This is a genomic window from Candidatus Agathobaculum pullicola (assembly GCF_052117205.1).
Classification (GTDB): Bacteria; Bacillota; Clostridia; order Oscillospirales; family Butyricicoccaceae; genus Agathobaculum; species Agathobaculum pullicola.
The window spans coordinates 1-55,914 of the sequence record NZ_JBQKJP010000008.1; the positions used below are offsets into that span (position 1 = coordinate 1).

Consider the following 55,914-nt stretch of genomic DNA (forward strand, 5'->3'; position numbering starts at 1 on the left):
GCCGGATTGAGGAACTGGACGCAAGGCGGCAGGACATTTCCAATGAGATTGCGAAGCTGTCTGCGGACGCTGTGCCAGCCGAAAAGATAGAAAGCATATCCGGCTATCTGGGCGACTGGGAGAATGTCAGCTTCGAGGACAAGCGGCAGGTGGTGGACGCATTGATAACCGTTATCCGGGCGACAAACGAAAAGGTAGAAATCGAATGGAAAATCTGACGGGCTTCCCCCGTCATACGCTATTCCTTTTGTGCCCTTGTCTATATTAGTGATATGCTGTTCCCCGATTTTGGCGTGCATTTTGTCGCGGTTAATGACGGAGTTGACAGTACGCGGGGCGAAAACGAGTTTACCGCAATCCGCAACGTGTTCAATGAAATGTATGCCCGCGACACTTCAAAGAAGATACGCGCTACTTGGCAATCAAAGGGAAAATCCGGCGAACACCTTACTACAATCCCGCCTTATGGCTATATGAAAGACCCCGACAACAAAAAGAAGTGGATTATTGATGAGGAAGCCGCAGCCGTTGTGCAGCAGATTTTCGCATTGTGCGTTTCCGGCATGGGACCGACACAAATATGCCATTGGTTAGAGAAAAGCGAAATCCTCAACCCTACTTTCTATTGGTTGTCAAAGGGTATGAAAGTCGGCAACAAGCCGAAGCCGGGGGCAAACCCGTACAAGTGGACGAATGAAACGGTTTCCCGTATGCTTGAAAAGATAGAGTATTTAGGGCATACTGTAAACTTCAAGACCCGCAAGCAATCCTACAAGAGCAAAAAAACGTTGTGGAACGACCCGTCCGAATGGGTGATCTTTGAGAACACACAGCCGCCGATTGTAGAGGAAAGTGTATTTCTCATTGTGCAGAACATACGCAAATCCCGCCGCCGCCCTACCAAAATGGGCGATATGGGTATTTTCTCCGGGCTGCTTTATTGTGCAGAGTGCGGCGGTAAAATGTATCAATGCCGAGCAACGAACTTCACCGAAGAACAGAAATATTTTATCTGTTCAACCTATCGGAAAGGCAAAGACTTGTGTACGACCCATTCAATCAAAAATGTTGTTCTGTATGAAATCGTCTTGAAAAATCTACGGGAAGCAATCGACTATGTAACAGAGTATGAAGCCGAGTTTGTGCAGGAAGCAGCAGACAGCCGTTTGCGAGAGCGCGACGTTGAGTTTTCCCGCAAGCGCGAAACACTTTCCAAAGCCGAAAGCCGTATTGCCGAGTTGGATAATCTGTTTAAGCATTTATATGAGGACAATGTAACCGGGAAATTGTCTGACGAACGGTTTATCAAAATGTCCCATGATTACGAATTAGAGCAGAGCAATCTAAAAGCTATGGCAGAAGTGCTACGGGAAGAAATCAAGCAGCAGGAAAAACAAAAGACCAACGTTAAAGCGTTTATCAGCGCGGTAAAGAAGTACACCGATATGCAGCAGCTTGACGCTGCTATGCTACGGGAGTTTATAGATCGTATCGAAGTTTCCCATACCGATAAAAAATCCAAGACAAGGGAAATCACGATTGTATATAACTTCATCGGTGCATTTGATTTTGAACGGGCGAAAGAAAAAGCCCAAAATACAACGGAAAAACAGCAAAGAACGGCATAGCCGTTTGGCTACACCGTTCCTTGCTAAAAAGTTTTCTTAATTCACCGCCCCATTGGCCCGTTCTTTTTTATTCTGCGTATATCCAGCGATGCAGCAAGGCTGGTTCGGCATGCAGACTGCCAATCCGGCAGTCCAATCCGTCCTCGACCAGTGCTTGAGCGGCGGGTTCAGCCAGTTCTGTAAGCGCAGGCGTGTCTGCCTGATTGAGCAGTACGCGCAATTTTTCTTTCGGCAGGCCGCAGGCCGCCACGGTTTCGCGCACACAGTATAGCAGCTCCGGGATGCCGACTGTTTGGTGGGGATTTTGTGCCCAGTCCGGACACAGCGCATAGCGGTGTACTGCGTCGCGTATCGGCCTGCCAAGTGCGGACAGTCCTGCCACAATCAGACACAGGTCGGTTTGCAGCGATAGCACCGGCTCGTCTGAGCGGTGCAATTTCAGCGGCAGACAGTGCGCGCCGTCCGCTTCGCACAGAGCTATGTCTGCTGCGGCTGCCGCCTGCGTGAGCAGAGCGGGGGAGAGCGTGCACAACTTTCCGTTTTCTGCTGATTGACCAGCACAGACCGCTCCCGATAACCGGAGCTGCCCGAGTAGCGCACTCGGTGTGGGATCGAGCAGCACCGTGCGGCAATCGGACGGTGGGACAGGGAATATATGGGTCGTGGTGGTTACCAGCACGCGACAGGATGCCAGCGCGCGGGCGAGCGCACGCAGCGCGGTCGTTTTTCCGCCCGCGCCGACAATGGAAACGAATTTCGGCTGCATTTTTCAGTCCTCATTTTGCCACAGCGGCAGATACCCGCTATCCTGAACGGCATAGAGTGCTTCCGCATCCGCGTCGAGCAGGTCGCGGCAGTCGGTTTCAGATGAAAAGCGTACACAAGTGCCGCAGGACGAACTAAGTGCACGCGGCACGGGCTGCATTTTCGCCTTGTTTCCCGCGTTTTGCAGCGCCTGAAAGCTGAGCATCGCGCTCAGATGCGTGTGAAAAGTCGCAACAAACTCACTCATGGCTTCTTGGTCAACGTCAAGGCGAATTCTTCGTCGCCCGTTTCGCGGGATGCAGCCTCGTAGCCGTTGTTGTGGGCAAAGCGCGTGATATTTTCCACCGCGCACGGGTCGTCGACCAGCACCTCGAGCGTACTCGGCGCGTTTTTCTTGACTTCCTTCTGCACCATGACAACGGGCATGGGGCAGGAATATCCTCTTGCATCAATCATTTTGCATTTTCCTCCCTATGTAAATTTGCATAAGAGATAATGGCAAGCAGAATCAGGCCAATTACAATGCCGATGCGGCCGGTCTGCGCCACGCCGCCTGCGGTAAATACACCGTCCGTCATTGCGTCCGCGTTGCCCGCCATGCCAAAGTTGTGTGCAATCGCCGCGCCGACCAGCATGCCAAACACGGTCACCGCGCTGTCTCCGCTGCCTTCGCCAGACAGAATGAGCTGACGCAGCGGACAGCCGCCCAGCAGTACCGAGCCCCAGCCCGCCATTGCCATGCCGAGAAAACTCCACACGTAGTCGTGGTGCGCGATTGGCTGTACGGCGAGGGTGGGATGAAAGTTACCCAGCGCAAGGTTGCCGATCAGAACGGTCACGAAAATGGCGATAAAACCGGTCAGCAGGTGAAAATCGCGGAACAGGAACATGTCGCGCAGGCCGCCCGCCATACACAGACGGCTCTTCTGTGCCAGCACGCCGACAACCAGGCCGCCTACGAGCGAAATCAGCCACGGAGCGTGGCTTGCGCCCGGGCCTGCCTGCGAAAAACGGATGAAGGACGGCGCGAGCAGCAGAAGCGCCAGCACGACGATCATAAAGCCGGGCAGCACAAAACCGCCTGCTTTTTGCACTTTTCGCGCGCGGCCGAGCGAAAAGCCCTTTTTCAGGCACAGAACACCCACGCCGATGCCCGAGGCAAAGCCGACAAAACCCGCAATCGCGGTCACGTCGCCGCCGCCCAGTCGCAGCAACATGCGCAGCGGGCAGCCGAGGAAGGCCAGCGCGCCGACCATGACAATCATGCCCAGCAAAAATCGCAGGGCAGGCGCGGAACCGGCGCGCGCACGGAATTCCTTGCTTGCAAGCGAGGCAGCCGTCGCACCGAGAACAAGGCCGACGATCTCAGGGCGTAGATACTGCACCTTTTCCGCACTGTGCAGACCCAGTCCGCCCGCGATGTCGCGTAGGAAACAGGCGATGCAGAAGCCCATGTTGGCGGGGTTGCCCGCAGCCATGAGCGCCAGCGACGCAAGGCCTACGATCACACCGGTGCCAATCACCAGATATCTGTTTTTGTTCATATGAATCTCCTTTGGTTTGTGAAATGTATGCTGCAACAAGGCCGGTTTTACATTTGTGCGGTCCTGTGTTACACTGATTTAAAACTATGCGGGCCAAGTTGTCCGCAGACGTCGGGAGGAAACTACCATGTATTCGGTTTATCTGGACAACGCCGCGACCTCATTCCCCAAGCCACCTGCTGTCGCTGCGCGCATGCGAGAGTATGTGGAGCAAATCGGCGCGAGCGTCAACCGCGGCTCGTATGCGTCCGCGCAGCAGGCCGAAATGGTCACGCTGCGTCTGCGCCAGCGTCTGTGTGAGCTGTTTGTATTTCCATCGGTGCCGCATGTGGTGCTTACACCGGGCAATACATGGAGTATCAATCTACTTCTCTTCGGCGCGTTGCGGCCGGGCGACCACTGTCTGGTGTCCGCGATGGAACACAACGCGGTCATGCGGCCGCTCGTGCAGCTTTCCCGGCGGGGAGTCACGTTCGACCGCATCCCTTGTGACCGGGAAGGCCGCTTGCAGGTAGACAAGGTAGAACCGCTGCTGCGGGATAACACCCGTCTGGTGGTGCTGGCGCATGCGTCCAACGTGTCCGGTACGGTACAGGACGTGCAGGCGGTTGGAGAGATTTGTCGCGCGCGCGACATTCCCTTTGCGCTGGACGCCGCACAGACGGCGGGGCATGTGCCGATTGACTTTGAGGCGCTTGGCCTGAGTGCGCTGTCCGTGCCCGGTCATAAAGGGCTGCTTGGCCCGCAGGGCATCGGCGCGCTGCTGCTGCGTCCGGATTTTGCTGGGACGCTCGAGCCGCTGGTCAGCGGCGGGACGGGCAGCGTATCGGATTCCGAAGACGTGCCCGCGTATTTTCCCGACCGGCTTGAGCCGGGCACGCCCAATCTGCCCGGGATATTCGGCTGGGAGGCCGCGCTGGATTACTTGCAGCAGGTGACTGTACCTGTGGTGCAGGCGCATGACCGCGCGCTGTCCCAGCGCTTTCTGGACGGCCTGCGCGCCACTTCGGGGGCCAAACTCATCGGCCCGGACACGGCAAAGGGCCGCGTCGGGGTATTCAGTCTGGATTTCCCGGGAAAGGATAACGCAGAGGTCGCAGCAATGCTTGAGGAACGCTTCGGCATCTTGACGCGCTGCGGCCTGCACTGTGCGCCTAACGCGCACCGCACGCTCGGCACGTTTCCGCGCGGCACGGTTCGCCTATCCTTCAGCTGGTTCACCACGGAAGGCGAGGTCGACTGTGCACTCGAGGCAATCGCCGCGGTCAGCGCAGAATAATGCGGGCACTCCCTGCAAATTCCGAAACCGTTCCGATGCGTCGCGCATCCGGGACGGTTTTTTGCAGTTCGGCTGCCAGCGCGTCCGCGTCCGCGGCATCGACCGCAATCAGCAGGCCGCCTGAGGTCTGCGGGTCATACAGCGCGTCCTGCACTTCGAGCGGCACACCGTCCGCTGCGACCAAGGATTCCGCGTATTTGCGGTTACGGTACATGCCTTCAGGCAGAATCCCCATACGGGCAAATTCGAGCGCTTTGGGCGGGATGGGAAGTGCGGCAACATCCAGCTCAAGCTGCACATCGCTGCCCTGCGCCATTTCGAGCGCATGACCGAGCAGACCGAAGCCGGTCACATCGGTGCAGGCGTGCGTGCGGAACTGCACCATTGCGTCGCGCGCGGCCTTGTTAAGCGTGGTCATGCGCGCAAAAACGGCTTCCAGCACGTCGGGCGGGCACAAATCGGCCTTGGCCGCGGTTGTCAGGATACCCGCGCCGAGCGGCTTGGTCAGAAACAGCACGTCGCCCGGCTGTGCGCCCGCATTGGTCAGCACTTTGTCCGGATGCACAAAGCCGGTCACGCACAGTCCGTACTTGGGCTCATCATCCAGAATACTGTGGCCGCCTGCGATAACAGCACCGGCCTCATAGACCTTGCTATAGCCACCGCGCAGCAGGTCGTGTACCGCGCTGTCCGGCATGGACTTCGGGATACATAGGAGGTTGAGCGCGATGCGCGGTTCGCCGCCCATGGCGTATACATCGGACAAGGCGTTGGTCGCCGCAATCTGCCCAAACAGATACGGGTCATCCGCAATTGGTGGAAAAAAGTCCACGGTCTGTACCAGCGCGAGGTCGTCCGAGACGCGGTAGACTGCCGCGTCATCGCTTTTGTCAAAGCCGACCAGCAGATTTTCGTCCGTGCGTACAGCAAGACCATCTAACAAGCGGGCAAGTGTGCCCGCGCCGACCTTTGCACCGCAGCCCGCGCAGTTGGCGAGCTTGGTGAGTTTGATTTCCTGTTCCATAGGCCGCTCCTTGATGAGAAAGTGAAGGAAACGGACAAAAGACCGTTATCCTTATAAAAAGATAACATGTGGCGGGTGAAAGGTCAAGCGGTGACGCGCATGCCTTTGCATGCCGGGCAAAACTGTGCTATAATGCGGTACATATGATAAAAATACAAGGAGGGAAAGGTCGGTGCTTTCCAATAAAAGCAAGGCGATCGGATTTATTCTGTTATCTGCGTTCGGCTTTGCGTTGATGAGTACATTTGTGCGTCTGGCAGGCGATTTGCCATCCATGCAGAAGTCGTTTTTCCGCAATCTGGTTGCGATGGTGGTCGCGGCGGTGGCGCTGCGACGCAAGGGCGTCAGCTGGAAATGGGAAAAGGGCAATCTGCCCATGCTGCTGCTGCGCGCGACCTGCGGCACACTGGGTATTTTGTGTAACTATTATGCGATTGACCGTCTGGTGCTGGCGGATGCAAATATCTTAAATAAAATGTCGCCGTTTTTTGCCATTTTGTTTTCACTTTTTATGCTCAAGGAGCGCGCAAATGTCTGGCAGTATCTGGCGGTACTGGCGGCGTTCGGCGGCAGCATGCTGATTATCAAGCCGGGCTTCTCGGCAGATATGTTTCCGGCGCTGATTGGTTTGCTCGGCGGCGTTTTTGCAGGCGCAGCCTATACAGCGGTGCGCGCATTGTCTAAAAAAGGGGAAAACAGCGCGCGCATTGTGTTTTTCTTCTCGACGTTTTCCACGCTGGTTTGCCTGCCCTATCTGCTGCTGGATTTTCACCCGATGACATGGTCTCAGCTCGCCTGCCTGCTGGGTGCAGGCGCGGCGGCAACGCTCGGCCAGTTCGGCGTGACGCTGGCCTATGCCCATGCACCGGCAAAGGAAATTTCGGTGTTCGACTATACACAGGTACTGTTTTCCGCGCTGCTTGGATTTTTCCTGTTCAACCAGATTCCGGACGGGCTGAGCGTGCTTGGTTATATTGTGATTTGCGGTGTGTCGGTACTAATGTTCTTCTATAATCGCACGTTGGAAAGTCGGGAGCAGGCCGGTGGACGGAGTTGAGCTGCGCCGTTCTCGCCGCCGCACGCTGGGTCTGGAGGTCACGCGCGAGGGGGACGTAATTGTGCGCGCACCGCTGCGCGCGTCGGCGGCAACGATCGAGCAATTTGTCCGCGACCATGCGGACTGGATTGCTCGGGCGCAGGCAAGGCAGAGGGCGCGTCTCGAGGCGCATCCTGAACCGGATGAGGCGCGGCAGGCGGAGCTGATGCGCCGCGCGCAGAAAGAACTGCCGCCCAAGGTGGCGTATTACGCGCAGAAGATGGGGCTGAAACCGGCCGGCATGCGCATCACATCGGCGCGCACGCGCTTTGGCTCGTGCAGCGCGCAGAATCGGCTGTGCTTTTCTTGGCGACTGATGGACTACCCGGACGTGGCGGTCGACTATGTCGTTGTGCATGAGCTGGCGCATATTGTTCACAAAAACCACGGCCCCCGCTTTTGGGCGCTGGTAGAACAGTACATGCCGGATTATCGTGCCCGCCGTGCGCTGCTGCGGGAGTAAGGGTGAAGGAGGAAGGAAAATGACAATTGCGGAAATCGCGCGCCGCGCAGGGGTATCCAAGGCTGCGGTATCGCGTTATCTCAATAGCGGTTATGTCAGTTCGGAAAAGCGAGAAGCCATTCGGCGTGTGATTGAAGAGACCGGTTATGTGCCTTCGCAACAGGCGCAGACGCTGCGCACGGGGAAAAGCCGCATGATTGGCGTGATTGTGCCGCGCATTGATTCGGAGTCTATCAGCCGGGTGGTAGCAGGAATATCACGCGTGCTGGAGGAACACGGCTATCGGCTGCTGCTGGCCAACACGGATAACCGTATCGAAAAAGAGTTGGAATATTTGGAGGTGCTCCGCAGCGGTAATGTGGATGGCGTGATTCTGGTAGCAACTATGCTTTCTGCTGCGCATCGCAAGGCGCTGACGGCGTTGGGCGTACCAGCAGTATTGGTTGGACAACAGATGGATGGAATGTCCTGTGTGTTTCATGATGACCGGGGTGCGGCGCGTACGATGACGGAGCTGCTGCTGCAAAGCGGCCGCCGCCGGGTAGGGTATATCGGCGTAACGCCGCGCGATAAGGCCGCAGGCGCAGCGCGCCGGGCAGGCTATCAGGATGCCCTGCATGCCGCTGGAGAGGAGCTGCGGTCCGAGTGGATGGAGCAGAGCGATTTCTCCATCGACGGCGGCTATGCGGCGGTGGAGCGGCTGCTGGCCCGCGTGCCGGATATTGAAGGGATTTTCTGTGCAACCGATTCCATAGCAATCGGCGTCAAAAAGTGGCTGGAGGAACGAGGGAAACGCATTCCGGACGATGTGGCGCTGGCCGGCATCGGACATTCCCGCATGAGTGAGCTGGTGCGGCCGCGTCTGGCGACAGCGCATTATTATTACCAGACCAGCGGTGAGGAGGCGGCGCACGATCTGCTTGAAATCATCGGACAGGGCGTGGATAGGAAAAAACAGCTGATGCTTGGGTTTGAGGTTTGTATAGGCGAATCAGTATAACAATAAAAAACGCGAGAGAGCAGCCTGTGTTACACAAAATACAGGCTGCTTTTTTGTGTATGTTATACAGTATCTGTTGCACAGTGTTCAAAAATGACAGGAAAGGTTTGGGTAGAATTGCACATTTACAAAAACAGGGATACAGCGGTATAATGATTCCAGAAAGATGAAATCGATTTCATAAATAAATGCGAAAGGGCGGAACAAAGGTGGATTATGGCAAAGCGGCTTCCGAGGTGCTGGACTGCATCGGCGGAAAGGACAATGTGATTTCGGCAGCACATTGCGCAACGCGTCTGCGGCTGGTGATCGCGGACAATAAAAAGGTGAATAAAGACGCGCTCGAAAATGCGACGGGCGTACAGGGCGTATTTGAGGCGCAGGGACAGCTGCAAATCATCTATGGCACAGGCACGGTCAACAAGGTGTATGATGAGTTCATCGCACAGTCGGGCGCGGCAGCGGTCAGCAAAGACGAGGCTAAGGCACAGGCGGCGCAGAAAGGCAACTGGTTCCAGCGCGGCATCAAGACGCTGGGCGATATTTTTGTGCCGATCATTCCGGCGATTGTGGCTTCGGGCTTCCTTATGGGCATCATGGAGTCGCTCAAGTTCATGATAAACAACGGCTTCATCACGCTCGACAGCACCAGCTCGCTGTTCGTGTTTGCCGACTTGTTTTCCAATGTAGCATATACCTTCCTGCCGATTCTGATTGCGTTCTCGGCGGCCAGAGTGTTCGGTGGCAACCCGTTCCTCGGTGCGGTTATCGGCATGATTATGCTGCACCCCAACCTGCAAAACGCATGGACGGTGGCAACCGAGGGTGTACATACCTATCAGAAAGTGTTCTTCGGCCTGTATGAGGTGCCGCTGGTCGGCTATCAGGGCCATGTTATCCCGGTTATCATTGCGGTATGGCTGATGAGCTTCATCGAAAAGCGGCTGCATAAAGTGGTGCCGCCGATGTTCGACTTGTTTGTCACGCCGTTGGTTTCGGTGTTCGTAACCGGATATCTGACGCTTGCGGCCATCGGACCGGTGTTCACCACGGTAGAGAATTTCGTCATCAACGGTGTGCAGTGGCTCATTGCCATTCCGTTTGGCATCGGCTCGTTCCTCATGGGTGGGCTGTATGCCACGACCGTTGTTTCCGGCATCCATCATATGTATACCATCATTGACCTCGGTCAGCTCAGCGCCTATGGTGTGACCTACTGGCTACCGCTGGCCAGTGCGGCAAATGTTGCGCAGGGCGGCGCAGCGCTCGCGGTTGCGATCAAGACCAAGAACAAAAAGCTCAAGTCCATGGCGCTGCCTGCATCGCTCTCCGCGTTTATGGGCATCACCGAGCCTGCCATCTTCGGCGTCAATCTACGCTTTGTCCGGCCGTTTATTGCCGCGTCAATTGGCGCTGCATGCGGCGCGCTGTATGCGTCGGTCGTCGGTCTGGGCGCGACCGGCACGGGCGTTACCGGCATCTTCGGCATCCTGCTGCATCTGCATCACCCGATACAGTACATCCTTACAATCGGCATTGCTACTGGCGTTGCCTTTGTGATATCGTGGATTCTGGGTATTCCAGAGGAGAAGAATGAAGCGAAGCCCGCACCAGAGCAACCGGAAAAGCCGGCAGTTGCTGCGCCGCAGGGAGATATCGCGCTGGTGTCTCCGCTGAGTGGCGAAGCGGTCTCGCTGGAGGAAACCAATGACCCCGCGTTTATGGCCGGGGCACTGGGCAAAGGCGTGGCGGTAAAGCCAACGGAAAATCGCATCGTTGCGCCGTGTGACGCGACGGTATCGGCGGTCATGGGCCATGCGATCGGTCTGGAATGTGACAACGGTGCAGAGCTGCTCATCCATGTAGGCGTGGACACAGTCAATCTGGAGGGCAAATACTTCACCGGCCATGTGCAGGAGGGCCAGCGTGTCAAGGCGGGTGACCTGCTGCTGGAGTTTGACAGTGCGGAGATTCAAAAGGCCGGTTATCCGGTCATCACGCCGGTCATTGTGACCAATACAGACAAATTTGCTTCTGTGGAGCCGTTGTTCGGCACGGTGAAGGCTGGAAAAGACACGGTTCTTACGCTGAAATAAATAGGAGAGAATCGCCATGAGCAATGCCTTACAACGAGACCTTGTGCGGCTGGTGCGCCGCATTGAACAGGAGGATGGGCCGCGTGCGGCGGCAGATCCCTTTCGCCAGCGTTTTCACTTGATGCCGCCGGTCGGCTGGATGAACGACCCCAACGGCCTATGCCGCTGCGGAGAGTGGTATCATGTGTTTTATCAGTACGGCCCGTTTGATCCCACGGGCGGCGTCAAGATGTGGGGGCACTACCGCAGCTGCGACCTGCTGCACTGGGAGCAACTGCCGCCTATGATGTATCCCGACCAGCCATGGGATATTCACGGGGTGTACTCCGGGTCGGCGTTGGTCGAGGATGGCACACTGTATCTGTATTATACGGGCAATGTCAAGTTTTCGGGCGATTATGATTATATTACGGCAGGGCGCGGTCATAATACCGCGCTGGCCGTCTCGCGCGACGGGATGACGGTAGAAAGCAACGAGCTGTTGCTGGAAAACCGCGATTATCCGCCCGATTTGACCTGCCATGTGCGCGACCCCAAGGTCTGGGCGCAGGACGGCAAGTATTACATGGTGCTCGGTGCGCGCACCAAGGATGACCGCGGCGAGCTGTTGGTGTACGAATCGGAAGATAAGCGTCATTGGCAGCACATCAACACGCTGACCACGAAGAAAAAATTCGGCTATATGTGGGAGTGCCCCGACCTGTTCTGTCTGGATGGACAGTGGTTTTTGCAGTGCTCGCCGCAGGGTGTAAAGCAGCAGGGCAACCGATTCCAAAATGTGTACACCTGCGGTTACTTCCCGCTGGATGGTGATTTTCGCGGAGAATACACGCTGGGCGAATTTGAGGAACTGGATTGCGGCTTTGATTTTTACGCGCCGCAGACCTTTGCCGACGGCGAACGCCGCGTACTCATCGGCTGGATGGGTATGCCGGATGCGCCGTATACCAATCCGACGGTGGAACAGGGCTGGCAGCACTGCCTGACCGTTCCGTGCCTGCTGCGGCGCGACGGCAAGAGGCTGTTGCGTATGCCTGTGCCGGAGATTGACGCGCTGCGCGGCAAGCAGGTCGCGCCTGAGGATGCAAGCGTATTTGATATGGAGTGCCACACGAAAAAGCAGGGCAGACTTGTCATTCGCGGCAGTGCCGTGATAGAATGGCAAGAAGGATTGCTCCGTTTGACGATTGACGGCGGAGGCGCAGGCCGCACGGTTCGTTGTGTGGAGGTACCCGAAGTGCAGACGCTGCGCGTGCTGGCGGACGTGTCCTCGTTGGAAATTTTCATAAACGGTGGGGAGCAGGTGCTGTCTACCCGCTATTATCCGGCACCTTATACACATGGTGTGACAGTGTTTGGTGCGGAAACGAAGATTTGGGAGATGGGTTCCCTGCAAATTACCAAGCAACAGGATGTGAAATAAGGTATGTCGAAAATCAAGCTGCTCGCACTGGATCTGGACGGAACGCTGCTCGATTCGAGCAGCCGCGTGACGCAAGAAAACGCGCGCGCGGTACGTCTGGCACAACAGGCGGGGGTACAGGTTGTGCTGTGTACCGGGCGTAATCTGACCGAGACGCGCGTGTTCAACGCGCAGCTTGACGCCTCCGCAGATTGGGCGGTTATCACTAATGGCGCGGCAGTGATGCGCTTTTCAGACGGCGCACAGATTACGTATGATGGGTTGGACAGCGCAATGTGCGCTTCAGTGCGCGCAATATGTGCGGAATTCGGACTCGACTTGTGCCTGTATACGGCAGATAGGCTGTACTATGGACGGGATTTTCTCCGTTTTCTGGGGGAGCTGCGTCGGCGTGGAAGCGTTGCCTTGGATGAGGCAGCTGAGGGCTATGAATTTGTCTCAAGTAAAGCAGGATGGGACCAAGTGCTCGCGCGTGAGGATGGGCGCGTGGTCAAGGCTATTCTGCACCATCTTGATCCCAAAGAGATCGATAAAATTATGCAGGCGCTGGAGGAGACCGGGCTGTTTGAACTGACACCGTCGATTATGTACGGCGGAGAGCTGAAAAATGTAGAAATCAATCGGAAGGGCGTGCATAAGGGAGGCACGCTCAAGCGGTTGGCGGCACACCTTGGCTTTGACATGGATGCAGTGATGGCAATTGGTGATAGTGACAATGATTTGACCATGCTGCAAATGGCAGGGCTTGGTGTTGCAATGGCAAACGCTGCGCCGAATATCCGCGCGGCGGCAGATGCGGTGACGCAGGATAATACGTCAAACGGTGTGGCGGCAGCAGTGAAACACTTTATTTTGGAGGGACAGTCATGAAAAAAGTAGTGGCGATTGGGGAACTGCTGATTGACTTTGTGCCACAGCAGAAGGGCTGTGCGCTCCATGAGGTGACGCATTTTGAACGCGTCGCGGGCGGCGCACCGGCTAATGTGGCGGCAGCGGTTGCACGGCTGGGCGGAAATGCGGCAATGATCTCACAGGTGGGCGAAGACGCCTTTGGTACGCACATTTTGAACGTGCTGGAAAGCAATGGCGTGGACATTTCCTCCGTGTTCCGCACAAAACGTGCGAACACTGGGTTTGCCTTTGTCTCGCTCGACGCAACAGGGAACCGTGAGTTTTCTTTTTTCCGCAACCCGTCGGCCGACCTGTTTCTTAATGAGGCACAGATTCAGCCGGACATGTTTATCGACTGCGCGGCGCTGCATTTCTGCTCGGTTGATTTGGTGGACTGGCCCGTACGGGCCGCGCACCGACGCGCGATCACGCTCGCGCGCGAAGCGGGCGCGCTGATTTCATTTGATCCGAATGTTCGTTTGCCGCTGTGGGACGATCCGGCGGATTGTCAGGCGGCGATTCGCGCATTCCTACCCAGTGCGGATTTGGTCAAGCTGTCGGATGACGAGGTGGAATTTGTCACCGGATGCAAGGATGAGCGTGCGGCGGCAGAACAGTTATTCGCGGGCGGCTGCAAGCTGCTGCTGGTCACGCGCGGCGCGAACGGTTCAGCGGTCTATACGCCGCATACCGAGGCATTTGCCGATACGCTGTCCGTACCGGTGACTGACACGACCGGCGCGGGTGATTCGTTCATTGGCTCTTTCCTCTATCAGCTGACGCGGGACGGCGTGGGCGTGAATGACCTATCCACGCTGCCGCAGGCACAGCTTGAAGCATATCTGCGCTTTTCCGCGCAGTATGCGTCGTTGACCGTGCAGCATAAGGGCGCGGTAATGGCGACGCTGGACCAGCTGAAACAGGCGTATCCGGACTAAAACATACAATAAAACGGCCTGCACTGGTGCAGGCCGTTTTTGGTCAGTCGACAAAAAAGGGAGCAAGCGTGGGGACGGTGGCAATGCGTTCGGCCGCATCCGGAAAGTCACGCCGCAGGCGCGCGGCGCAGCGACGGCAGAAATCCTCATGGAGCGCAGGCTCGTCTCGCATCTGCTGTTTAAAGCCCCAGATATGTGTAAAAAACCCCTGCTGCGAGCCGGTGAACAGCGATTCCAGATCGGATAGCGCGGTGACACGGATATGCTTGCGCGCGGCGCACATGGCGAGCAGGCGCTGCTCGGCAAAGACCATATAGGTGAGCACATCATCGGCGTCACGCGAGCAGCGGATGAAGCGGATGGCGGTATCCGTGTAATATCGCCGGAAATCATCGTCCGCGAGATAGCACAGCGCGGTGTTAAATGGCTGCACCGTCCAATCGAAGGCCGTAAAGTCAAAACTGTGTGTCTGGGTAAATGTACGCGCGTCCGGATAGATGTCAGGCGTGATATCCTCACGGTGGATGGCGGCAGTGTCCAACCCTGTCAGCAGCGGAGCAAGCGGCTTCCAGCAGATGAAGTCGGTGTCAATCATCACACAGGGGGACGGCATCGCGGACAGCGCATATAGCTTGCCCGCCGCCCAGAACGCCATGGGGTTTACGTCATCCGGTACAGCGTCAAGCAGTGGATGCACGCCTTCGTCCCACAAAAAAGTAAGGCCGAGCGTGTCATAATACCGCAGGGCCTTGGTGTCACAAATCATACGGATGGGGCCGTTTTCCCGCCGCCATGCCAGCGCGGACAGAGCGGTTGTCAGCAGCTCGAATGGTTCGACCGCATAAGGTTGGTCGGGCGAGCGCACAAAAAACGGGCGTGTCCAAGTGGAGTGAAACGCACGCAGCATCAGATCAGCTCCAATCCATAGCCGCCGACCAGATAGGTGCAAGAGCCGAACACATAAGAGCCGGAACCAGAGGAAAGATAGCTGGTGCGGTATGAGGTGGTGTACGAGGTCACATATGAGCTGGAGCCGGAACCCGAGCCGGTGTGCAGAAATACCGTACGGATGACTGTGACCACATGCGTGCCATTTTCCAGAATCTCGACCGGCGGCAGCGCGCCGCCCATGACGGGAACCGGGGGCTTGCCATCCTCGGCGGGATACCAGCCGTTCGGAAACGGATCGACCGCAAATACACCGGTGGGTGCAGTTTCCTCGACCGCAACAGTTTGCCCGGTGGGACTTTCATCCGCAGGCGGCTGGCTGTGGCGCTGAAAGCTGTCCTCGTCCATAGCGACGCCGTCGAGCACGCGATGGTGTTCCGGATCCATTGCCAGAATACCCTCCGGCGCAGGAATCGGTGCGGCGGGCGCGGGTTCTTTCGGTGCGGGCGGTGCTTGTTCTGCGGGTGCGCAGTGCTTGGCGTAGCTGTCCAAATCGAAAACCACGCCGTCGATCTCCCGATAGTTACTGGGATCCATTGCCAGAATACCGTTGGGTTTTGACAAGGCCGCGCCCCCTTCCGTTTGTTCTATATTCAAATTATACTGTACTACGGGGTAAACCGCAATGAGAAAATTGCGCTGTGAAAAAAGTTTTTTCCGCTTTACAGCGGCGTGTGCGCAGATTATAATGGAAAGCACGGAAAAGGGGAGAAGAATATGGAGTTTTTGTCACTGAAACGCTCGGTTTGGCAGGTTTTGCGTGAGGAAAAACGCCCAATCATCTTATATGGTATGGGTGACGGCGCGGATAAAATCCTTGCACGGTTTGACGCATATGGTATTTGCGCATCGGGTGTATTTGCCAGCGATGAATTCGTGCGTGGGCATAGCTTTCATGGTTTTCGAGTGCAGAAGTTGTCCGAAGTTCTGGAGCAGTTCGGTGAGGATATTGTGATTGTGATCGCGTTTGCCAGTCAGCGGCCAGAGGTGCTCGAAAAGATGTATGCGCTCGACGCGCGGTTTGATGTGTTTGCGCCCGATGTGCCGGTGGTACCGGGCGCGGTGTTTGATGAGGAATTTGTCCGGACCTATCAGACGGAGATGCAGCAGGCGTTTGATTTGCTCGCGGATGAGCGGTCGCGGCGCGTGTTCCTCGATACCGTGCGGTTTAAGCTGTCCGGCCGGCTGCGTTATCTGCGCGCCAGCGAGACTGACAAGGACGAGGCGTTTGACAACATCCTGCGGCCTACACACGAGGAGCATTTTGTCGATTTGGGCGCGTATACGGGCGACACCATCCGTGAGCTGCTGCACCATACGGACGGCGCGTTTGCGTCCATTACCGCGCTGGAGCCGGATCGTCGCAGCTTTCGCAAGCTGACCGCCTATGCCGAAGGGTTGTCCGGCCTTGTCCGGTGCGAGCAGGCGGGCGCGTGGTCAAGCGACACGGTGCTTTGCTTTTCCGACCAAGCGGGGCGGCAGTCGCGGGTGACAAAGCAGGGCAGGGAAACCCAAATGCGCGCGGTGGACAGCGTGCTGGACGGCGCCCCTTGCACCTATTTGAAAATGGATGTTGAGGGTGCGGAGCGCGAGGCGATTGCAGGCGCGGCGCAAACCATACGGCAGTATCGGCCCAAACTGAATATTGCATCCTATCACAAAAGCGAGGACTTTTTCCAACTGCCGCTACATATCCATGCGCTCTGTCCGGACTATCGGCTGTATTTGCGGCATCATCCGTATGTACCCGCATGGGACACCAATGTGTATGCGGTCTGTCCATAAAAATACTGGAAATTGCGGGGGACAGGCGATATAAAAAAACACGGTGCTCTGTGAAGGAGCTATGCGAGTGTGAAGAACAGGAGTGTAACGACTTTATGGCGGCATCCGGTGCCATCAAAAAGCTGTGGGGCTGCACCAAGATGAACCTTGGTTCGTTCGGCGATACCAACCCGCATCTGATTTTCCGTGCAATCTGAAAAAGGCGAACCCACACGGGCTCGCCTTTCGTTTGCTTTCCGGACTCATTCATTTTCCGCCATCCGGTAACCAACGCCCACTTCAGTGAACAGGTATTCCGGCTCGGCGGGATTTTTTTCGATTTTGCGGCGGATGTTGGCCATGTTGACGCGCAGTATCTGGTTGTCCCGGCCTGCGCGCGGCCCCCATAGCTCTTTGATGATATAGTCGTAGGTCAGCACTTTGCCTGCGTACTTGCCGAGCAGTGCGACAATACGAAATTCACTGAGCGTCAGATGGACGTTTTCACCGCGTACCAGCACCTGATGCTTGTTATAGTCGATGGTCAGTTCGCCGACCGTGTAGGTGCCGCGCTGGGCGATTTCGCTGCTGGAAGAGATGGTGCGGGTATGGCGGATAGCGGTGCGCACGCGGGCCAGCAGCTCCGCGGTTCCAAAAGGCTTGGTCAGGTAGTCGTCGGCCCCGAGGTCGAGCGCGGCCACCTTGTCGTGCTCGTGTGAACGCGCGGATACCACCACGACCGGCAGGCTCGACCATGAGCGCAGACTGCGGAGTACCTCCATGCCGTCCATATCCGGCAGGCCAAGATCGAGAATCACCAGATCGGGACAATGGGAGGAGATCATGGTCATGGCTTCATTTCCGGTGCGCGCCTGAATGGTTTCGTATCCGTTTGAGGTAAGGATGGTGGAAATGAAATGCGCGATGCTCTTTTCATCCTCGACTATCAGTATTTTTTCACGAATATTCATAATGACGGAGACTCCTTTTCAGATAGCGGCAGCCGGAATGAAAATTCTGCACCGCGGGATAAATTCTTCGCTTCCATAGTGCCGCCATGCGCCCGGACAATGGCCATGCAGACCGAAAGTCCGATTCCCATGTTGCGCTTGCCGTCGCCGGAAGGGGTTTCGCCGTGTTTAAGTGTGCCATCAAACAGGCGCGGCAGCTCTTTAGGCGGGATGCCGCAGCCGTTATCCTGTGCGGCAAAGCGGGCATATGCTTGCTCTCGCTGCACCGAAAGCTGGATTTGCGTGACAGTTTGGCCGTGTATGGCGGCGTTTTCCAGCAGGTTGGAGAGCACTTGCTCGATGAGGATGGCATCCATCGGCACGAGCAGCAGCTCGTCCGGCGCGGATACTGCGACCTGTATCTCCGGAAAGCGTTTGCGGAATTTGCGTGCTGCTTCTCCCAGAATTTCTTCAGCAGCCTCCGGAACTTTGGCCAGTTGGGTTTGTGCATCACCCATGCGCGTGATGGAAAGCAGATTTTCCATCACACGAATGAGCCACTGCGCTTCGTCGCGCGCCTCCTCTAACAAGGCGCGCTGCTCTTCCTCGGACAGGCCTTCGGTCTCCAACAGGGCGGAGGTCGCGCCGACAATCGAGGTTAGCGGTGTGCGGATATCATGCGATACCGAGCGGAGCAAATTGGCCCGCATTTTTTCCTTTTCGCCCTCAACGCGCAGGCGTTCCTGCTGCTTGATCTTGGTGGTCATGGTGCAGGTGATAATCGATACGCCGAACATGGTCAGGAAGGTGAGCGGATAGCCGGCAAGGGTGAAATCAAATGCCCAGTAAGGATAAGTAAAAATATAGTTGACGCCGATGACGCCGAGGATGGCGGCAAGCGTGCCGAACAGATAGCCGTTGGTGAAGCGAGAAATCAGCAGAACGGCGAGCACGAATACGGGCGAGGCGAAACCGTCGCTGCTGTCTGCCATACGCAGCAGGATGCACAGCTCGACCGCGCAGGCAAAAATACCGATAAAGATGAAAAAGTCCCGAAAGGTGAACGGAAAAAGCGCAGCTTTGTTTTGTGTTTGGCGCATGAAAACGCTCCTTCGATATGGTCGAAAATATCAAAAGTCTATTCTAATCCAACTATAAGTATATCAGAAAACCCGTTAAAAAGCTGTTAAGAACTTGACGAAATCTGAACGGTAAAACGACTTACCTTATCGAAAACTTAACAGCATGGGCTTGCTGCGGCGGCGGCAGAACAGGGCAGATGCGATGACCGAACCATCTAAGCACTGGTTGTTCTATCACGCCTCTTTTCTTGTGTACAGTAGCATAAACAAAGAAAGAGGTGACAATTTCCTGTAAGCGTGATATAATTTCAAACATATACAGGCCGGGGTGCGTTAAAAACCGGCTAAAACGGGTAAACTGGAGTGCCGGCTTGCAGTACCGGCGGGCCTGCGCTTCCACAGGAGGTATTTTGGTTTGCTTTGGAGAGCTTTGCTAAGCGGGGATTTGCAGTCCGCGTTCATTACGTTGGCGCTGTCGCTTCCCGCGATTGTGCTATGCCTGTCTGTACACGAGGCGGCGCACGGCGGTGCGGCGTATTTGTTGGGCGACCGCACCGCGCATGATTCGGGCCGGATTACACTATCCCCGACGGCACATATCGACCCGCTTGGTTTTTTGTGCTTGCTGCTTTTCGGATTTGGTTGGGCGCGGCCCGTGCCGGTCAATATTTCCAATTTCAAAAACCGGCGCTGGGGTATGGCGCTGACCGCGCTGGCCGGTCCCGTATCCAATTTTGTCACGGCATTTATTGCCTATTGTCTGTATGTGCCGGTGTGGATATACGGCACAAGCGCCTTTATGCAGACGGTGGGCATGTTTTTGTCAATTGTGGCGAGCATGTCGGTCGGTTTGGGTGTGTTCAACCTGATTCCGGTGCATCCGCTGGACGGTTCGCGCGTTCTGGATGCGTTTTTGCCTTTTTCGTGGTCGCTCAAGCTGCAGAGATATCAGAGTATCATTCTGCTGGTGTTCATTCTGGCGCTGTGGCGCGGCTGGCTGGACGGGATTATGAGCTGGGTTGGCATGCGTATCCTGCATCTGGCATTGCAGCTTGTCAGCCTGTTTTTGTAAGGGTCATGCGGCATGGAATTTCATTTGGAGAATTTTGACGGCCCGCTTGACCTGCTGCTGCACCTGATTGCAAAAAATAAGGTCAGCATCTATGATATCCCGATTGCGGAGATTCTTGACCAATACATGGAAGTGCTGCATGCGGCCGAGGCAATGGACTTGGATGTCGCGGGCGATTTTGTGGCGATGGCAGCGCAGTTGGTATATATCAAATCCAAAATGCTGCTGCCCCGCCATGAGGAGGAGGAAGAGGAGGACCCGCGCACCAGTCTGGTGGAAATGCTGCTGGAGTACCAGCGCATCAAGGAAACGGCGTCCTTCTTCCGGGAAAAAGGCGAAATGGGCCGTGATATTTTTGTCAAGCCGCCGGAACTGCTGGGCGATGCGCCCAGAGAGTACCGTCAGTCAATCACCGACCTTATCCGGGCAGCCAACAACATGCTGCGACGGGCGCAGCGGCGCGTGCCGCCGCCGGCCAGCGCGTTTTCCGGCATCGTCGGGCGCGAGCCCGTGCCGGTTGAGGGACGGATCACCTCTATTCTCAAACGCTTTTTGCACCATGTCCGGCTGCCGTTTCGTCGTCTGTTTGATGATGCGACAAGCCGCTCGGAGATTGTGGCGACCTTTCTTGCGGTTTTGGAGCTGTCCAAGAACCGGCGCATCCGGCTGGAAGGAGATGGCGAGGATATGGAACTGACGCTGATAGACGATAAAGGAGAGTAACGTGCGATGACCCAACTGGAGGCCGGGCTGGAGGCTGTGCTGTTTGCCGCGGGCGACGCGGTGCCGGTAGACCGGCTCGTCGCCGCGCTGGAAACTTCGCGCGATGCGCTGCTGGATGCGGCCGCCGCGCTGGAAAATCTGTATGATTTTGAAAATCGCGGTATTATGCTGTTGCGTCTGGAGGACAAGCTGCAGCTTTGCTCGCGTCCGCTCTATGCGGAGGCGGCGCGCCGCGTGACTGAGTCGCGCAAACCGCCGTCGCTGTCTGCTGCGGCGCTGGAAGTGTTGACCATCGTGGCATACCGTCAGCCGGTCCCCCGTGCGTTTATCGACCAGCTGCGCGGCGTGGATTCAGGCGGCACGGTGGCCGGTCTTTTGGAAAAAGGGCTGATTGAGGAGGCGGGCCGTCTGGATGTGCCGGGACGCCCGATGCTGTTCCGCACAACCGAGGCGTTCTTGCGCACCTTCGGGCTGAGCGGCTTGGAGGAGCTGCCCGCGCTGCCCGCGCTGGAGGAAAACGAGCAGCTGGAGATAGAACTGGACGGGGCTGCTGAACAGCCGCCTGCGGAACGCATCACACTGGCACCGCCGACGACGCAGCCGCCAGATAGGGAGGATGCCTTGCCGCCGGACGCACCGCAGGAAACGGAGTGAAGCGTGCATGTCGGTACTACTCGTGATACTGGCGGCAGTATTGGGGCTTGCGCTGCTTGTGCTGCTGCTGATTCTGTTGTTGCTGTGTGTGCGAACCGGCATAGATGTGGTCGGAGTGAACGGGGAAGTGAGCGCGGAGGTGCGCTACGGCCCGGTGCGGATTCCGGTTTGGCCGCCGCCTCGACGAAAAAAGGAGCAGCCCTCATCCGAACAACAGGAGGACGGGAACAAACCGCAAAAAAAACGGAAAAAGAAAAAGTACCGGTATTCCATCAATCGGGAGGAGCTGGATATCGGGGAACTGGCGGATTTCACGCGCCGACTGCACAGCGATTTGACCGATACGGTGCAAATCAGCCGCTTGCGGGTGCGTGTGGTTATCGGGACGGACGACGCCGCCAAAACCGGCATTTTGCTTGGAGAGTCCGCGGCGCTGACCGGCATGATTGTCCCGTTTTTGGAGAATACTTTTGATATGAAAGATTATCATGTGGATGTGGATGCGGATTTTGAAGCCGACCACACCGAATGGGCGTTTACTGTGTTCGGCTCGCTGCGACCGTTGCGGGTGCTTTGGTGCCTGCTGCGGCACAGCGGGGAACTGTACCGGATATACAAACGAATGATAAAGAAAGAAGAGGCGATAACACATGAGTGAGCATCCCATCAGCAATCTGATGACGGAAACCATGGCCAAGATAAAGGAAATGGTGGACGTAAATACGATCATTGGCACACCAATCACCACGCCGGATGGCACGACGGTGATTCCGGTGTCCAAGGTGACCTTTGGCTTTGCCTCCGGCGGCAGCGATTTTGCCCCCAAGCATCTGCCGTCCGGCGCGTCGCTGGCCTTTGGCGGCGGCGGCGGCGCGGGCGTGACCGTTTCGCCCGTATGCTTTCTGATTATCGCACCCGACGGCAGCGCCAATATTTTGGGCGTCAACGCGCAGGCATCCACAACAGTCGACCGTTTGGTGGAAATGATTCCGGGTGCGATTAACAAGGTTTCCAGCTTTGTGGAGGGCTACAAGGGAAAGGCACAGCCCAGTCAGCAGCCCGGGCCGGAAACCGACGAATAAGGCCGCGCTTCTCCGCAAAACCTACTCACAGATATGCTGAGTAGGTTTTGTTATGTAGGGAGAGATGCGAACGTGAAGAAGCTACTGTGCGGCCTGTTGTGCTGTGTGCTTTGTCTGCCCGTTGCGGGCGCAATCAGTGCAAAGGCAGCCATCGTAATCGACGCGGACACAGGTGAAGTGCTGCTGGAGCAGAATGCGGATGCCTGTCTGCCGATGGCATCCACAACCAAAATCATGACGGCGCTCGTGGCGCTCGGGGAGGGCGACCTCGACCGAGAATACAAGGTCCGCAAGGAATATACGCAGGTGGAAGGCTCGTCGATGTACTTGCAGGAGGGCGAAACGCTCACCCTGCGCGATACGCTGTATGGCCTGATGCTGGAATCGGGCAATGACGCTGCGGTGGCAATTGCGGGCGAATGTGGCGGGCTGGAAGCATTTATACAGAAAATGAACGACAAGGCGGTGGATCTCGGGCTGACCAACACCCATTTTGATAACCCGAACGGTCTGCCGAGTGATACGCACTATACTACCGCGCGCGAGCTTGCCGTCATCACGGCCGAGGCGCTGCGCGACCCTGTGTTCCGGCAGATTGTATCGACCGAGAGTTACACGGTGGGACAGCGCACCTTCACCAATCATAACCGTCTGCTGAGCATGTATGAAGGCGCAATTGGTGTGAAAACCGGTTATACCAAGGCCGCGGGGCGCTGTCTGGTGTCCGCAGCGGAGAAAAACGGCCGCACGGTGATTGTGGTGACGCTCAACGACCCGGATGACTGGAACGACCACATGGCATTGCTCGATCAGGGCTTTGCGCAGTATGAGCAGGTAACGCTGCATCAAGCGGGAGAGCAGATCATGCAGCAGCAGGTGTTCGGCGGCAATGCGGATACCGTGCCGCTGGTCGCGCGCAATACCGTGACTGCAATGCTTCTGCCCGGCGAGCAGGAGCGCATCCAGACCGTGCGGTACGGTGAGCGGATTTGCTATGCGCCGGTGGTGCAAAGTGCGTCCGCGGGGCGGATTGAATACCGTCTGGACGGGATGGTGCTGGCCGATGATGCGCTGGCATACGGCGGGGCGGTGCTGCTGCCACCCGAGGAAAAGAGCATCACAGAACGGATATGGGACCGTCTGTTTGGTGATGATTGACAGAATAGGATGGAGGACAACAAGTGGAAGAGAGACTGCAAAAGCTGCTCGCGCAGGCGGGCATGTGCTCACGCCGTGAGGCGGAGCGTTGGATTTTGGAGGGCCGCGTGCTGGTCAATGGTCATGCGGCGTCGCTGGGCGACCGCGCGGATTTGCGGCGCGACAAAATTCAGGTGGACGGCAAGCCGATCGGCATGGCTGAGGAAAAACGCTATCTGATGCTGTACAAGCCGCGCGGTTATGTGACGACGCTAAGCGATGAACGCGGTCGCAAGACGGTGGGCGATTTGGTGCGGGACTGCGGCGCGCGCGTGGTGCCGGTCGGGAGGCTGGACTATAACTCGGAAGGCTTGCTGCTGCTGACCAATGACGGTGAACTGGTGCATGCGCTGACCCATCCGCGGCATGAAGTAGATAAGCATTACGAGGTGCGTGTGCGCGGCAGGCTGGAGAATATCCCGCGTCTTGCAGAGCCAATGACGATTGACGGATATGCAATCCGTCCGGCGGAGATCGTCATTTTAGAAAAAGACGAGCAAAGCGCCAAGCTGCGCCTGACCATCCATGAGGGCCGCAACCGTCAAATCCGTAAAATGTGCGAGCAATGCGGGCTGGAAGTGCGCCGACTCAAGCGCGTGGCGGTCGGAAAGCTGGCGCTGGATACGCATTTGAAATCGGGTGCGTGGCGTGATCTGACTGCGGATGAGCTGGCCTACTTGCAGGAAATTACTGCAAATTTGCAGGATTGATGCAAAACTTCTTGCATTTTGCGCGGCAACCGCTTAAAATAGAAACGGCAAAATGCAGGTTTTGCATACCAAGGGAGAGAAACCATGAACGACCTGATCAATAAAATCCAGAGCGAACTGTCCGGCTTTTCCAAGGGACAGAAGCAGATTGCGCGCTTCATTCTTGAGCATTATGACAAAGCCGCCTTTATGACGGCCAGCCGTTTGGGTGCGACCGTCGGTGTGAGCGAATCGACCGTGGTGCGGTTTGCAACTGAACTGGGCTACGACGGCTATCCGCATTTGCAGCGCGCCCTGCAGGAGATGATCCGAAACAAGCTGACCTCGGTACAGCGCATGGAGGTTTCAAGCGACCGTATGGGCGGGCGCGATGTGCTACAGACTGTGCTGCACGCGGATATGGACATGATTCGGCAGACACTGGACGAAATCGACCGGGACGCCTTTCAGGGCGCGGTGGATGCGCTGATTGGGGCGAAACGGATTTATATACTCGGCGTGCGCTCTTCGAGCGCGCTGTCTAATTTTGTTGGATTTTATTTTAACCTTTTATTTGAAAACGTAACGCTTGTACATACCAATAGCGTCAGTGAAATTTTTGAGCAGGTGCTGCGCGTCGCACCGGGCGATGTGGTGCTCGGCGTCAGCTTCCCGCGCTACTCCAAGCGCACGCTCAGCGCCATGCAGTATGCGCGTGATCGCGGCGCGCGTGTCATCGCGCTGACCGATTCGCGTCTGTCTCCGCTGGCGCGCGTGGCCGATCATTTGCTGCTCGCGCGCAGTGATATGGCAAGTTTTGTAGATTCATTGGTGGCGCCGCTCTCGGTGATCAATGCGCTGATTGTGGCCGTCGGCATGAGCCGGCGTGATGAAATCGAGCAGACCTTCAACAAGCTCGAGCGCATTTGGGAGGAATACGACGTTTACGAAAAGCCGGAGGACGAGACGAATTGAATATTCTTGTAGTCGGCGGCGGCGCGGCAGGGCTGATGGCTGCGGGTACGGCAGCGGAAAACGGCGCGCGTGTGACGCTGTTTGAGACGAATGAAAAGGTCGGCCGCAAGCTGTTCATTACCGGCAAGGGCCGCTGCAATGTATGCAATGACTGCGATGCGCAGACGGTTTTGCAAAACGTGCCGGTCAATCCGCGTTTTTTGTATTCTGCGCTGGATTGCTTTTCGCCCGCGGACGTAATGGCTTTCTTTCAGGCGCACGGTGTGCCGCTCAAAACCGAGCGCGGCAACCGCGTTTTTCCGGTTTCGGACAAGTCTGCGGATATTATTGACGCACTTTTCACATGGATCAAACGTTTGGGTGTTACAATTATACAGAAAACAGTAGAAAAACTGGAATTACAGGACGGACGGGTCATCGGCGTGCGCGCGGGCGGCAAGACTTACGCGGGCGAGCGCGTGATTGTGGCGACCGGCGGTGCGTCTTATCCGCAAACCGGCTCGACCGGCGACGGCTACCGCTTTGCGCGGGAGGCCGGGCACACGGTCGTGCCGCCGAATCCCTCACTGGTGCCGCTGGTCGAGGCGGGAGAAATCTGCCGTGAGATGATGGGGCTTAGCCTGCGCAATGTACAGGTAACGGTGTTCGAGAACAACAAAAAGATTTTTTCCGAGTTTGGAGAGATGCTGTTTACGCATTTCGGCCTGTCCGGGCCGCTGATTCTGTCCGCGTCCGCACATATGCGGCATTTCGGCAGCAAGGGGTATCATATCGAGATCGACCTCAAGCCCGCGCTGGACGAGAAAATGCTGGACAAGCGTCTGCTCAGCGATTTCAATAAGCACAAAAACAGCGATTTCATCAATGCGTTGGGCGATTTGCTGCCGCGCAAGATGATTCCTGTGGTGGTACGGTTGTCCGAAATCGACCCGCATGCCAAGGTAAACAGTATCACTAGGGCGCAGCGCGCCTCACTTTTGCACACACTCAAGCATTTTCGGGTGGTGGTGTCGGGCAAGCGCCCGATTGCCGAGGCAATCGTGACAACGGGCGGCATCAGCGTGCGAGAGGTCAGCCCGAAAACAATGGAGTCGAAAAAATGCGCCGGTCTGTATTTTGCGGGCGAGGTGCTGGACGTAGACGCCTATACAGGCGGTTTTAATTTGCAAATCGCGTGGTCGACCGGCCGTCTGGCCGGGCTTTGCGCTGCGCGGGAGGAGGAATAGCGTTGGGTTATATTTCGGTTGCCATCGACGGGCCGTCGGGCGCGGGTAAATCGACGATCGCGCGCGCGGTAGCGGCGCAGCTGGGCTATGTATATGTGGACACGGGGGCGATGTACCGTGCCATTGGTCTTGCAGTGTGCCGCAAGGGCATTTCCGGGGACGATACGGCGGGCATTGTTTCGCTTTTACCCGAAATCACGCTCTCGCTTACGTATCAGGGCGGTGCACAGCATATTCTGCTGTGCGGCCAAGATGTGTCCGAGGCTATTCGCACGCCTGAAATTGCAAAATATGCCTCCAAGGTGTCGGCAGTGCCCGAAGTGCGGCAGTTTTTGCTCGATACCCAGCGGAATATGGCGAAAAACAGCAATATCCTCATGGATGGGCGAGATATCGGCACGGTTATCCTGCCGGATGCGCCGGTCAAGATTTTCCTGACGGCTTCGGCCGAGGCGCGCGCTCAAAGGCGCTATCTCGAGCTGCGCGAAAAAGGGCAGCAGGTTACGCTGGACGAGGTGTTGCGCGATATTCGTCAGCGCGACCATCAGGATATGACGCGCGCGGTCGCTCCGCTCAGACAGGCGGAGGATGCGGTGCTGCTCGATACGAGCAATATCACGCTCGAACAGAGCATTCAGGCGGTGCTGCGCATAATTCAGGAAAAAACGGAGGAAGATTCATGAAACTCAAATTCCACCGATGGTTTCAATGGTTTGTGGTGCCTTTTGTGGCGCTGGGCTTTCATATTTATTTTGGATACAAGGTGATCGGTCGCGAAAACATCCCCAAGGGCGGCTGCGTGGTTTGTCCCAATCATGTGCAATTATCTGATCCGCCGTTTGCGGCCGTTGCACTGGGACACAAGACGCCGCTGCGCTTGATGGCGAAAAAGGAACTGTTTCAGGGCAATAAGTTGTTTGCGTGGCTGATTGCGGCGTTGGGCGCGTTCCCGATTGACCGTGAGGGCGCGGACATTACCGCCATTAAAACCGCATTGGGCACGGTACGCGAAGGTCGCAAGCTGATTATTTTTCCACAGGGCACACGCGGCGCAGGCGAAGGCGAGACTAAAAAAGGCGCGGCAATGTTGGCGGTCAAGACACGCGCGCCGATTCTGCCCATGTATATCACGGAAAACAAGGGATTTCGATGCAAAGCGACCGTCGTTATCGGTAAGCCCTTTCTTCCGGATACAAAAGAAAAGGATTACGGCGTGATTGCGGATGATATTCTGCACCGTATTTACGCGCTGAAGGAAAACGTATGAGTGTAACAGTTGCAAAAACCGCAGGATTCTGCTTCGGTGTGCGCCGTGCGGTCGATTTGGCCGAACAGCAGGCCGGGGAAAACGGCGTCATTTACGCTTACGGTGAAATTATTCATAACATGCACGAGATTCGACGGCTGGAAGAGCGCGGCGTGCGTACTGCGCAAACACTGGAGGAGATTCCGGATGGGGCCAAGGTGCTCATCCGCGCGCATGGCGTACCGCGCACGGTTTATGATACCCTTGCGGCAAAAAAATGCGAAGTTTTCGACGCAACCTGCCCGTTTGTACAGAAAATTCATCGCATTGTCGACCGGGAAAGCCAGGACGGCCGCCTGATTGTTATTCTGGGCAGCGCGGGGCATCCCGAGGTTGTGGGAATACAGGGCTGGTGCGGCGAGTCGGTTGTGCTGGAGGGAGAAGAGCAGGCACAGGCGTTCACTGCGCAGGCGGAGATGGTTGACAGACCGCTTGCCGTGGTCGCGCAAACCACTGTCAATCGAGCAATATGGAATATTTCCGTCGGTCTGATAAAAAAAAGGTGTACAAACCTCAAAATTTTTGATACAATATGTAAAGCGACGGATGAGCGTCAGTCGGAGGCTCGTCTGCTTGCCGGTGCGTCGGATCAAATGGTTGTGATCGGCGACAAGAAAAGTTCCAACACAAAGCGGCTGTATGAAATCAGTCGGTCGCTGTGCAGCAATGTGCTTTATATCGAGGACGCCGCGGAGCTTACAACGCAGGAGCTCTGCCGGGATGGGCGCGTCGGGATCACAGCGGGGGCATCGACACCGGCATGGATAATTAAGGAGGTCAGTAACATGATGAGCGAAGAAACGAAAATCGAAAATGGCGAGGACTTTGCCGCAATGCTCGAGGAGTCCTTCAAAACTTTAAATACAGGAGAGAAAGTCACCGGTACCGTTGTCGCAGTGTCCACGACCGATGTACAGGTCGATCTTGGCGTCAAGCACACTGCGTATATTCCGGTAAGCGAGCTGTCGGATGATCCGAACTATGACGTAGCTGCCAATATCCATCCGGGTGATGAGATTGAGGCGGTTGTTGTTCGCGTCAACGACGGCGAGGGTACGGTCACCCTGTCTAAGAAGCGCGTGGATCAGCTCAAGGGTTGGGAGACCATTGAGAAGGCATATGAAGAACATACGGTTGTGGAAGGCACCATTATGGAGGAGAACCGCGGTGGTGTGGTTGCCACGGCATTTGGCGTACGCGTCTTTATTCCGGCCAGCCAGACCGGCGTGCCGAAGGATCAGCCGATGAGCCAGCTGGTAAAGACCAAGCAGTCCTTCTATATCACCGAGATCAACCGTCAGCGCAAGCGCGTAGTTGGCTCTATCCGCCAGATCCAGCAGGAGGCCCGCAAGGCTGCTGCCGAAAAGATTTGGGGCACTATCGAAGTGGGCAACGAGTACGAGGGCACTGTCAAGAGCCTGACCTCCTACGGCGCGTTTGTTGATATCGGCGGTGTGGACGGTATGGTTCACATTTCCGAGCTGTCCTGGGGCCGCATCAAGCACCCGTCCGAGGTTGTCAATGTCGGTGACAAGGTCAAGGTGTTTGTGATCGGTCTGGATAAGGAAAATAAGAAGATCTCCCTCGGTTACAAGCGTGAGGAAGAGAATCCGTGGAACGTGTTCAAGTCCAAGTACGGCGTGGGCGATGTGGCTGAGGTTAAGATTCTCAAGTTCATGCCGTTCGGCGCATTCGCTGAGATCGTGCCGGGCGTGGATGGCCTGATTCATATCTCCCAGATCGCGGATCACCGCATTGCCAAGCCCGAGGATGAGCTCGAGGTTGGCCAGCAGGTTGAGGCCAAGATCATCGACATCAACGATGAGAAGAAGAAGGTTTCTCTCTCCATCCGTGCGCTGCTGGTCGGCGACGAGTATGGCGACGAGGAGTAATTCGGAAGTTGCAAAGAAGCACCCCAAACGGGTGCTTCTTTTTTGTATCTGCATCGCGTATACTGTCCCGGAGGGGGCGGAAGTATGCGGCGGCGCAGGTATCGCGGAAAAGGAAAAGGCTTGCGGCTGATGCTGCTGTTGGCTGTGCTGGCTACCACTGGCATCATGGCGACCGTGCGGATGCGGCAGATTTTCATGGAATACGCCACCAACGTCTGTGAGGACAGCGCGATTCAGGAAATAAACAACTTGATGCAGGAGGAGGTCTTTTCCGACCCGGAGACTTATGAAAATATGGTGATTTTGGAACGGGATAGCGAAAATCACGTCACTGCGCTGCGCACGGATGTGATTGCCATTGGGCAGATTAAGGCGCGGCTGGTCAACGGTCTGTTTGAGCGGCTGGAGGATTTGGAGCAGACGACGGTCGAGGTGCCGCTCGGCACGGTATTTGCTCCCAATTACTTCACCGGCATGGGGCCGTCGGTGGACATCGGCATGGCGGGCCTGACCCAGATGGAGGCTGAGTTTGTCAGCGCCTTTTCCTCAGCCGGTATCAACCAGACGCGGCACAACATCATTATTGAAATCCATGCGGGCTTTCGTATCCTGACGCCGATGGGAGGCGAGGATCGCGAGATCGTCACCAGCTATCCGGTCACCGACACCGTGATCGTCGGCACCGTGCCCGAGCGGTATACTTATATTGACGATCTGGGATCCGGCCTTCTCGGTGAAATCAGCGATTATGATAATTCGTCGGAAAACGGAAAATAATACTTCCGAATGGGGCGGAAATTTGGTATACTATATTCTGTATTGGGATGTGAAGGGGTGTTTGCATGGATGCCCTCGGGCAAATTACCGCATTGCGGGAAAAACTGCGGTATCACAATGAAAAATATTATAATGAAGATGCACCGGAGATTTCGGATTACGAATATGATATGATGCAGCGTGAGCTGCGCGCTTTGGAGACTGCGCATCCGGAATACTCGGATGCGGATTCTCCGACGCAGCGAGTCGGCGGCACGGCGTCCGGTCGGTTCGCCAAAGTGACGCATGCCTATCCGCTGGAAAGCTTGCAGGATGTTTTTTCCTTTGATGAGCTTTCTGAGTTTTACGGCCGCGTGGAAGGCGCGGTCGGGCAGGCGGAATATGTGGTTGAGTATAAAATCGACGGCCTTTCGGTTGCACTGGAATATGTCGATGGCGAATTTGTGCGTGGCGCGACGCGCGGTGATGGACAGGTCGGCGAGGACGTGACCGCCAACCTCAAGACGATAAAGGAGATTCCACAGAAGCTGGAAAACGCGCCGCCGCATTTGATTGTGCGCGGCGAGGTCTATATGAAGAAGTCGGTGTTCGACGCGCTCAATAAAGAGTTGGAGCTGCACGAAAAACCGCTGCTTGCCAATCCGCGCAATGCGGCGGCGGGTTCGCTGCGGCAAAAGGACAGCAAAATCACCAAGCAGCGAAAACTGTCTATTTTCTGCTTTAATATCCAGAACGTGGACGAGCTGCCGCTGACCAGTCACACCGATTCGCTGGATTTCTTGAAATCGCTCGGCTTTCCGGTCAGTCCGCGCTATCCGGTCTATACCGACCCCACGGACGTACAATGCGAAATTCAGAATATGGGCGAGACGCGCGGCGAGCTGGATTTCGACATCGACGGCGCGGTCGTCAAGGTCAATTCGTTTGCGCAGCGGCAGACGCTTGGCTCGACGGCCAAGTTCCCGCGTTGGGCGGCGGCGTACAAGTATCCGCCCGAGGTGAAGCAGACGCTACTCAAAGATATCATCATTTCAGTCGGGCGTACGGGCGTTTTAACGCCCAATGCGGTGCTCGAGCCGGTGCGGCTGGCGGGTACGACTGTGTCGCGCGCGACGCTGCATAATCGGGACTTCATCCGCCAACTGGATGTGCGGGTAGGGGACACGGTTTCGGTGCGCAAGGCGGGCGAGATCATCCCGGAAATTATCGGAGTGGCGCTGGACAAGCGGTCTGTGGACGCGCAGCCGTATGAAATGCCGAAGTTTTGTCCGGTATGCGGCGCGCCGGTGTTTGAGGACGAGGAGGAAGCAGCTATCCGCTGCACGGGTGCGGCGTGTCCTGCGCAGCTGCTGCGCAATTTGATGCACTTTGCCTCGCGCGACGCGATGGACATTGACGGCTGCGGCGAAGGCAACCTGCAAAAACTGATTGACGCAGGGTTGGTGAAGTCTGCTGCCGATTTGTACAACCTGACGGTGGAACAGCTGCTGCCGCTTGGCAAAAAGGTGGACACCTGGGCGAACAATCTGCTGCGCGGCATCGAGGCAAGCAAAACGCGCGACCTGTCCCGGCTGTTGTTTGCGTTCGGCATTCGGCACGTCGGACAGAAAGCAGGAAAAATTCTCAGCAACCATTTCGGTAGTCTGGATGCGCTGCTTGCGGCGTCGGTCGAGGAAATGACCGAAATCCGAGATATCGGCCAGACCACAGCGGAAAGTATTGCAGCATGGCGCGCACTCGATCAATCGAAAGAACTCATTGAAAAGCTGCGCGCGGCGGGCGTGAATTTTACCGGTGAAAAGACGGCTAAGAGCGATCTGCTTGCAGGAAAGACGGTTGTCGCTACCGGCAGCCTGACACTTTACACCCGCAAAGAGATTAACGACCTTATTGAGTCGCTCGGCGGCAAGGCGGCCGGGTCGGTATCCAAGAAAACAAGCTATGTGGTAGCCGGAGAAAACGCGGGCAGCAAGCTGCAAAAGGCGGCGGAGCTTGGTATTCCGGTCTTAACAGAGGAAGAATTTAAAAATATGATACAGCAGGAGGAACTTTGACATGGCAATTTCCAGAAAAGAAATTGAGCACATCGCATCCCTTGCACGTCTGGACTCGACGGGCGGCATTTTTGACCGTCTTGCAGACGACATGCAGGGCATCGTCGGCATGGTGGACAAGCTCGCGGAGCTGGACCTTGGCGATATCACGGATGTTATCAACACCGAGCGCAAGAATGCCTTTCATGAGGATGTGGTTGTGCAGGAGTATACGCCTGATGAGCTTATCGAGCCGAACGCGCCGGACTTTCAGGCGGGCGGCGTAGCCGTGCCGCGCGTGGTAGAATAAGGGGGACAGAAGCAATGGCACTTTTTGAGAAAACAGCGGCAGAGCTTTCCAAAATGCTCGCCGATAAAGAAATTTCCGCGGTGGAGCTGGCACAGGATGTTTTCGCCCGCACAAAGGCGGTTGAGGACAAGGTGCAAGGCTATGTGACAGTCGCAGAGGAGTCCGCGCTCGCGCAGGCGGCTGAGGTGGACAAGAAGCGCGCCGCAGGCGAAACGCTGTCCGCGCTGGCGGGTATCCCGGTTGCCGTCAAGGACAACATCTGCACCAAGGGGACGTTGACCACCTGCGCATCCAAGATGCTGTATAACTTTAAGCCGCCGTATAACGCGACGGTGATTGAGAAATTGGCTGCAAACGATGTGGTCATGACGGGTAAGGCGAATATGGATGAGTTTGCGATGGGTTCCTCCTGCGAAAACTCGGCCGCGCACCCGACCCACAACCCGCACGGCTTAAGCCGCGTACCGGGTGGATCGTCCGGCGGCTCGGCGGCAGTCGTTGCGGCGGGCGAGGTTCCGCTGGCACTCGGCTCGGACACCGGCGGCTCGATTCGTCAGCCGGCATCCTTCTGCGGCGTGGTCGGGCTCAAGCCGACTTATGGCGCGGTATCTCGTTACGGCCTGATCGCATTCGCGTCTTCGCTCGATCAGATCGGCCCGTTTGGCCGCTCGGTAGAGGATGTGGCGATGCTGCTCGACGCGATCACCGGCCATGACCCGATGCACGACTCGACCTCGGTCAAGACCCCGTTTGAAGGCTCGACCCGTGCAAACCTCAATGCCGATATCAAGGGCATGAAGATTGGCCTGCCCAAGGAGTATTTCGGCGCGGGCATTTCGGACGCAGTGCGTGAGAGCGTACTCGCCGCTGCCGAGACCTACAAAAACCTCGGCGCAGAGGTGTTTGAGATTTCGCTGCCGCTGGTCGAATACGCGCTGCCGGTGTACTACATCCTGTCGTCGGCTGAGGCCTCGTCTAATCTGGCGCGCTTTGACGGCGTCAAGTACGGCTATCGCACCCCGAACGCGGGCGACGATCTGATTGCACTCTACACGAAGAGCCGGTCGGAGGGTTTTGGTGCAGAGGTGCAGCGCCGCATCATGCTGGGCACCTATGTGCTATCCTCCGGCTATTACGACGCATATTACAAGAAGGCGCGCGCAGCGCAGCGCAAAATCCGCGAGGAGTTTGCAAATGCGTTTGAGAAGTGCGATGTCATTCTGACGCCGGTTGCCCCCACCACAGCGTATGAAATGGGCTCCAAGACCACCAATCCGCTGGAGATGTATGCGGGCGATATCTGCACAGTATCGGTCAATATCGCGGGCTTGCCGGGGCTGGTACAGCCTTGCGGCTTTGACGCGGACAAGATGCCGATTGGTATGCAGCTCATCGGGCCGCGCTTTGGTGAGCAGAAGCTGCTTGACGCGGGCCTTGCATTCGAGCAGGCATCCGGCCTTAAGAACATCATCGCGGCACTGTAAGGGGAGGAATAGACAAATGAAATATCAAGCTGTCATCGGCCTTGAGGTGCATGCGGAGCTGTCCACCAAGAGCAAGATTTATTGCTCGTGCTCGACCTCGTTTGGCGCACCGATCAATACCCACACCTGCCCGGTCTGCACCGGTATGCCGGGCGCGCTGCCCGTACTGAACAAGCAGGTGGTACACTATGCGGCCAAGATGGGCAAGGCGACCGGCTGCACGGTCAATCAGCTGTGCAAAGCTGACCGTAAAAACTACTTTTATCCCGACCTGCCCAAGGCGTATCAGATTTCGCAGTTCGATGTACCGATTTGCGAAAACGGCGAGGTATTCTTCTATGTTGACGGCGAGAAGAAGTCCTGCCGTCTCGAGCGTATCCACTTCGAGGAGGACGCGGGCAAGCTGCTGCATGACGAGATCGACGGCACGGTCGTCGACTTCAATCGCTGCGGTGTGCCGCTGATTGAGATGGTCACCAAGCCCGACCTACATTCCTCGGCGGAAGCAAAGGAATTCCTCGAAATGATTAAGACTACGCTGTCCTACCTCGATATCTGCGACTGCAAGATGGAGGAAGGTTCGATTCGTTGCGACGTGAACGTCTCCATCCGGCCGGAAGGCTCGGAAGAGTTCGGTACCCGCGTCGAAATGAAGAATATCAACACCTTCTCGGGCGCGGTGCGCGCGATTGACTATGAGATCGCCCGCCAGATTGAGGTGGTCGAGAACGGCGGAGAAATCCAGCAGGAGACCCGTCGCTGGGATGACGTGAAGCTTAAGAACACGGTCATGCGTACCAAGGAGGACGCGCAGGACTACCGTTATTTCCCCGATCCGGACCTGATTGCGGTCGAGATCTCGGATGAGTGGATGCAGCAGATTGAGAGCGAAATCCCTGAGCTGCCCATTTCGCGCTACGAGCGCTATCTTTACGAGTACGGCATGACTGCGATGGAGGCGCGTCTGATTTCGGACAGCTTTGCTAAGGCGGAACTGCTCGACGCAGCGGCAAAGCAGGTCAAGCCCAAGGCGGCGGCAAACTGGATTCTATCCGATATTTCCAAGTACCTCAACGACAAGGGCGTGGAACTGCCGGACACCAAGCTGACCGCAGATAAGCTGGTCGATTTGGTTAAACTCATTGAAGCAGGCACGATTTCGGGCGCGGCAGGTAAAAAGGTGCTGCCGAGCATGTTCGAGACGGATGAGACGGTTGAGTCAATTGTGGAGCGCATGGGTCTCAAGCAGGTGTCCGACGAGGGTGCAATCCTTGCCATCGTACAGGAAGTGATTGCCAAGAATGAAAAGGCCGTTGCGGACTTCAAGGCAGGTAAGAACGTCACCGGTTTCCTTGTGGGTCAGTGCATGAAGGCGTCCAAGGGCCAGGGCAACCCGCAGATCATTAATAAGCTGATTGCGCAGGAGTTGGCCAAGCTGTAAGTTGTTTTTCAATGCGCTCACGTGACAAGCGGAGGTGCTTGCTGTGAAAAAATTAGGTTGGATAGGGATTGTTCTTGTTTTCGTCTTTTCGTTGACTGCCTGCGGTTCGAAGAACCCACAGGCCATGGTTTCGGAAGCACTTGGGGTGGATGCTTCTACTGGCAGCACGATGTCCAGCATGGACACACATAGCGGCAACGGCGATGGCACTGCCTACGTTGAACTGCATTTTGACGGCAACGAGATGGTCAAACAGATTCAGGCAGACGATGCGTGGAAACCGTTTCCGTTGGACAAAACCGCTCAGACGTTGGTGTATGGGGTATCTGATGAAACAAGCAGTGTTGGACCGTTTTTAACCGATGAGGAAGGTAAAGCCTTAGTGCCTGAGATTGCAAACGGATATTATCGTTTGATTGATCGGCAAGTGGAGCAGGACAAGGCAACCGGCGCAGATATTCTGAACAGAGCCTCCTTCAATTTTACCGTGGGGCTTTATGATACCGATACCAACACGTTGTATTGCTGTGAGCTGGATACCTGACAGATGTATAAGTTATGCCGATGGTTTGGCTGAAACGAAAAAAGGATGCTGCAAACGCAGCATCCTTTTTGCATTTTTCATTCAAAATAGAATAAGTCCTCAAACTTCTTATCCAGCGCGATGCACAGGATAAGCGCGAGCTTGGTGGTCGGGTTGAACTGCCCGGTTTCGATGGAGCTAATCGTGTTGCGTGACACGCCGACCAGTTCGGCCAGCTGTGCCTGCGACAGATTTTTCTCGCCGCGCGCTTCTTTCAGACGGTTGCACAGAATCAGTTTGTCATCCATTGCTCACCCCAGCACGCCGATTACATAGGTGATAAGGTTGGCAATGGAAAGAACACCGCCTGCAATGGTAGTCACCAATAGAGATTTATCTTTACTGAACCGATAGCGGGGATAGGCTTCTGCTGCAACATATGCCCAAAAGACTGCGGCCAGCGCGTCGTTTGACCGATTGGTACACATGTTGAAAATGAAGAGAAAAATCAGAACGATGATGAATGCGATAATGCCAATTTGTCTGCCTTGGTCTTCTGCATTTTTTTTGCCTTCGTCCAGCCGTTCTCTGCGGCTTTTTGCCAGGATTTCTTCTTTGTTCATAAAGAGCACCTCTTTGTCTCTATCTACCGTTGCGCCAAGTGTTCTTGGCATATTCAGTATAACATGACAAGTAAACTTGTCAAGAGGGATTGCAAAGTTTTCTTGACAAAATGTGCGGAAGCGGAAAACATACGCAAAATTTGTTTATCGTGACGGCTGGTGTATTGTTTCCAGCAGGGGAAACGGGTATAATAAAATCTACGGGCGTATAACTGCTCGTTTCCAAATTAGAAAAAGGAGGAATGTTCCTTGCAGATAGAGAAAACCCTGCAAACGCTGTGCGCGCTGCCGGCGGTGAGTGGGTTTGAAGAACAGGCGGCGCAGGCGGTGGCCGCGCTGCTGCGTCCGCTGTGCGATACAGTTGAAGTCGACCAAAACGGAAATGTGCTGGGATACAAGGGCTGCGGACGCAAGCACGCCAAAACCGTACTGCTCGACGCGCACCTCGACCAGATTGGCTTTGTCGTTACCGAGGTATTGGACGGCGGATTTTTGCGCTTTGCGCCGGTCGGCGGCGTTGACCCGCGCATGCTGCTGGCAACTGAAGTGACCATTCTGGCGGACGAGCCTTTGTACGGTGTGGTCAGCTGTATGCCGCCGCACTTGCTGAAAGCGGGTGAACAGGATAAGGCTGTGCCGGTGGACCAAATGCTGATTGACACCGGACTGGAAAACGCCAAGGAGAAAATCCGTATTGGCACGCCGATTGTGTTTGCCCAGCAGCCGGTGAAACTGCTCAGCGGGCAGGTTTGCAGCAAATGTCTGGATGACCGAGCGGGCGTGGCCGCGATTCTGCTTGCGCTGGAAAAACTGAAAAAATACAAAAAGCGTCGCTGCAACATCGCGGTGCTCATCAGCGCGCAGGAAGAAGTCACCGGACTCGGCGCGCAGACCGGCGCGTTTGCGGTGCAGCCGGAATATGCGATTGCGGTGGATGTGACGCATGGCAAAACACCGGATGGCCCGTCGGATGGCGTATTCGAACTGGGCAGCGGCCCCGCCATCGGTATGGGTCCGAACCTGCATCGTGGCCTGACTCAGCGTCTTATCAAAACCGCGAAAGCCAATGATATCGACTATTCGCTTGAGGTGATGGAAGGCAATACGGGCACGAATGCGTGGACCATGCAGATTGTGGCGCACGGCATTGCCACCGCGCTGCTATCCATCCCGGAGAAATACATGCACACGCCGGTCGAGGTAATCAAAACGTCCGATGCGGAGGACGTGGCAGAATTGATATATCGGTTTTTGTGCGATTTTGACGGGGAGGTGGAAGCATGACCGAGCTGCTCAAAACGCTGTGCGCGCTGCCCGGTCCATCCGGCTGCGAGGATGTGGTGCGCGAGTTTGTACTCAAAAAGGCAAAGCCTTTCGCAGATGAAATCCGCACGGATGCCATCGGAAACGTCATGGTGTTCCGTAAGGGTAAAAAATCGCTTGAACGGCCGGTCGCTGTGTGCGCGCATATGGACGAGGTCGGCGTAATCATCAAAAAAATCACCGAGGACGGTATGCTCAAATTCGGCTTTGTCGGCGGCGTTGACCCGCGCGTCGTAATCGGCAAGGGCGTGCGGTTTGGTGATACGCGCGGCGTCATCGGCATCAAGGCGGTGCATTTGACAACCGCGGCAGAGCGCCGCACCATGCCCAAAACCAGGGATTTATATATCGACATTGGCGCAACCAGCCGTGCGGCAGCCGAAGATAAGGTGTCGCTGGGCGATTACGGTGTGTTCGATTCGGATGTTGTATTGTTTGGCGACGGACTTATCAAGGCCAAGGCGATTGACGACCGCATCGGCTGCGCGGCGTTGCTGACGCTGCTTGAGGAGCAGCCGCCGGTGGATGCTTGGTTCTGCTTTACCGTGCAGGAGGAGACAGGCCTGCGCGGCGCAGCGAGCATGGCCTATGCCATCGACCCGGGATTTGCGCTTGTGATCGAGGGCACAACTGCGGCTGATTTAGCCGAGGTGAGGGATGGCAAGGCAGTTTGCCGCGTGCGCGGCGGCGCGGTTATCCCGTTCATGGATGGCGCGACGATTTATGACGCAGCGCTGTTTGAACTGCTGCGCGATGCCTGTATCCGGCGCGGCATCCCATGGCAGACCAAGACGCGCATCTCCGGTGGCACGGACGCAGGACGTATTCATAAGAGCCGGGCTGGCGTGCGCGTGTGCGCTGTAGCCGCGCCTGTGCGCTATATCCATTCGCCGTCGAGCGTGGCGGCGCTGTGCGACTGCGAGGCGGTTTTGCAGGCTGCGCACGCATTTCTGGAGGAACTGGGAGGAGAAACCGAATGAGCAAGGTTTTTGATTTATGGAACGAGGTCGGAGGCGCGTTTGGCCCATCCGGCCGCGAGGATGCCGTGCGCGAGACGATTGCGTCCATCGCAGGCGAATATATTGACGACGTGACGACCGACGCGCTGGGCAACCTCATCTGTCGCAAGAAGGGAACGGGCAAAAAGGTGCTGTTGGCTGCGCATATGGATTCTATCGGCGTGGTAGCGACCTATATCGATGAGAAGGGGTTTATTCGCTTTTCGCAGGTCGGCGGTTTGTTCAAGGGCGACCTCATCAATATCACGGTGCGCTTTGCAAACGGTACGCGCGGCATCATCTCCTACGAGGAAAAAACGCCGTTTAAGGATTTAACACTGGACAATTTGTTCATTGACATTGGTGCCAAGGATCACGCGGATGCGGAAAAGCAGGTGCAGGTAGGCGATTTTGCCGTGTTTGAAGCATCGCGCTTTGAGCAGAACGGCGTGCTGTGCGGCCCGTATCTGGACAACCGCATCGGCTGCGTGACGCTGCTGCGCACGATGGAGCAGATAGGGGAGACGGATAATGACCTCTACTTTGTGTTCACGGTGCAGGAGGAAGTCGGCCTGCGCGGAGCAGGCACGGCGGCGTTCGCCGTGCAGCCGGATGTCGCTATTGCGGTAGATGTGACCGATACGGGCGATCTGCCCGAACGAAAAACGCCAATGGCGGTCGATATGGGCAAAGGCCCGGCGGTCAAGGTGATGGATCGCTCGGTCATCTGCACCCCGACGGTGTGCGCGGCACTGGAACGGGCGGCGGTGGACTGCGGCGTCACCACGCAGCGCGAGATCTTGCAGTTCGGCGGCACGGATACGGCGGCGCTGCAAAAGACACGCGCAGGTGTACAGGTAGGCGCGGTATCCATCCCGACGCGCTATATCCATTCTCCGAGCGAGATGTGTGCGGTAAGCGATGTCGAGGACGCGGCAAAGCTGCTTGGGCGCTTTGCGGTGAGCTTTGGAACACAGGAAGCATAAAGACAGCGGAAAGCCGGGCGGGATGCAGAAGATATTGTGTCCCGGCCGGTCTACAGCCGTAACATTCTATCTGCCAATAGGAAAAGGAGCGTAAGCACATTGGACATTTGCCTGAGAATATCAGCTTTTTTATAGTTTTTCCTTGACAATCGCTGTCAAATTTGTTATTCTATTTTAGCAAGATTTGTTTCAATGAATCTATCCGGGTGTGGCGCAGCTGGTAGCGTGCTTGACTGGGGGTCAAGAGGCCGCAGGTTCAAGTCCTGTCACTCGGACCAAAAAAGTACCTAAATTCGAGTTTTTAATCGAATTTAGGTACTTTTTCTTTTGTTTAATTTTTAAAAAGGTTTGCTAAAAAGTGTGCTATTGCTAATCTATTACTAATGTCTAAAGTGCATCTGTGATACGCCGCAAGTCCTCAAATGGCGTGTCCTGATAGTGCCGCAACATTTCTGTGCTGGTGTGTCCCATCAATTCCAGTTTGTCCTTATCTGAACCATCGACACGCTTCATCAACGTAGCAAACGTGTGGCGACAACTGTGCGGGGTATACTTTTTTCTTTTGTCTCCATCTTTTTCTATGGTTGGATTTTCTATGCCGCACTTTTCCAGAACATCATAGAACATCGAACGGTAGGCAGCAATGCCCATCTTCGCACCGTCCTTTGCGCAAAACACCGGACCAGAAATTTTGTTTTTTACAAGTCGATCTACTATCGGCTGTATTTTAGGGGAGATTGTCACAATTCTATCCCGACCAGCATCCGTCTTTGCGCCGCCGACAAAAGCGCGTTCTTTTCTGTTATAGTTCTTTGCATCCAGTGCAAGAAATTCAGATGGTCGGAACCCAAGATAGCATTGGCAGAGTACATAGTCTGCGCCTTTTACTTTACCTACATAATTTGCAATCGCTTCCACGGCTTCAATTGGAAGTCCATCCTTTTTCCCATGTTCTCCACCGCGAGCCTTTATATATTCTCCCATGTTTAGTTCTGCAAGATTTCGCGGTATGGCGTACTTGTACAGTAAACCGCAAAGCGTTTTCATATTCTCTCTTGTCCGTTTTCCTTTTGGGCAATCATCTATACACTCTTGCAGATCATCAACGGTTATTTCTTGTATCTTTGTATACCATAGTGGTTCGTAATACTTCATAGCCGCAGCATAGCAATCTCGTGTAGACTTGCTTGCCTGATGCGTTGGAAACCATGTTTCATACAATTGTTGAAACGTAATCGCCTTTTCTCTTTTCGATGCAGTTAAGAGTGGGAGGTATTCTACCGCTTCTCTTTTCGTCTTAAATCCTGATTTTGATCTGGTAATCCGATGTGCTTTACCATCCGCACCCGCTTTATATCCTATCGTTTTAATAGCAATCCACGTCTTATTTGGCAACTGATAAACACTTCCTTGCCCGTTTCCACGCCCTTTCGTTCTCTGTTTTGTGCTTTGTTTTGCGCCGCACATCATACAGAATTTGCTATCATTCGGGATTTCCGCTTTACACTTTCTGCATTTCATGACACGTCCTCCTTTCCAGAAAATATAACAAAAAACATAATGAGCAGAAATTTATTTTTCTGCTCATTTTTCTTTACAACACATGGGTATATGCGATTGCTTTTCCTGCGATATGCAATTGATTGATTTCCTCATCTCGGAAAATAAGCGGTGAATATTGAGAATTTTCCGCGTTTAACGTAACCATGTCTCCAACCCTATAAAATCGTTTCAATGTCGCTTCGCTTTCTTCGTTTACAATGACTGCTGCAATTTCTCCATTCTCCACAACATCCTGTTTTCTGATATAGACAATATCTCCGTCTTGAATACCAGCCCCGATCATACTGTCGCCTTTGCACACGAGTGCAAAGTCCGCATGTATATGAGACGGGAGGTCGATATAGTCAGTAATATTTTCTTCGGCCAGAATAGGTTTACCGCAAGCAATCTGTCCAACGAGCGGGATTTGCTTCATTTCCCCAATTGGAATTGCGTTGCTTGGCATAGCAATTTCAACATCATCCTCTAACAAATCCGATTTCCTTATGCCAAATATAGAGCACAATTTTTCTATTTTTCCCATTCTCGGTATTTTCTTATCATTTTCCCAAGTAGATACGGCTTTGTCTGTAATTCCAAGCAGTTTTCCTAAATCGGATTGCGACATTCCAGCCCGTTCTCTAAGCATTCTTATTTTCTTCCCAAGGCTCACTGTTGACGCCTCCTTTCTTTTAAATAGTATATCACCATAAGTAGAAGTTATCAAGCAAAATAATTAAAATAATCTACTTTTTGTTGTTGACTACCAACTAAAAGTAGAGTATAATAGATTCATAAATAAACGGAGGTGTAAAAATGAGTTTTACCATCAAACAAGCGCGTATGTATAACGGATTTACACAGGTAGAAATGGCACAAAAAATGGGTATTTCACGTGATTTCTACCGCAAAATTGAGGAAAATCCAGAATCGGCAACAGTAAAACAGGCACGCGCTATTTCTGAAATAACCGGCATTCCAGTGGATGATATTTTTTTCTCCAATTAGTCTACTTTTGGTAGTGTATCGAGAAATTCGAGTGTCACTTTTTATCGAAACGGGGATGGTTTCACATGAAACTCGCAGATGTGAAAAAAATGAATACAGATGTTATAACGCCAAACGTGGCATCTAAGGTGTTGGGGTGTGACCCGCACTGGATTCGGATTGCTGCGCATCAGGACAAGTCTTTATTGGGTTTTCCCGTTGTGGTGATCGGCAGCAGAGTGAAGATACCGCGCGAGGCGTTTATTCGTTTTATGGAGGGAGAAAAAGAGAGTGCAACAGGTTGACATTTACTTATCGGCGCTTGTCTCCTATCCTCAGTTCTCTCATCAAATCATTGAGTGTGCTATGAGAAACAATGATATTACAGATAGAAACATTGTAGCATTGCGATCTGTGGCAACACAGTTTGATTCAAGCAAGGAGGTTGGATTGTGCAAAGTAGAAAGTTGAACGATGATGATATTTCGCGGGCGAAAACCATGCGAAAAAACGGGGATTCTTTGCAGAAGATTGCAGATTCGTTAGGCGTTTCAAGGCAGTGGATTTGGGTTATTATCCACCGGGATGACCACGTCACATATCAAAAAAAGATTTTGAATCGTGTAATTTACCCAGCGATTCGTAATTATTTATATAAAAACAGAGTATCTATTACTCAATTTTCATTTTTAAATGGCATCAGTATATTTGCCGATGTTGCTGCCATCCGGAAGAGGAGATAAACCTTCAGTGCCTTCTACTTCCTCAGGCTCGATGTTGACCTCTACTGCCTTGCGCTTGCTCGAATCTACTAACCGCTGCATTATCGTCGCCGCCTCAGCTCGATTAGGATATTCATTCGGCTTATAATCACCAGCATCATTCGTACCTACTAAAATACCATTGCTGTATGCCTTGGTGATGGAACTAACATAAGGAGAACCAGAAACTTCATTGAAGTCACCAATCACAGTATTGATGCCATCGGTGATTTCAAACTTCTCATCACCTAAACTCTCCGCTATCGTCATTACAATAAACGCCATCTCAGCCCTATTCGCGTCTTTACTCCAATCACTTAACCTGCATGACCAAGCCTGTGCAATCTCAGGAAAGTACTGAGAGGCTACCATAACTTCATTGCTCCAGTTGTTGCCATAAGCTGTTTCACAATCCTTCAGAGAAGATAAGCTACCACCCTCTGCCTCTGCCTTTGCCGACATTTGCTGCGCCAATTCATTAACCTTGTTTTCCCCACCAAACGCTCGAATCGCCATAGCAGCAAATTCCTGCCTTGTAACATTATCCTTAGGTGCAAACTTATTGTTGCCTACACCCTGTATAATGCCCCGGCTCGCCATGTCATTGATAGCATCTACCGCCCAACTAACCTCAGACAAATCAGTAAAGGATGTGGCTGCTCGGGAAATAGGTGCCGCTGCGGAAATCGCATCGACTTCCCCCACCTCCATCACGATACTTTCATCCTCTCCTATTAAATCACTCACTCCTTCCGTACTTAACGCAAACGCCGATACCGTTGTCTGCGCTATTACCGCTACCGCCACTAACATCGGTATCACTATTCGCTTCATCTTAATAAATTTCGTTTTCATTTATAAATGCCTCGCTTGTATTATAGAGTAGTAGTGATTAGAGCCCCTCTCCAAGGGCTGTGCTACACTGTAAGGGATGCTGTGGATTGGTGTCAGCCTCCTACCACGAGATGGTTCACGAAAGGTTCCAACCACAGCCCTTTGCAGTTTTGTTAATCAGTTAAATACCGCCAGACGGTTTATGTAGAACAAGGCTACAAAAGCAAAGTGCTCTGTGGAACAGCATCACAAATTTACCGTTGGAGGTTTTAGAAATGGTCATTTCTGTTGGTATTGATGTGGCAAAGGACAAGCACGACTGCTTTATCCAGAATTCGGAGGGTGAAGTGCTTGCGGATGTGTTCACCATCTCTAACAATATGGATGGCTTCCATACGCTGCTGGAGAAGATCCAGGCCTGTACCACACCGCAGGACAAAATAAAGGTAGGGCTTGAGGCAACCGGGCATTACAGCTACAATCTGCTCGGGTTTCTTCTTGACAACGGTCTGACCACCTATGTCCTGAACCCCTTGCGTACAAACCTTTACCGAAAAAGCCTCAGTCTCAGAAAGACCAAAACCGACCGGGTGGATGCACGAACGATTGCATCTATGCTGTTATCCGATGCGGGCCTCAAACCCTACACGAATACAGCATACCAAAACGAGGAGCTAAAGTCACTGACCAGATACCGTTTTGATAAAGCGAAAGAACGAGCAAAGTTGAGAAGTTCTCTTTCCCGATTGGTCTGCATCTTGTTTCCCGAACTGGAAAAACTGGTTCCTACACTTCACATGACCTCTGTTTACACGCTTTTGGAGGAGTTCCCCGGTGCCAAGCCGATCGCCGCAGCCCATTTGACGAGGATAAAAGTACTCCTTGAAACTGACTCCAAAGGCCACTACAAACGGGATATGGCTTTAGAAATTCGAGATGCCGCCAGAAATTCTATTGGCTTTCGGATGCCTGCCAAGTCTCTTGAATTGCAGCACACCATTCGGCTCATCCGTGAGCTAAACGTTGAGATTGCTGAAATCGAGGGGCAAATTCAGTCCTTGATGGATGAACTTCATTCCCCCATTACTTCTATCCCGGGTATGGGTTTCCGCATGTCTGCCATGATCTTGGCTGAGGTAGGTGATTTTTCACGGTTTGATTCCCCTGACAAGTTGTTAGCCTACGCCGGGATGTCGCCCTCTACCTACCAGTCCGGACAGCTCAAGAACTGCTATCCACACATGGAAAAGCGTGGCTCTCGTTATCTTCGCTACGCACTTTACAACGCAACCAAGTATGTCTGCCACTGGAATCCGACTTTTGCCGCCTATCTCGCAAAGAAATGGGCAGAGGGGAAACACTACAATGTCGCACTTTCCCATGCTGCTAAGAAGCTGGTGCGTTTGATTTTCGCTATGGAGAAATCACGACAGCCTTATTGCAGTTTGGCAGCGTAACCACTTCTTGTTAGCCTGCGCCGGGGTTCTTATGAACCACTGCTTTGTTATACCTTTTTGAGAGCCATCTGTTTTTCTGCCACCACCATCCTTTCAAGGGTTGACACTTAATAGTTAATCTTGTATATTTTTTTTGATGTAGATCACAGCTTGCAGGCCATCACTTCACCTTTTGGCTCCAGACCTGCTCGGACTACCACTGAGCGAATTGACGCTGCCCTTCTTCGCTGGCGTAAAACTTTTCGATTGCCGGCAACAGCACACGGGCCAGCGCCTCCATTTCATGCTGCGGGATGCCGGTACCATAATTGTTCGGCTTTTTCTTCTTACCGTTCTTCAATAGGCCGCCCCTCTCTCTCGTGGTCGCCATGGGCATACACGTCCAATACTTCCTGAGGGATACGTTCCAGCACAGCGACGGCATCCGCATAGTCTCGCCGCAGTTTGGCGTCGGCCATCTGCTTTAATGTGATTTCGTTGGTAGCCTTGCCCAGAGACTGCTCCAGCTGTGCGTTTTCCTGTTTCGGCTTTTTGTTCTCGGCGGTAGTGGCTGCGAACGCCACCTGATACTTCTTCATCGTGGTGTGCATCTGCTCCGCAGCCGGAATATACTTGTCCAGCAGCGCTGCAATCTCGGCAGTTCTACTTTTGGCGTTAAATGCTCCGATGTTGGCCAGCAGTTCCTCCAGATTGGCTTTCTGCTTGGTCAGTCGGGTCATCGCCTTGAATACCTTAGGCGGGATGTGGTCACGCCCGGTCTGGCTGGAACTCTCGCCACGCTCCAGATCCGGATATTTTCGGACCATGAGGGCCCAGAAGTTATCCTGCCACTGGGTCAGCTTTTTTTATTGCCCACGATTTCCCTGGCGCTGAGCTTGCCATCCGAAGTCAGCGGGACAAAAGAAAGGTGCATATGGGGCGTTTTCTCGTCCATATGCACCACGGCGGATATGATATTGGCTTTATTCTGATATTGCTCAAAAAATCGCAGGGACTCCTTAAAGTAAGCTCGAACCTCCGCCCGCTTTTTACCTCTGAAAAACTCCGGGCTGGCCGTAAACAGTACCTCCACCACCCGCACGCTGTCTTTTCGGGTGCGGCAGCCAGCGGCGGCAATCTGTTTTTCTGCCTCTGCACGGTATCGCTGCACCAGCTTCACCAGATGAAAATTGTACTTGCTTCTGCTGACGTCCACATCGGGGTTGCTGGCGTACTTTTCCTTGGTGCGCTCATTGTGGGCCTCAATGTTCCCGATTTCCGGCCCCTTGTACTTGGCAAACCGCATAATCCCATATTGTGCCTGATCCACTTTTGATCCCTCCTGTTTGATAGGCAAATTGCTGTAAAAGAGTGAACAGCGGTCAATCACTGCGTACGTGCGTACATAGTCAGTTCCGCCACTCCTTCGACACATCTTCCGGTATGCACGTACGCAACGAATCGCCAGAAAATACCGACATATTGTTTCTCACCAGCACCTCGATGCCCAGGAATCCACGCACACGCCGACCGGCGGCATTGGTCACATTGTTGCAGTATTCCAGGTGGTAGCGGCTCTGGTTGGCGATGAGAGCATCGCTGAAGCTGCGTGGTTTTAGAGAAAGCAGGCTGTTTTCGGTGCAGAAAATCTGATATGCCTCGTACAGCTCCTTGGAGCTGGCGGAAGCATCGGCTTTCAGCCGGATATATCCGTCCGAATCCAGAAAATCAAACACATTGTTGTTGTCCCGTTTGACGGCCTCCCGTTTTTCTCTGGTGCGCTCACTTTCGGTAAACTTGAAGTGGTTGGCCACCAGCCGCTGCAATCCCTCAAAGGCCCAGAGCAGGATGCCCTCCACCTCGGCCTTCATCTTTTCGGCCAGATCAGGGTCGTCCACACGGTTAGTGGGCTTGTCCTTTGTGGTTAGTACTAGCTGGCGGCGAAAAAATCCATCGCTCCGGTCAGACAGCGCCTGCAAATCTCCGTTGGAGAAGGCCAGCAGCCGGGCAACATCCACCCCTGATAGCTCTGCTTGCCCTTACGCTTCAAATTCATTTTTCCTTGGGCAGTGACGATGGATTTTACATAGTTGGTCTGACGCAGGGCCTCCATCCGCATATCGTCGTCCCCACACAGGAGAATATGCTCCAGATCCGCACGGGCAAATCGGTTCTCCGATATTTTTCCTATGCTGCCGTCCTTCATGTTGGAGCCGAACAAAGCTCCCAGCGCAGCGCCAATCTGGCTTTTGCCCTCACCACCGTTTCCTTTGAGAATCATCATCCGCTGTCCCTTTTTGTTGGGAATCAGGCAGTAGCCAATATATTCCTGCAAGGTGGGGATGTCCTCCGGGTAGAGCAGGCCATCCAGAAATTGCAGCCAGAGGACGGGCTTTCAAGCGTTGGGCTTGTAGGACACAGGGAAGCGATTGTGGACAATTTTCGGCTTTCCCTCCACAAAAGTTTCATCCAGCAAAAGCGTCCCGTTGGAAAGATGAATCTGATCCGGCTCCAGTGGAAAATCCTCCACCAGCGCCGCCAGCTTTATCAGCTCCACAATGTTGCTGATTTTGCGGGGGATGTTGCTGACCGTACAGCATTTGAGTTTTTCAAAAATCTTGCCCCGCAGGGGCAGTTCATCGGTAACACCGCCTTCTGGTGTGAAAAGGCCCCGTTTGTGAAGATGATCTTGTGTGTCTGCAAGAACTCCTCACAAAACAGGGCTTTGTTGATGCTTTTTTGATCGAACCAGATGGGCATTACGTCAGGCTGTTGTTTATTCTTCATGGGTCTATCTCTCCTTAAAAATGTGGTAGGTCTCCGCCTATCTGCCTAAATATACGGAGAAAAAGGCTATAGACCTGAAAAACAGGCGAAAGTGCAGAAAATAAAAAATCCGCCCTGCCATCTTGCAGAAATGCAAGACCGCAGGGCGGTACAACATACACAATTGTTTGATCTTTCCAGTGCTCTCCGATACAATGGAGACAAGCTGGCTGGGAGAGGAGGAGTGTTTATGGAACCAGTTTTTCTGCCGGGAGACCTGCGGACCCGAATCGTGGATTTGATGAAATACCACAAGATTTCTCAGGCGGATCTGGCCGTGAAAATAGGCGTAACCGAGAGTACCTTAAACCGTTTTCTGACTGGAAAGGTGGAAAAGCTGGGCCATGAGCAAGTCCTCCGCCTGGCCCGGACCTTCCAGGTATCCACCGACTTTTTGCTGGGGCTGACGGAGATCCCAGACCGCAAGAACTATGAGATTTCCGAACTGGGATTGTCCTTGGGGGCGGTTAAAAATTTGTAACTGGGCAAGGTGCAGCCGGATGTGGCCAATCGGCTGTTGGAAAGCCCCCGCTTTGCGGAAGTGACCTATCTGATCGGCCAATATCTGGACGACACGTTGGCAGAGAATATGCGCTTCAAAACCAGGTGATGACCACCCTCCGCTCCATGCTGATGGGAGCTGTGCGAACCGATGGCGCCGTGCCGGCTGCCAGAGAGGTAAACCGCCTGAAAGTGCCGCCCTATCAGGCCGACTTGACCACCATTCAAAACCAGTTTATAGAGGCGGTGCGGGAAGTCAAGCAAAGCGTCACATACAGATGAAGAACCAGACCAATGAGCAGCTGTGCGCCTTGGCTCAAAAGGGGGGCATCGGGGCTTGTAGTCTGCTGGTGGAGCAGAACTTGGGGTTTCTCCGCAAGACCGCCGGAGAACTTTACCGAAGCATAAACCTTGCCCAAAGTGATCTCTGCGTGGACTGCGAAGATTTGGTTCAGGAGGGTAGCATCGGCCTGTTGAGCGCCGCTGTGGGGGGTGAAACTGCACGGGGCATAAAGTTTCTGACCTATACGGCCCCTGCCATCCGCAACGCCATGACCGATTTCATCCGGGCGAAATTTGCCCAGTTTGAGCAAAAAGTAGTGCATGGTGAAAACGAACTGGGCATTCAGATCATCCGTCTGGAAGAGGTGCGGAGCGAGGAAGAACAGGCTTAACGTATCGAGGCCATCTCTCATCCTCTGGTACATTCTCCAGAGGAAATTTACATCAAGCAGGAGGAACTTTCCGATCTGTATCAAGCCCTTGGGAAGTTCTCTGCCAGAGAGCAGACTTATCTTCTGTACCGGTTTGGTTTTGCGGATGATACATTCCGCCCTCTACTTGGGACGGCACTGCATTTTCACCTCAGTGAGAGGCGGGCAAAGCGCACCGAGGCACAGGCACTGGACAACCTATGGCTGGAGCTGCCATGGTGGTATTAGTGCATTTCGCTGCGGGGGACGGGAGTTGATGTACCTTTGCCTCCTTTTCAGGTTAGGCGGATTTTGCCCTATGAGCAAATCCTGATTTCGTCCGTGACCGTACAAAATCCGCCTAACCTAATACCACCGAGACGTGTCTGTCTACCGGCCATCTGCACAGGTTTGAGATGCCGCAGTCAACCCCTTCCCGGTGTCGCTGGAAGCAAAAGTATAACACACTAGACTTTCCGAGGGAAAGTCGTGTGCCAACAGGGGTGCTACTCGCCCCTGTTGGAGACACAGAGCCAAAGGAGGTTCCCTTTTGGATACCCCTTGTTTTCGTCATTTGTGTATATACAAGGCATCTCTCAAATCTGGCGGCTTGCCAGAATGTGGATGGTGAGAGAAAATCTCTCCATAACATCGAATAGTAGCCTGAACTATTGGTGGATAAATGTATAAAGCAACTGATGGTGTTCTGGTTCATTTTATTGCGCTGAAGTGGAAAATGAGCAGATAGAAGAATATCTTGCATAAAATATTTTCGATATGTGCTTAATTTTAGAGCGAATTTTGTCAATAAATAGAAAGAATCATTTTGTTTAAACAACTCGCGATATTAGCCATACTTATGTCAAAGTTTTGATTTATTAAAGATTTTTTAAGGAGAAGACCTTGACAATGACTGAAAGATGCGGCACACTTGGACTGACAGAGGGGAACTCTGTCCATTTTTCATGCCCTAAATTAGATACAGGATAATTGCACCTTTCCTATACCGAAAAAGCACTTTTTATATATTATTCTACCTCAAAGGATGATATATCGACAATTAAACACACAACACGATAGATAAAAAAGGGAGAGAGACATTTGAAAAACTTAAAATTAAAGTGGAAACTATTGGTTTCGTATGGAGTTATTTTGCTGCTTTTGCTGGTACTAGGCATTACCTCTATTTCCGTTGTCAATATGATGTCAAAGAAAAGCATAGAGTATGCAGAAGAAATTGTTCCTGTAGTTGAGGAGATTGGATTAGCCAGAAGAAACATGATATCCGTCAGACGGTATTTGTTAAATGCCATTATTGCGAACGATCAGGAAGATTACCAAAGAGTAGTAGATTCCATGAATACGGACAGGGATGCCCTGTATGCCGGCCTGGATGCCATTGAACAATTAGATCCTGCGTACTCTTCTGCTGTTAATGCTGTCCGGGAAAAGCTGAAGAGTGTTGCGGAATATAATACGCAGATCATGGAGTTATCTAAGGATTTCGGAAATGTTGATTCCATCTATCAGGCGTATGATATTTACTTAAACGAATACGCACCTGTTTTTACAGAGGCAGCTGACATGATGCAGGCACTGAATACTCAGATTGATCAGAATGTAAGCGCACAAGAAATGATGGTTAAGGATGTTAGGCGCATAGCGATTGCAATTGTAATTATTATTTTTACAATAGCGGTGGTTGCTGTGGTTGTATTTACAGTACTTATGCTCCGCTACATTATGATTCCGACACGCAAATTGTTAGAGGGCGCAGACGCCCTTGCAAGGGGAGATTTCCAAAACGCCTCTGTCGATTATCCCTCTAAAGATGAGTTTGGCACCCTTGCCAATGAAATTACCTCCGTCATGAACCGAATTGTGTTTATCACAAAGGATTTGCAGGACGGCTTGCGAGCGGTGGGGGAAGGCCGCTTTGATGCAAGAAGCTCTGATGATAGTCAATATGAAGGTGAATATCATTATCTGCGGGATTCTGTATACCATTTGATCCATATGCTGAATAATATTATGTGTCAGATCCACGCAGCATCCAGTGAAGTATCCAGCAGCGCAGAACAAATTGCAAATGGGGCGCAGGCACTTAGCCAGGGCTCCACAGAACAGGCATCCAGTGTGCAGGAATTGGCCGCAACGCTGTCTGATATTTCCTATCAGGTAAATGAAAACACGCAGCTGGTTGATGAGACTGAAAAGAAAGTCCGGGAAACCGTTGAGGAAGTTACGCTTGGTACAGATAGAATGCGGCAGATGCTGACTGCAATGCAGAATATCGGCACTACTTCATCAGAAATCAGCAAAATTATCAAGAACATTGAGGATATTGCGTTCCAAACCAATATCCTTGCCTTGAACGCAGCGGTCGAGGCGGCACGAGCCGGCAACGCAGGCAAAGGTTTTGCGGTTGTGGCTGACGAGGTTCGCAGACTGGCCGCAAATACGGCAGAGGCTTCCAAGAATACCGGTGAATTGATCTCCAAGGCATTGCAGGCTGTTGAGCAAGGAAAATCCATTGCGGATGAAACGGCTGCCTCTCTGGAGCGTGTAAACAGTATCATTGAACAGTTGGCCGCCCAGGCTGGCAAAGTTGCCAGCAACTCTCAGGCCCAGGACAACGCCATTCAGCAAATCTCTGAAGGGGTGGAGCAAATTTCTGCTGTGGTACAAAACAATTCTGCCACAGCGGAAGAAAGTGCCGCAGCCAGCGAAGAATTGTCCAGTCAGGCTCATATCCTTAAGGAATTGGTTTCCAGATTTAATATTACCTGTGACAGAACAGTACAGCAAGAAGTTGAGAGTGCGGCAATTCCTGCACAGGCCCCTGAAAGTGTCAGCAGTAAATATTGAGACTGGTTGCTGAAGGGGGAAAAATATGAATCCGTAAGCGCAACAAGAAGATATTGCCAAAAAGTTCTCCAAACTAAACGCCAGTCAATTAGAGGCTCTTGAAAGTTACCTTATAGAACTGGAAGGAGAAACCGCTGACCAGCAGCAGAGCGTTGACAAGTACCTTACATTTTGGTGCGGAGAACAGTTGTATGGCATTGGAATTAGTCAGGTAAATCAGATTATACAGATGGTCAAAATTACGCCATTGCCAGATTTCCCACTTATATGAAAGGAGTTATCTCCATCCGTGGCGAGATGGTTCCTGTGATGGATCTGCGGCTACGACTTGGAAAAGAGAGCATTTCTTACGATGACCGTACTTGCATTATTGTAATCCGTCAGGACAATTGTTCTTTCGGACTAATCGTAGATGCTGTAAACGATGTGGAAACGATACCTGAGAAGAAGATTTTCCTACCGCCCAATCGTATACAAAATAACGCAAATTATCTTACAGGCATTGCACAGGGCGAACACGTCACATTGCAGGAGTTTTCAATGCCTCCACTGAGCGCCGTTTGGATGAGCTGGAAGCCACCAAAGAAAAGCTGAAGCTGAGTATCATCAAGAAAGAGATGAAAAAGCCTCAGTTCACCAGAGAGCAGATTCAATTCTACATCCTCCAGTACCGTAAAGTGGACACCAATACTTTGGACGGGCGCAGACGGCTGATCGATGGTTTTGTTAACAGCGTGGTGGTCTATGATGACTATATTCTCCTGACCTTCAACTACAAGGAGGGTACAGAGCGGATCACCTTTGAGCAGATCGAGCGTTCGGATTTATCATCCCTCAAGGGACCAGTGCTAGTATCATTTTTGATGGTACTCAGCATTTTATTTTTGCCTTATTGCAATGTATTTTGCAATAAATCATCACGCTAATACCCTCTATATCCATATGGATTGTTTTTTTCTTATCGTTTCCACAATAAACGCACAGCTCTTAATCCCATATTGGTAAGCAAAATGTTAGCGACCGTCAGCGATTTTTCAGCAAATTATCTTTATAATCTAATCTCGACGAGGTTTCAGAAAAAATTTTTCGAACATTTGGCAGTGCACCTCCCAAATAAACTCTATTCAAATAACAGAATAGTTTTGGCATGAACACCCATTCGTGACAATGTACGATATTGTTATTTTCTATCAAATGGAAACGGAGGAGAAAACCGTTACGCGCCGCCGAATGTGCATAAACCGGCTGATAGCGGGCATGATAACAGCAAACAAACAAAGGAGGCCAAATCCATGAATCACGCTCAATGTAACAAAGCGATCCGCTGCACTGTTTCTCAGTGCGCAAATCACTGTGACAGCGCGGAATACTGTGCACTGGACTGCATCACGGTAGGCACGCATGAGGCAAACCCGACAGTCGACCAGTGCACCGACTGTAAGTCCTTCCAGCGTAAATGCTGATGTGACAAAAGACGAGGAGGAGCCTGCTTTGGAAGGTGTCCTCCTCGTCTGCTTTTGAGTGTCAGTCGCATATTGACAGATTCCTGCCGAATAGATATACTAACACAGTAGGTTCCCTTTCCCGGAAGCGGTGCTGACGGGCAAGCATCTACGAAATTTATATGATCTGCTGTCAAAGATAAGGTCTGCGATGAAAGAACCGGAATGAGGTCATTTTGCGTCCTGCATCGTTTTGCAGGGCGCATTTTTTGCAAAAAAGGGGAGATTTTATGCAAAAGCGCATTGCCATTTTGGGAATCGTCGTTTCCGATCGGGAGGCCAGCGCGGAGGTGAATCGTCTGCTGCATGAGTATGGCGAACACATTATTGGGCGCATGGGTATCCCGCGCGAGGGGTGTTCGATCATCACAGTCGTGATGGAAGGAGCTAATGATACCATCAATGCGCTGTCCGGCAAGCTCGGACGTTTGAAGAATGTGCAGGTCAAATCCATGGTGGCGAAGTAAGGAGTAGAAAAGTATGAAACGATTTTTGGCAGGTTTGTTGGCGGTAGCGGCGTCGTTTTCGCTGCTCGCAGGCTGTGGGCAGCGGAACAATGCAGCAGACAGCCAGGAGCAGCAGACGCAGCAGTCTGCGGTGGAGCCGGGTTATGAAGAGGGGCTGACCACGCGTGTGGCTGCGCTCAAAGGCCCGACTGCAATGGGACTGGTATGCCTGATGAGCGAAAACGAGGGAGAGGATGCGCATTATTCGTTCGACCTGTACACCTCGGGCGACGAGATTGTGCCGCTGATTGGCAAGGGGGAAGTGGATGTCGCCCTGATTCCGACCAATCTGGCCGCGACGCTCTATCAAAAGACCGAAGGTGGTGTGCAGGTGCTGGACGTTAACGCGGGCAACGTGCTGTATGTGGTTTCGCATGATGAGACCCTCACTGACCTCAGAGGACTGAAAGGCAAGACCGTTTATATGACCGGTAAGGGTACTTCGCCGGACTGGACGCTGCAATATCTGCTCGGTAAAGCGGGCATGAGCGAGAGCGATCTGACCATCGAGTTCAAGGCTGAGGCGACCGAGGTGGTTTCCGCACTGGCGCAGGATGCGACCGCAGTCGGTATCTTGCCACAGCCGTTTGCTACGGTGGCAATGCTGCAGGATCAGGAGCTTTCGATGAATTTCCCGCTGGAGAATGCTTGGAAGGAATATAGCCCGGACGGCAGCGGTATTGCAACCGGCGTGACCGTGGTGCGCACAGAATTTGCCAAGGAGCATCCGGCAGCGGTTGCGCAGTTTGTGCAGGATCATCAGGCATCGGTTGCGGCGGCGGAGGAAAATCCGGCGGATGCGGCGGCGCTGGTTGAACAATACGGTATCGTCAAGGCGGCGGTCGCGCAGCAGGTGATTGAGCGCTTTAATCCTATGGTGGCAACGACCGGTGAGGATATGAAAACATGGGTTTCCGGTTATCTGGAAATGCTGTACGAGGTAGCGCCGGACACGGTGGGAGGAAAGCTGCCCGATGAAGGCTTCTACTATCTGGGATAAACGCTGGGTTCGCTTTATTGCGGCAGCGGCGTTCTGGTTAGGGCTGTGGCAGGCGGTTGCGCTTGCCCTGCCCAAGCTGTTGTTTGCAGGCCCTGCACAAACTGTGCAGAGCCTGCTTTCTATGATTAGCACCGTGGATTTCTGGCTTTCGATAGGGTATTCCGTTGGGAAAATCGCCGGTGGCTTTGCACTGGCGTTTGCGCTGGGATGCCTGCTTGCAATTCTGGCGCATTGCGCGGCGCTCGTGCGTGTGC

Annotated in this window: 61 protein-coding genes, 1 tRNA gene and 3 pseudogenes (1 of these 65 only partly in view); 47 read left to right on the forward strand and 18 right to left on the reverse strand. The window is 53.9% G+C overall.

Features of this window, described 5'->3' with window-relative positions:
* Together ACTQ3V_RS04750 and ACTQ3V_RS04755 are read left to right on the forward strand one after the other, a co-directional pair.
* Positions 1-218: pseudogene (locus tag ACTQ3V_RS04750) on the forward strand (recombinase family protein); the annotation flags it as partial.
* 54 nt (positions 219-272) lie between these two features.
* Positions 273-1,628, forward strand: a complete 1,356-nt coding sequence (locus ACTQ3V_RS04755) for a DUF4368 domain-containing protein (RefSeq protein WP_441466504.1) — start codon at positions 273-275, stop codon at positions 1,626-1,628.
* 67 nt (positions 1,629-1,695) lie between these two features.
* Here the strand turns inward: ACTQ3V_RS04755 and yqeC are convergent, their stop codons facing one another.
* Genes yqeC through yedE form a run of 4 tightly spaced genes read right to left on the reverse strand, consistent with a single transcriptional unit; the run spans position 1,696 to position 3,937 of the window.
* Positions 1,696-2,394: a selenium cofactor biosynthesis protein YqeC gene (gene yqeC / locus ACTQ3V_RS04760; protein ID WP_441466505.1), complete on the reverse strand. Its 699-nt coding sequence runs from the start codon at positions 2,392-2,394 to the stop codon at positions 1,696-1,698.
* Positions 2,395-2,397: 3 nt separating this feature from the next.
* Positions 2,398-2,640, reverse strand: coding sequence for a putative Se/S carrier protein (locus tag ACTQ3V_RS04765; protein WP_441466506.1), 243 nt, complete (start codon positions 2,638-2,640; stop codon positions 2,398-2,400).
* Positions 2,637-2,849, reverse strand: coding sequence for a sulfurtransferase TusA family protein (locus tag ACTQ3V_RS04770; protein WP_441466507.1), 213 nt, complete (start codon positions 2,847-2,849; stop codon positions 2,637-2,639). Before ACTQ3V_RS04770 ends, ACTQ3V_RS04765 begins: the two co-directional genes overlap by 4 nt.
* The gene (gene yedE, locus ACTQ3V_RS04775) at positions 2,846-3,937 is read right to left on the reverse strand and encodes a YedE family putative selenium transporter (RefSeq protein ID WP_441466508.1); all 1,092 of its coding nucleotides are present in this window, start codon (positions 3,935-3,937) and stop codon (positions 2,846-2,848) included. Before yedE ends, ACTQ3V_RS04770 begins: the two co-directional genes overlap by 4 nt.
* Positions 3,938-4,064: 127 nt before the next feature.
* On the opposite strand from yedE, the gene ACTQ3V_RS04780 reads away from it, so the two are divergent.
* Positions 4,065-5,216, forward strand: a complete 1,152-nt coding sequence (locus ACTQ3V_RS04780; protein ID WP_441466509.1) for an aminotransferase class V-fold PLP-dependent enzyme — start codon at positions 4,065-4,067, stop codon at positions 5,214-5,216.
* On the opposite strand, the gene selD is transcribed toward ACTQ3V_RS04780, so the two are convergent.
* The gene (gene selD, locus ACTQ3V_RS04785; protein ID WP_441466510.1) at positions 5,203-6,240 is read right to left on the reverse strand and encodes a selenide, water dikinase SelD; all 1,038 of its coding nucleotides are present in this window, start codon (positions 6,238-6,240) and stop codon (positions 5,203-5,205) included. The genes ACTQ3V_RS04780 and selD overlap by 14 nt on opposite strands.
* Positions 6,241-6,412: 172 nt before the next feature.
* Between selD and ACTQ3V_RS04790 the strand changes: the two genes are divergently transcribed.
* From ACTQ3V_RS04790 to ACTQ3V_RS04820, 7 genes are all read left to right on the forward strand, one after another.
* A complete protein-coding gene (locus tag ACTQ3V_RS04790; RefSeq protein WP_441466511.1) occupies positions 6,413-7,297 on the forward strand; it encodes a DMT family transporter in 885 nt (294 codons plus the stop codon).
* Positions 7,284-7,799 carry a M48 family metallopeptidase gene (locus ACTQ3V_RS04795; RefSeq protein ID WP_441466512.1) on the forward strand — a complete coding sequence of 172 codons (516 nt, stop codon included), beginning with the start codon at positions 7,284-7,286 and terminating at the stop codon, positions 7,797-7,799. The genes ACTQ3V_RS04790 and ACTQ3V_RS04795 overlap by 14 nt, the downstream gene beginning before the upstream one ends.
* Entirely contained in the window at positions 7,780-8,799 is a 1,020-nt protein-coding gene (locus tag ACTQ3V_RS04800; protein ID WP_441466577.1) for a LacI family DNA-binding transcriptional regulator, read from the forward strand. The genes ACTQ3V_RS04795 and ACTQ3V_RS04800 overlap by 20 nt, the downstream gene beginning before the upstream one ends.
* A gap of 209 nt (positions 8,800-9,008) precedes the next feature.
* Positions 9,009-10,895, forward strand: coding sequence for a PTS sucrose transporter subunit IIABC (locus ACTQ3V_RS04805; protein WP_441466513.1), 1,887 nt, complete (start codon positions 9,009-9,011; stop codon positions 10,893-10,895).
* Positions 10,896-10,911: 16 nt separating this feature from the next.
* On the forward strand, positions 10,912-12,318 hold the full coding sequence (locus ACTQ3V_RS04810) for a glycoside hydrolase family 32 protein (protein ID WP_441466514.1): 1,407 nt from the start codon (positions 10,912-10,914) through the stop codon (positions 12,316-12,318).
* A 3-nt stretch (positions 12,319-12,321) separates the two neighbouring features.
* Entirely contained in the window at positions 12,322-13,188 is an 867-nt protein-coding gene (locus tag ACTQ3V_RS04815) for a Cof-type HAD-IIB family hydrolase (protein ID WP_441466515.1), read from the forward strand.
* On the forward strand, positions 13,185-14,147 hold the full coding sequence (locus tag ACTQ3V_RS04820; RefSeq protein ID WP_441466516.1) for a carbohydrate kinase family protein: 963 nt from the start codon (positions 13,185-13,187) through the stop codon (positions 14,145-14,147). Before ACTQ3V_RS04815 ends, ACTQ3V_RS04820 begins: the two co-directional genes overlap by 4 nt.
* A 43-nt stretch (positions 14,148-14,190) precedes the next feature.
* Here ACTQ3V_RS04820 and ACTQ3V_RS04825 read toward each other — a convergent pair whose 3' ends face one another.
* On the reverse strand, positions 14,191-15,054 hold the full coding sequence (locus ACTQ3V_RS04825; protein WP_441466517.1) for a DUF6734 family protein: 864 nt from the start codon (positions 15,052-15,054) through the stop codon (positions 14,191-14,193).
* Positions 15,054-15,659, reverse strand: a complete 606-nt coding sequence (locus ACTQ3V_RS04830; RefSeq protein WP_441466518.1) for a hypothetical protein — start codon at positions 15,657-15,659, stop codon at positions 15,054-15,056. The genes ACTQ3V_RS04825 and ACTQ3V_RS04830 overlap by 1 nt, the downstream gene beginning before the upstream one ends.
* Before the next feature lie 153 nt (positions 15,660-15,812).
* On the opposite strand from ACTQ3V_RS04830, the gene ACTQ3V_RS04835 reads away from it, so the two are divergent.
* A complete protein-coding gene (locus tag ACTQ3V_RS04835; protein ID WP_441466519.1) occupies positions 15,813-16,880 on the forward strand; it encodes an FkbM family methyltransferase in 1,068 nt (355 codons plus the stop codon).
* 242 nt (positions 16,881-17,122) lie between these two features.
* Here the strand turns inward: ACTQ3V_RS04835 and ACTQ3V_RS04840 are convergent, their stop codons facing one another.
* Positions 17,123-17,830 (reverse strand): response regulator, encoded by a 708-nt coding sequence (locus ACTQ3V_RS04840; protein WP_441466520.1) that lies wholly within the window; start codon positions 17,828-17,830, stop codon positions 17,123-17,125.
* Positions 17,827-18,909 carry a sensor histidine kinase gene (locus tag ACTQ3V_RS04845; RefSeq protein ID WP_441466521.1) on the reverse strand — a complete coding sequence of 361 codons (1,083 nt, stop codon included), beginning with the start codon at positions 18,907-18,909 and terminating at the stop codon, positions 17,827-17,829. Before ACTQ3V_RS04845 ends, ACTQ3V_RS04840 begins: the two co-directional genes overlap by 4 nt.
* A 397-nt stretch (positions 18,910-19,306) precedes the next feature.
* On the opposite strand from ACTQ3V_RS04845, the gene ACTQ3V_RS04850 reads away from it, so the two are divergent.
* From ACTQ3V_RS04850 to ACTQ3V_RS04935, 18 genes are all read left to right on the forward strand, one after another.
* On the forward strand, positions 19,307-19,963 hold the full coding sequence (locus ACTQ3V_RS04850) for a site-2 protease family protein (protein ID WP_441466522.1): 657 nt from the start codon (positions 19,307-19,309) through the stop codon (positions 19,961-19,963).
* Between the two features lie 12 nt (positions 19,964-19,975).
* A complete protein-coding gene (locus ACTQ3V_RS04855) occupies positions 19,976-20,686 on the forward strand; it encodes a segregation and condensation protein A (protein ID WP_441466523.1) in 711 nt (236 codons plus the stop codon).
* A 6-nt stretch (positions 20,687-20,692) separates the two neighbouring features.
* Positions 20,693-21,340, forward strand: coding sequence for an SMC-Scp complex subunit ScpB (gene scpB, locus ACTQ3V_RS04860; RefSeq protein WP_441466524.1), 648 nt, complete (start codon positions 20,693-20,695; stop codon positions 21,338-21,340).
* A 7-nt stretch (positions 21,341-21,347) separates the two neighbouring features.
* The gene (locus tag ACTQ3V_RS04865; protein ID WP_441466525.1) at positions 21,348-21,998 is read left to right on the forward strand and encodes a DUF2953 domain-containing protein; all 651 of its coding nucleotides are present in this window, start codon (positions 21,348-21,350) and stop codon (positions 21,996-21,998) included.
* Entirely contained in the window at positions 21,991-22,422 is a 432-nt protein-coding gene (gene ytfJ / locus ACTQ3V_RS04870; RefSeq protein ID WP_441466526.1) for a GerW family sporulation protein, read from the forward strand. Before ACTQ3V_RS04865 ends, ytfJ begins: the two co-directional genes overlap by 8 nt.
* A 72-nt stretch (positions 22,423-22,494) precedes the next feature.
* On the forward strand, positions 22,495-23,580 hold the full coding sequence (locus ACTQ3V_RS04875) for a serine hydrolase (protein ID WP_441466527.1): 1,086 nt from the start codon (positions 22,495-22,497) through the stop codon (positions 23,578-23,580).
* Between the two features lie 23 nt (positions 23,581-23,603).
* On the forward strand, positions 23,604-24,329 hold the full coding sequence (locus ACTQ3V_RS04880; protein WP_441466528.1) for a pseudouridine synthase: 726 nt from the start codon (positions 23,604-23,606) through the stop codon (positions 24,327-24,329).
* An 84-nt stretch (positions 24,330-24,413) separates the two neighbouring features.
* A complete protein-coding gene (locus ACTQ3V_RS04885) occupies positions 24,414-25,283 on the forward strand; it encodes a MurR/RpiR family transcriptional regulator (protein ID WP_441466529.1) in 870 nt (289 codons plus the stop codon).
* Positions 25,280-26,509: a BaiN/RdsA family NAD(P)/FAD-dependent oxidoreductase gene (locus ACTQ3V_RS04890; RefSeq protein WP_441466530.1), complete on the forward strand. Its 1,230-nt coding sequence runs from the start codon at positions 25,280-25,282 to the stop codon at positions 26,507-26,509. The genes ACTQ3V_RS04885 and ACTQ3V_RS04890 overlap by 4 nt, the downstream gene beginning before the upstream one ends.
* A 2-nt stretch (positions 26,510-26,511) precedes the next feature.
* Positions 26,512-27,192, forward strand: a complete 681-nt coding sequence (gene cmk, locus ACTQ3V_RS04895) for a (d)CMP kinase (RefSeq protein WP_441466531.1) — start codon at positions 26,512-26,514, stop codon at positions 27,190-27,192.
* Positions 27,189-27,776, forward strand: coding sequence for a lysophospholipid acyltransferase family protein (locus ACTQ3V_RS04900; RefSeq protein WP_441466532.1), 588 nt, complete (start codon positions 27,189-27,191; stop codon positions 27,774-27,776). The genes cmk and ACTQ3V_RS04900 overlap by 4 nt, the downstream gene beginning before the upstream one ends.
* Positions 27,773-29,707, forward strand: coding sequence for a bifunctional 4-hydroxy-3-methylbut-2-enyl diphosphate reductase/30S ribosomal protein S1 (locus tag ACTQ3V_RS04905; protein ID WP_441466533.1), 1,935 nt, complete (start codon positions 27,773-27,775; stop codon positions 29,705-29,707). Before ACTQ3V_RS04900 ends, ACTQ3V_RS04905 begins: the two co-directional genes overlap by 4 nt.
* An 84-nt stretch (positions 29,708-29,791) precedes the next feature.
* Positions 29,792-30,484: a sporulation protein YunB gene (yunB, locus tag ACTQ3V_RS04910; protein WP_441466534.1), complete on the forward strand. Its 693-nt coding sequence runs from the start codon at positions 29,792-29,794 to the stop codon at positions 30,482-30,484.
* 65 nt (positions 30,485-30,549) lie between these two features.
* Positions 30,550-32,538, forward strand: a complete 1,989-nt coding sequence (gene ligA, locus ACTQ3V_RS04915) for an NAD-dependent DNA ligase LigA (protein WP_441466535.1) — start codon at positions 30,550-30,552, stop codon at positions 32,536-32,538.
* A 1-nt stretch (position 32,539) separates the two neighbouring features.
* A complete protein-coding gene (gene gatC, locus ACTQ3V_RS04920) occupies positions 32,540-32,827 on the forward strand; it encodes an Asp-tRNA(Asn)/Glu-tRNA(Gln) amidotransferase subunit GatC (RefSeq protein WP_297275931.1) in 288 nt (95 codons plus the stop codon).
* Positions 32,828-32,841: 14 nt separating this feature from the next.
* Positions 32,842-34,311 carry an Asp-tRNA(Asn)/Glu-tRNA(Gln) amidotransferase subunit GatA gene (gene gatA, locus ACTQ3V_RS04925; RefSeq protein ID WP_441466536.1) on the forward strand — a complete coding sequence of 490 codons (1,470 nt, stop codon included), beginning with the start codon at positions 32,842-32,844 and terminating at the stop codon, positions 34,309-34,311.
* Between the two features lie 16 nt (positions 34,312-34,327).
* Positions 34,328-35,752 carry an Asp-tRNA(Asn)/Glu-tRNA(Gln) amidotransferase subunit GatB gene (gatB, locus tag ACTQ3V_RS04930; RefSeq protein WP_441466537.1) on the forward strand — a complete coding sequence of 475 codons (1,425 nt, stop codon included), beginning with the start codon at positions 34,328-34,330 and terminating at the stop codon, positions 35,750-35,752.
* Between the two features lie 43 nt (positions 35,753-35,795).
* On the forward strand, positions 35,796-36,296 hold the full coding sequence (locus tag ACTQ3V_RS04935; RefSeq protein ID WP_441466538.1) for a hypothetical protein: 501 nt from the start codon (positions 35,796-35,798) through the stop codon (positions 36,294-36,296).
* A 77-nt stretch (positions 36,297-36,373) separates the two neighbouring features.
* Here ACTQ3V_RS04935 and ACTQ3V_RS04940 read toward each other — a convergent pair whose 3' ends face one another.
* Together ACTQ3V_RS04940 and ACTQ3V_RS04945 are read right to left on the reverse strand one after the other, a co-directional pair.
* Complete coding sequence (locus tag ACTQ3V_RS04940; RefSeq protein ID WP_441466539.1) at positions 36,374-36,583, reverse strand: helix-turn-helix transcriptional regulator; 210 nt, start codon at positions 36,581-36,583, stop codon at positions 36,374-36,376.
* A gap of 3 nt (positions 36,584-36,586) precedes the next feature.
* On the reverse strand, positions 36,587-36,898 hold the full coding sequence (locus ACTQ3V_RS04945) for a DUF6442 family protein (RefSeq protein ID WP_441466540.1): 312 nt from the start codon (positions 36,896-36,898) through the stop codon (positions 36,587-36,589).
* A gap of 249 nt (positions 36,899-37,147) precedes the next feature.
* On the opposite strand from ACTQ3V_RS04945, the gene ACTQ3V_RS04950 reads away from it, so the two are divergent.
* The 4 genes from ACTQ3V_RS04950 (at position 37,148) to ACTQ3V_RS04965 (ending at position 40,483) form a co-directional block, all read left to right on the forward strand.
* Positions 37,148-38,182: a M20/M25/M40 family metallo-hydrolase gene (locus tag ACTQ3V_RS04950; protein WP_441466541.1), complete on the forward strand. Its 1,035-nt coding sequence runs from the start codon at positions 37,148-37,150 to the stop codon at positions 38,180-38,182.
* Entirely contained in the window at positions 38,179-39,201 is a 1,023-nt protein-coding gene (locus ACTQ3V_RS04955; protein WP_441466542.1) for a M42 family metallopeptidase, read from the forward strand. The genes ACTQ3V_RS04950 and ACTQ3V_RS04955 overlap by 4 nt, the downstream gene beginning before the upstream one ends.
* Positions 39,198-40,205 carry a M42 family metallopeptidase gene (locus tag ACTQ3V_RS04960; protein ID WP_441466543.1) on the forward strand — a complete coding sequence of 336 codons (1,008 nt, stop codon included), beginning with the start codon at positions 39,198-39,200 and terminating at the stop codon, positions 40,203-40,205. The genes ACTQ3V_RS04955 and ACTQ3V_RS04960 overlap by 4 nt, the downstream gene beginning before the upstream one ends.
* 202 nt (positions 40,206-40,407) lie before the next feature.
* Positions 40,408-40,483 (forward strand) — tRNA-Pro (locus ACTQ3V_RS04965).
* A gap of 109 nt (positions 40,484-40,592) precedes the next feature.
* On the opposite strand, the gene ACTQ3V_RS04970 is transcribed toward ACTQ3V_RS04965, so the two are convergent.
* Both ACTQ3V_RS04970 and ACTQ3V_RS04975 read right to left on the reverse strand, forming a co-directional pair.
* Positions 40,593-41,726 carry a site-specific integrase gene (locus tag ACTQ3V_RS04970; RefSeq protein ID WP_441466544.1) on the reverse strand — a complete coding sequence of 378 codons (1,134 nt, stop codon included), beginning with the start codon at positions 41,724-41,726 and terminating at the stop codon, positions 40,593-40,595.
* Between the two features lie 73 nt (positions 41,727-41,799).
* Positions 41,800-42,420, reverse strand: coding sequence for a LexA family protein (locus ACTQ3V_RS04975; RefSeq protein ID WP_441466545.1), 621 nt, complete (start codon positions 42,418-42,420; stop codon positions 41,800-41,802).
* 143 nt (positions 42,421-42,563) lie between these two features.
* Here ACTQ3V_RS04975 and ACTQ3V_RS04980 point away from each other — a divergent pair, with 143 nt between their 5' ends.
* The 3 genes from ACTQ3V_RS04980 (at position 42,564) to ACTQ3V_RS04990 (ending at position 43,477) form a co-directional block, all read left to right on the forward strand.
* Entirely contained in the window at positions 42,564-42,755 is a 192-nt protein-coding gene (locus ACTQ3V_RS04980) for a helix-turn-helix transcriptional regulator (RefSeq protein ID WP_441466546.1), read from the forward strand.
* A gap of 65 nt (positions 42,756-42,820) precedes the next feature.
* Positions 42,821-43,039 carry a hypothetical protein gene (locus ACTQ3V_RS04985; RefSeq protein ID WP_441466547.1) on the forward strand — a complete coding sequence of 73 codons (219 nt, stop codon included), beginning with the start codon at positions 42,821-42,823 and terminating at the stop codon, positions 43,037-43,039.
* A 147-nt stretch (positions 43,040-43,186) separates the two neighbouring features.
* Positions 43,187-43,477 carry a helix-turn-helix domain-containing protein gene (locus ACTQ3V_RS04990; RefSeq protein WP_441466548.1) on the forward strand — a complete coding sequence of 97 codons (291 nt, stop codon included), beginning with the start codon at positions 43,187-43,189 and terminating at the stop codon, positions 43,475-43,477.
* Here ACTQ3V_RS04990 and ACTQ3V_RS04995 read toward each other — a convergent pair.
* On the reverse strand, positions 43,424-44,350 hold the full coding sequence (locus ACTQ3V_RS04995) for an S-layer homology domain-containing protein (RefSeq protein ID WP_441466549.1): 927 nt from the start codon (positions 44,348-44,350) through the stop codon (positions 43,424-43,426). The genes ACTQ3V_RS04990 and ACTQ3V_RS04995 overlap by 54 nt on opposite strands.
* Positions 44,351-44,604: 254 nt before the next feature.
* On the opposite strand from ACTQ3V_RS04995, the gene ACTQ3V_RS05000 reads away from it, so the two are divergent.
* On the forward strand, positions 44,605-45,786 hold the full coding sequence (locus ACTQ3V_RS05000; RefSeq protein WP_441466550.1) for an IS110 family RNA-guided transposase: 1,182 nt from the start codon (positions 44,605-44,607) through the stop codon (positions 45,784-45,786).
* 193 nt (positions 45,787-45,979) lie between these two features.
* Here ACTQ3V_RS05000 and ACTQ3V_RS05005 read toward each other — a convergent pair whose 3' ends face one another.
* From ACTQ3V_RS05005 to ACTQ3V_RS05020, 4 genes and pseudogenes are all read right to left on the reverse strand, one after another.
* Positions 45,980-46,126, reverse strand: coding sequence for a hypothetical protein (locus tag ACTQ3V_RS05005; protein WP_441466551.1), 147 nt, complete (start codon positions 46,124-46,126; stop codon positions 45,980-45,982).
* Positions 46,113-46,592, reverse strand: coding sequence for a hypothetical protein (locus ACTQ3V_RS05010; RefSeq protein ID WP_441466552.1), 480 nt, complete (start codon positions 46,590-46,592; stop codon positions 46,113-46,115). Before ACTQ3V_RS05010 ends, ACTQ3V_RS05005 begins: the two co-directional genes overlap by 14 nt.
* 29 nt (positions 46,593-46,621) lie before the next feature.
* Entirely contained in the window at positions 46,622-47,095 is a 474-nt protein-coding gene (gene mobV, locus ACTQ3V_RS05015; RefSeq protein ID WP_441466553.1) for a MobV family relaxase, read from the reverse strand.
* Positions 47,096-47,174: 79 nt separating this feature from the next.
* Positions 47,175-48,552: pseudogene (locus tag ACTQ3V_RS05020) on the reverse strand (DNA primase family protein).
* Between the two features lie 229 nt (positions 48,553-48,781).
* Here ACTQ3V_RS05020 and ACTQ3V_RS05025 point away from each other — a divergent pair.
* The 10 genes and pseudogenes from ACTQ3V_RS05025 to ACTQ3V_RS05070 form a co-directional block, all read left to right on the forward strand.
* Positions 48,782-49,072: a helix-turn-helix transcriptional regulator gene (locus ACTQ3V_RS05025; protein ID WP_441466554.1), complete on the forward strand. Its 291-nt coding sequence runs from the start codon at positions 48,782-48,784 to the stop codon at positions 49,070-49,072.
* A 125-nt stretch (positions 49,073-49,197) separates the two neighbouring features.
* Entirely contained in the window at positions 49,198-49,374 is a 177-nt protein-coding gene (locus ACTQ3V_RS05030) for a hypothetical protein (protein WP_441466555.1), read from the forward strand.
* Entirely contained in the window at positions 49,371-49,766 is a 396-nt protein-coding gene (locus tag ACTQ3V_RS05035; protein ID WP_441466556.1) for a sigma factor, read from the forward strand. Before ACTQ3V_RS05030 ends, ACTQ3V_RS05035 begins: the two co-directional genes overlap by 4 nt.
* 1,119 nt (positions 49,767-50,885) lie before the next feature.
* A complete protein-coding gene (locus ACTQ3V_RS05040; protein ID WP_441466557.1) occupies positions 50,886-52,652 on the forward strand; it encodes a methyl-accepting chemotaxis protein in 1,767 nt (588 codons plus the stop codon).
* Positions 52,653-52,770: 118 nt separating this feature from the next.
* Positions 52,771-53,246, forward strand: a pseudogene (locus tag ACTQ3V_RS05045) (chemotaxis protein CheW).
* Entirely contained in the window at positions 53,213-53,578 is a 366-nt protein-coding gene (locus tag ACTQ3V_RS05050) for a hypothetical protein (protein ID WP_441466558.1), read from the forward strand. Before ACTQ3V_RS05045 ends, ACTQ3V_RS05050 begins: the two are co-directional and overlap by 34 nt.
* 366 nt (positions 53,579-53,944) lie before the next feature.
* Positions 53,945-54,115 (forward strand): DUF1540 domain-containing protein, encoded by a 171-nt coding sequence (locus tag ACTQ3V_RS05055; protein ID WP_297176241.1) that lies wholly within the window; start codon positions 53,945-53,947, stop codon positions 54,113-54,115.
* 269 nt (positions 54,116-54,384) lie between these two features.
* Positions 54,385-54,621 carry a TM1266 family iron-only hydrogenase system putative regulator gene (locus ACTQ3V_RS05060; protein WP_441466559.1) on the forward strand — a complete coding sequence of 79 codons (237 nt, stop codon included), beginning with the start codon at positions 54,385-54,387 and terminating at the stop codon, positions 54,619-54,621.
* A gap of 13 nt (positions 54,622-54,634) precedes the next feature.
* On the forward strand, positions 54,635-55,660 hold the full coding sequence (locus ACTQ3V_RS05065) for an ABC transporter substrate-binding protein (RefSeq protein ID WP_441466560.1): 1,026 nt from the start codon (positions 54,635-54,637) through the stop codon (positions 55,658-55,660).
* Positions 55,635-55,914: the beginning of an ABC transporter permease gene (locus tag ACTQ3V_RS05070; protein WP_441466561.1), read on the forward strand. Its footprint extends 488 nt past the window's final position; 280 of the gene's 768 nt are visible here — the first part of the coding sequence; the start codon lies at positions 55,635-55,637; the stop codon falls past the right edge of the window. Before ACTQ3V_RS05065 ends, ACTQ3V_RS05070 begins: the two co-directional genes overlap by 26 nt.

Coding starts and splice junctions, on each gene's coding strand:
- ACTQ3V_RS04755 (WP_441466504.1), top strand. CDS start 273: ATGCTGTTCCCCGATTTTGGCGTGCATTTTGTCGCGGTTAATGACGGA.
- yqeC (WP_441466505.1), bottom strand. CDS start 2,394: ATGCAGCCGAAATTCGTTTCCATTGTCGGCGCGGGCGGAAAAACGACC.
- ACTQ3V_RS04765 (WP_441466506.1), bottom strand. CDS start 2,640: ATGAGTGAGTTTGTTGCGACTTTTCACACGCATCTGAGCGCGATGCTC.
- ACTQ3V_RS04770 (WP_441466507.1), bottom strand. CDS start 2,849: ATGATTGATGCAAGAGGATATTCCTGCCCCATGCCCGTTGTCATGGTG.
- yedE (WP_441466508.1), bottom strand. CDS start 3,937: ATGAACAAAAACAGATATCTGGTGATTGGCACCGGTGTGATCGTAGGC.
- ACTQ3V_RS04780 (WP_441466509.1), top strand. CDS start 4,065: ATGTATTCGGTTTATCTGGACAACGCCGCGACCTCATTCCCCAAGCCA.
- selD (WP_441466510.1), bottom strand. CDS start 6,240: ATGGAACAGGAAATCAAACTCACCAAGCTCGCCAACTGCGCGGGCTGC.
- ACTQ3V_RS04810 (WP_441466514.1), top strand. CDS start 10,912: ATGAGCAATGCCTTACAACGAGACCTTGTGCGGCTGGTGCGCCGCATT.
- ACTQ3V_RS04815 (WP_441466515.1), top strand. CDS start 12,322: ATGTCGAAAATCAAGCTGCTCGCACTGGATCTGGACGGAACGCTGCTC.
- ACTQ3V_RS04820 (WP_441466516.1), top strand. CDS start 13,185: ATGAAAAAAGTAGTGGCGATTGGGGAACTGCTGATTGACTTTGTGCCA.
- ACTQ3V_RS04825 (WP_441466517.1), bottom strand. CDS start 15,054: ATGCTGCGTGCGTTTCACTCCACTTGGACACGCCCGTTTTTTGTGCGC.
- ACTQ3V_RS04835 (WP_441466519.1), top strand. CDS start 15,813: ATGGAGTTTTTGTCACTGAAACGCTCGGTTTGGCAGGTTTTGCGTGAG.
- ACTQ3V_RS04840 (WP_441466520.1), bottom strand. CDS start 17,830: ATGAATATTCGTGAAAAAATACTGATAGTCGAGGATGAAAAGAGCATC.
- ACTQ3V_RS04845 (WP_441466521.1), bottom strand. CDS start 18,909: ATGCGCCAAACACAAAACAAAGCTGCGCTTTTTCCGTTCACCTTTCGG.
- ACTQ3V_RS04855 (WP_441466523.1), top strand. CDS start 19,976: ATGGAATTTCATTTGGAGAATTTTGACGGCCCGCTTGACCTGCTGCTG.
- scpB (WP_441466524.1), top strand. CDS start 20,693: ATGACCCAACTGGAGGCCGGGCTGGAGGCTGTGCTGTTTGCCGCGGGC.
- ACTQ3V_RS04865 (WP_441466525.1), top strand. CDS start 21,348: ATGTCGGTACTACTCGTGATACTGGCGGCAGTATTGGGGCTTGCGCTG.
- ytfJ (WP_441466526.1), top strand. CDS start 21,991: ATGAGTGAGCATCCCATCAGCAATCTGATGACGGAAACCATGGCCAAG.
- ACTQ3V_RS04885 (WP_441466529.1), top strand. CDS start 24,414: ATGAACGACCTGATCAATAAAATCCAGAGCGAACTGTCCGGCTTTTCC.
- ACTQ3V_RS04900 (WP_441466532.1), top strand. CDS start 27,189: ATGAAACTCAAATTCCACCGATGGTTTCAATGGTTTGTGGTGCCTTTT.
- ACTQ3V_RS04905 (WP_441466533.1), top strand. CDS start 27,773: ATGAGTGTAACAGTTGCAAAAACCGCAGGATTCTGCTTCGGTGTGCGC.
- yunB (WP_441466534.1), top strand. CDS start 29,792: ATGCGGCGGCGCAGGTATCGCGGAAAAGGAAAAGGCTTGCGGCTGATG.
- ligA (WP_441466535.1), top strand. CDS start 30,550: ATGGATGCCCTCGGGCAAATTACCGCATTGCGGGAAAAACTGCGGTAT.
- gatC (WP_297275931.1), top strand. CDS start 32,540: ATGGCAATTTCCAGAAAAGAAATTGAGCACATCGCATCCCTTGCACGT.
- gatA (WP_441466536.1), top strand. CDS start 32,842: ATGGCACTTTTTGAGAAAACAGCGGCAGAGCTTTCCAAAATGCTCGCC.
- gatB (WP_441466537.1), top strand. CDS start 34,328: ATGAAATATCAAGCTGTCATCGGCCTTGAGGTGCATGCGGAGCTGTCC.
- ACTQ3V_RS04940 (WP_441466539.1), bottom strand. CDS start 36,583: ATGGATGACAAACTGATTCTGTGCAACCGTCTGAAAGAAGCGCGCGGC.
- ACTQ3V_RS04945 (WP_441466540.1), bottom strand. CDS start 36,898: ATGAACAAAGAAGAAATCCTGGCAAAAAGCCGCAGAGAACGGCTGGAC.
- ACTQ3V_RS04955 (WP_441466542.1), top strand. CDS start 38,179: ATGACCGAGCTGCTCAAAACGCTGTGCGCGCTGCCCGGTCCATCCGGC.
- ACTQ3V_RS04960 (WP_441466543.1), top strand. CDS start 39,198: ATGAGCAAGGTTTTTGATTTATGGAACGAGGTCGGAGGCGCGTTTGGC.
- ACTQ3V_RS04970 (WP_441466544.1), bottom strand. CDS start 41,726: ATGAAATGCAGAAAGTGTAAAGCGGAAATCCCGAATGATAGCAAATTC.
- ACTQ3V_RS04980 (WP_441466546.1), top strand. CDS start 42,564: ATGAGTTTTACCATCAAACAAGCGCGTATGTATAACGGATTTACACAG.
- ACTQ3V_RS04985 (WP_441466547.1), top strand. CDS start 42,821: ATGAAACTCGCAGATGTGAAAAAAATGAATACAGATGTTATAACGCCA.
- ACTQ3V_RS04995 (WP_441466549.1), bottom strand. CDS start 44,350: ATGAAAACGAAATTTATTAAGATGAAGCGAATAGTGATACCGATGTTA.
- ACTQ3V_RS05000 (WP_441466550.1), top strand. CDS start 44,605: ATGGTCATTTCTGTTGGTATTGATGTGGCAAAGGACAAGCACGACTGC.
- ACTQ3V_RS05010 (WP_441466552.1), bottom strand. CDS start 46,592: ATGGTCCGAAAATATCCGGATCTGGAGCGTGGCGAGAGTTCCAGCCAG.
- ACTQ3V_RS05025 (WP_441466554.1), top strand. CDS start 48,782: ATGGAACCAGTTTTTCTGCCGGGAGACCTGCGGACCCGAATCGTGGAT.
- ACTQ3V_RS05035 (WP_441466556.1), top strand. CDS start 49,371: ATGAAGAACCAGACCAATGAGCAGCTGTGCGCCTTGGCTCAAAAGGGG.
- ACTQ3V_RS05055 (WP_297176241.1), top strand. CDS start 53,945: ATGAATCACGCTCAATGTAACAAAGCGATCCGCTGCACTGTTTCTCAG.
- ACTQ3V_RS05060 (WP_441466559.1), top strand. CDS start 54,385: ATGCAAAAGCGCATTGCCATTTTGGGAATCGTCGTTTCCGATCGGGAG.
- ACTQ3V_RS05065 (WP_441466560.1), top strand. CDS start 54,635: ATGAAACGATTTTTGGCAGGTTTGTTGGCGGTAGCGGCGTCGTTTTCG.